Source organism: Agromyces terreus, assembly GCF_009749465.1.
Taxonomy (GTDB): domain Bacteria; phylum Actinomycetota; class Actinomycetes; order Actinomycetales; family Microbacteriaceae; genus Agromyces; species Agromyces terreus.
Genome location: NZ_WBIS01000014.1, coordinates 1 through 48,987, shown reverse-complemented (window position 1 = coordinate 48,987; position 48,987 = coordinate 1). Strand labels below are relative to the sequence as shown.

The window sequence follows — 48,987 nt, the reverse complement described above, 5'->3', positions numbered from 1 at the left end:
GTGCACAAGGGAGCTTGACTGTGAGACTGACAGGTCGAGCAGGGACGAAAGTCGGGACTAGTGATCCGGCAGTGGCTTGTGGAAGCGCTGTCGCTCAACGGATAAAAGGTACCTCGGGGATAACAGGCTGATCTTGCCCAAGAGTCCATATCGACGGCATGGTTTGGCACCTCGATGTCGGCTCGTCGCATCCTGGGGCTGGAGTAGGTCCCAAGGGTTGGGCTGTTCGCCCATTAAAGCGGTACGCGAGCTGGGTTTAGAACGTCGTGAGACAGTTCGGTCCCTATCCTCTGCGCGCGCAGGAAATTTGAGAGGATCTGACCCTAGTACGAGAGGACCGGGTTGGACGAACCTCTGGTGTGCCAGTTGTTCCGCCAGGAGCACCGCTGGTTAGCTACGTTCGGGATGGATAACCGCTGAAAGCATCTAAGCGGGAAGCCGGCCTCGAGATGAGATTTCCATCCCCATTGGGGGAGAGGCTCCCAGCCAGACGACTGGGTTGATAGGCCGGATGTGGAAGACAGGACTAACGACTGTCGGAGCTGACCGGTACTAATAAGCCGATAACTTGAAAACTCACTACACACACACGAAAGTGCATTCACGTAAAAGGCGTGTGTGTGGCCTGATGACTCGCGTCCACTCTGTGGTTCCCAACAGACGGAAACACAACAGACAACTCAACAACGAACACAACACCCAACCCCGGGCATGCGACACGCATCCCTGGGACGGGAGTTCACGAAACTACACACCCACCACCCCCGGGCAAACGACCGGCAGGGACCGGTGCAGGATGTGGCAAGAGTTTCGGCGGCCATAGCGTCAGGGAAACGCCCGGACACATTCCGAACCCGGAAGCTAAGACTGACAGCGCCGATGGTACTGCAGGGGGGACCCTGTGGGAGAGTAGGACACCGCCGGACAACCATTACCAGGAAGGCCACCCCAACGGGTGGCCTTCCTGCATTTAACACCCCAACCACCACAACCACCGATACGGTTCGAGCGCGCCGAAGCGCTCCGACCGATACCGGACATGAAGAGGCCGCCCCCGGGTGGCCTCTTCGCGTTTCACCCCGGTCGACCTCGGCTCACGCGCGCGGTACGAGGTGAACGATCACCGCCTTCGAGACCGGCGTGTTCGACTCCTCGGCGGCGCTCTCGAGGGGCACGAGGACGTTCGCCTCGGGATAGTAGGCCGCAGCACAGCCTCGGGCGGTGGGGTACGCGACCACCCGCTGCGCGGCGAGTACACGATCAGCCTGGCCGGGCCACCGACTCACGACATCGACGCGATCGCCGTCGGCGAGCCCGAGCTCCTCGAGATCCGCCGGATTGACGAACACCACGTCGCGCCCCTTGCGGATGCCCCGGTAGCGGTCGTTCAGACTGTAGATCGTCGTGTTGAACTGGTCGTGCGAACGCAACGTCTGCAGGATCAGGGTGCCGGCCGGGCGTTCGAGATGCTCCAACTCGTTCACCGTGAACTCGGCGCGGCCGCTCGGCGTGTCGAAGCGCCGCTCGTCGCGCGGGCCGTTCGGCAGGATGAATCCGCCCTTGCGCCGCACATCGGCGTTGAAGGACTCGAAACCCGGCACGACGCGCGAGATGCGATCGCGGATCAGGTCGTAGTCGCCCTCGAACGCCGCCCACGGGACATCCGCCCCGTCCTCGAGCGTCGCCGCTGCCAGCCGGCAGACGATCGCGACCTCGGAGAGGAGCCCGGGCGCGACGGGCGGGATCGCGCCGTGGCTCGCGTGGACCGCGCACACGCTGTCCTCGACGGAGACGAACTGCGGGACGCCGCCTTGGAGGTCGATCTCGGTGCGGCCGAGGGTCGGCAGGATGATCGCCTCCTCCCCCGTCACGACGTGCGAGCGGTTCAGCTTCGTCGACACCTGGACGGTGAGCCGCGCGCCGCGCATCGCGGCCTCGGCGGCCGCGGAGTCGGAGATCGCGCCGACGAAGTTGCCGCCGAGGGCGAAGAACACGTCGAGGTCGCCGTCGCGCAGACCGTGCACGGTGCGAAGGGCATCGGCCCCGTGCCGACGCGGCACCGGGAAGCCGAACTCCCGCTCGAGGGCGGCGAGGAACCGTTCGGGCATCCGCTCCCAGATGCCCATCGTGCGATCGCCCTGGACGTTCGAATGCCCGCGGATGGGCGAGGCCCCGGCGCCGGGCTTGCCGATGTTGCCCCGCAGGAGCAGGAGGTTGACGATCTCCTTGATCGTGGAGACGGCCTTCTTCTGCTGCGTGAGGCCCATGGCCCAGGTGATGATCACGCGGTCGGCGCCGAGGTACTCCTGCGCGAGCGCGTCGATCTCCTCGGCCGCGAGACCCGTCGCCGCGAGGACCGCCTGCTCGTCGAGGCCGGCGAGATGTGTGCGAACCTCCTCGAGGCCGATGGTGTGCTCGGCGAGGAAGGCATGATCGAGCACGGTGCCGGGCGCGGCATCCTCCGCCTCGAGGACGCGCTTGGAGACCGCCTGGAGCAGCGCCATGTCGCCACCCGATCGGATCTGCAGGAATCGGTCGGCGATGACCGTGCCCTTGCCGAGGATGCCGCGCACCCGCTGCGGGTTCTTGTATCGCGCGAGCCCCGCCTCGGGCAGCACGTTGACCGAGACGACCCGCCCGCCGCTGCGCTTGGTCTCCTCGAGGGCCGAGAGCATCCGCGGATGGTTCGTGCCCGGGTTCTGGCCCATGACGATCACGAGGTCGGCCTTCGCGAAGTCGTCGTAGGCGATCGTCGACTTGCCGATGCCGATCGTCGCCGTGAGCGCGGTGCCCGTCGACTCGTGGCACATGTTCGAGCAGTCGGGCAGGTTGTTCGTGCCGAAGGCCCGCACGAAGAGCTGGTAGAGGAACGCCGCCTCGTTCGACGTGCGTCCGCTCGTGTAGAACGCCGCCCGGTCAGGCGAGTCGAGCGCGTTCAGGCGGGCCGAGATCAGTTCGAACGCGGCATCCCAGCCGATCGGCTCGTAATGATCGGAACCGGCCGGCTTGTAGACGGGCTCGGTCAGACGGCCCTGCTTGCCGAGCCAGTACTCGCTGCGATCGAGCAGCGAGGTGAGCGAGTTCTCGGCCCAGAACGACCGCGGGACGACGACCGGGGTCGCCTCCCACGTGGTCGCCTTCATGCCGTTCTCGCAGAACTCCAACACGTTCCGATGGCCGGGATCGGGCCAGGCGCAGCTCATGCAGTCGAAGCCGTCGCGCTGATTGATGGCCAACGCCAGCCTCGTCGCTCGCGCGACGCCCATGCCGGCGAGCGCCGGCTCCATGGAGTGCAGGATGCCCGGTACGCCGACGGCCCAGTCCTTGGGCCGACCGACCTGGAGGTCGGGGTACGGTTCGGGCTGCGGCGGAGGCGGCGTCGCTTCGGAGCGGGGTTCGGTCACGAGCGGACCGCCGTCGATGATTCGAGGATGCGCTCGGCGCCCGAGTAGACGACCATCGACGGCCCGCGGAGGAACCCGACGAGCGTGATGCCCGCCTCGCGCGCGTGCTCGACGGCGAGCGACGAGGGCGCCGACACCGCAGCGAGCACGGGGATGCCGGCCATGGACGCCTTCTGCGTGAGCTCGAAGCTCACGCGCCCCGACACCTGGAGGACCATGCCGCGCAACGGGAGCATGCCCTCGCGCGCCGCCCACCCGACGACCTTGTCGACGGCGTTGTGGCGGCCGACGTCTTCGCGCAGCACGATCATCTCGCCCGTGCGCCCGTCGAAGAGCGCGGCGGCGTGCAGGCCGCCGGTGCGCTCGAAGATCGCCTGTCCGGCTCGGAGGCGGTCGGGGAACGCGGCCAAGCGCTCGGCCTCGAGCGCGAGCGGGTCGTCGATCGGATACGCGGTGCGGGTGTGCACGGCCTCGATGCTCGCCTTGCCGCAGACACCGCATGAGCTGGTCACGGGGTGGTTGCGGCGAAGCGAGGCATCCGGCGCCGAAACCCCTTCGGCCAGTTTCACGTCGAGGACGTTGTATCCGGTCTCGCCGTCGGGCCCGGCGCAGTGCATGGCCGAGGCGACCTGATCGCCGCGGACGATGACGCCCTCGGAGACGAGGAAGCCGATGGCGAGGTCGACGTCGTCGCCGGGAGTGCGCATCGTGACGGCGTACGGCGTGCGGCCGACGCGGATCTCGAGCGGTTCCTCGACGGCGACCGTGTCTTCGCGATGCGCCGTGCGAGCGCCGACCGTGATTCGTGTGACCCGCGTCCGTGCGGTGATCCTGCCCATGCGTCCTGCCTATCACGCCAGGCCGCGCGCGGGGCGGATGCCGACGGAAGCGACCGGTTCGCGGTGCGTGAACACGGGTGGTCGCGGCATCCGCCCTGTGGTCTGATGGCCCCATGGACCTCCTGGTGCTCGGTGGAACGCAATGGCTCGGACGCGCCCTCGCGGCGGAGGCGCTGGCGCGAGGGCATCGGGTGACCTGCCTCGCGCGCGGCGAGGCCGGCGACGCTCCGGAAGGAGCGGAGTTCGTGCGCGCCGATCGCTCCCGCGTCGACGCGTACGACGCCGTGTCGGGGCGGGCTTGGGACGGCGTCATCGACGTCACCCGCCAGCCCGGTTACGCACGGGCGGCGGCCGCGGCGCTCGGCGGCGCGACCCGCCGGCTCGCGTTCATCTCCTCGGGCAACGTCTACGCCGCGCACGACGTGCCCGGCGCCGACGAGACCGCCGAGCTGCTGCCGCCGCTCGCGGCCGATGTGTCGACGCCCGAGACCTACGGGGAGGCGAAGTCCGCGATCGAGCAGGCGTACCGCGAGGCCCTGGGGGATCGGTTCCTCGCGATCAGGCCGGGGCTGATCGCCGGCCCTGGCGACGAGTCGGGTCGCAGCGGGTACTGGGCCGCGAGGATGGCGCGCGCGGCCAGGGACGGCGGACCCGTGCTCGTGCCCGACATCCTCGACGCGGCGGCGCAGGCGATCCACATCGACGATCTGGTGCGGTTCATCCTCGATGCGCTCGAACGGGGGATCGCCGGCGCCTTCGACGCGGTCGGCGACCGCAGCACGTTCGGCGCCTGGCTCGAGGCGTCGAGGGCCGCCGCCGGATTCGACGGGGAGCTCGTGGCCGTCGACCCTGACTGGCTCGCGGCGCAGGGCGTCGCCGAGTGGTCGGGCGCGGACTCGCTCCCGCTGTGGATCGCGGACCCGACGTGGAACGCCTTCCTCGACCGGTCGAACGCCGCCGCGAAGCGCGGGGGGCTCCGACTTCGGCCGCTCGCTCGGCTGCAGTCGGAGACGCTCGCCTGGGAGCGCGGCCGGGGGATCGACCGCGAACGCGGCGCGGGGCTCTCCCCGGAGCGGGAACGGGAACTGCTCGCGCTGCTGCGCGACTGAGCGGGCCGGGTCGGGCGGATCGCGCCAGGCAGGCTGCGCGAGGGGCGCGCCGCGTCGCCCGATGTCCGGGATCGCAGACGCGCGGTGGGGCGGATGCCTCGTGCGCGGGCCCGCACGATCGGTAGCGTTCAGGCATGTCGACGCTCTCGCACGACCCCGAATGGCCCCGCGCCGGAGCCTGGCCCGCGATCGAGGAGCTGCCGCCAGGGGCATCCGCCGATCTCGTGGTGCTCGGCGTGCCCGCGTGGCGCACCTCGCTGTCTCCGACGAACGCGCATGCGACGCCCGCCGCGGTGCGCGACGTCCTGCGCCGGTACAGCCCCGCGCTCATGCCGGATCGGCGGGGCGGCGGCACGGGCGGGGAGGGGCGCGGCGTCCGCGACCTCGGCGATCTCGTCATCGCCGATGCCGGCGACGTCGTGGAACCCGACGGACCCGAGGGCGAGGCGAGGGCGCGGGCCGCGGTCGCGGGCGCGCTCGCACGCTCGAGCACGCTCATGGCGCTCGGCGGCGACAACTCAGCGACGGTGGCGACCGCCCTCGGAGCTTGGGGCGACGACCTCGCGCACGCCGGGCTCGTCACGATCGACGCCCACTACGACCTGCGCGACGGCGTCTCGAACGGCTCGCCCGTGCGGCGCCTCGTCGAGGCCGGGCTCGATCCGGCGCGGATCGTGCAGATCGGCATCGCCGACTTCGCCAACTCGGCGGCCTATGCCCGGCGCGCCGCTGACCTCGGCATCACCGTGGTGCACCGCGACGAGCTGCACCGACGCCGACCGGCCGAGATCATGGCCGAGGCGATCGAGGTCGCCGGGGCCGCCGGCGGGCCGGTGCACCTGGACATCGACGTCGACGTGTGCGATCGCGCGGTCGCACCGGCCTGCCCGGCCTCGGTTCCGGGCGGGATCGCCGCGTGGGAGCTGCGGTCGCTCGTGCGCTCGGCGGCCTCCGACGGCCGCGTGCGCAGCGCCGACCTCGTCGAGATCGACGCGACGACGGATGCCGACGATGGGCGCACCGTGCGCCTCGCCGCTCTGTGCGTGCTCGAGTTCGCCGCGGGCGTCGGCGCCCGATCGGCATCGGGGAGTGGCAGACTCGGCGCATGAAGACGCTCATGCTCGTGCGGCACGCGAAGTCGGACTGGGGCGAGCCGGGACTCGCCGATCACGATCGGCCGCTCAACGCGCGCGGGCTCCGCGATGCTCCCGAGATGGGGCGGCGGCTGCGCGAGCGCGGCGTGATCCCCGACATGATCGTCTCGAGCACCGCGCTGCGGGCGCGCACCACGGCGCGGCTCATCGCCGGCGGGCTCGGGCTCGACGAGGCATCCGTCATGCTCGACGACCGTCTCTACGGCTCGTCGCCCGCGACGATCCTCCGGGTGATCGGCGAACTCGGCGGCGAGAACGACCGGGTCATGCTCGTGGCCCACAACCCGGGCGTCTCCGAGTTCGCGGGCGACCTCACCGGCTCGCACCGCGACCTGCCGACCTGCGCGGTGGTCGGCATGGACTTCGACATCGACGAATGGGCCGAGATCGAGTTCGAGCCGCCCGTGGACTCCCGGTTCGACGCGCCCCGCTCGTGAGCGCGGCGGTCTCGTGCAGGGGCCGCGGTGTCAGGCATCGGATGCCGCGAGCATGCGCCGCACGTACGGCGTCGCCGGTGCCGCCCTGAGCTCGGCGAGCGTGCCGCGCTGCGTGACCGCGCCGCCCTCGAGCACGAGCACCGAGTCGGCGAGCGTCGCGGCGTCGGCGGGCGAGTGCGTGACGAGCACCGTCGCGCCGCCGAACTCGCGCACGTGGGTCGCGAGTTCCGCCCGCATCTCGTCGCGCACCTCGACGTCGAGCGCCGACATCGGCTCGTCGAGCAGGAGCACGTCGGGGTCCGCCGCGAGCGCCCGAGCGAGCGCGGCGCGCTGACGTTGCCCGCCCGAGAGCTCGCTCGGCAGGCGGTCGGCCAGCCCGACGAGGTCGTAGCGTTCGAGCCATGGCTCCGCGGCCGCGCGCGCTGCGGCGCGGGAGCCCCGCATCCGCGCCGCGAACGCGACGTTGTCGCGCACGCTGAGATGCGGGAACAGCACGTAGTCCTGGAAGACGACGCCGACCCGTCGTCGCTCGGGCGGCAGCGCGTCGACGCGGCGCGACCCGATCGAGACCTCGCCGGCGTCGAGGGGCACGAGGCCGGCGACGGCCGCGATGATGCTCGACTTGCCGGCGCCGTTGGGCCCGATGATCGCGAGCGGATGCCCCGGCCGCACGTCGAAGGCCGCGGCGATGCGCGTGGCGCCGTAGCTGAGCGAGACGTCGACGACGAGGCCCGGGCGGCCCGCGGCATCCGCCGCCTGATCGCGGCCCGTCATGCGGTCGCTCCGGGGAGCCAGCGGTCGCGCAGGGTGAGGAGCACCGCGATCGAGACCGCGAGCAGGAGGAGCGCGAGCGCGACGGCCTCGTCGGGGTCCGTCTGCATCGCGAGGTAGCTCGCGATCGGGAGGGTGCGCGTGGTGCCGGGCAGGGATCCGGCGAACGTGATGGTCGCGCCGAACTCACCGAGGGCGCGCGTGAAGCACAGCACCCCGCCCGCGGCGACGCCGGGCGCCACGATCGGCAGCGTCACGTGGCGGAACACCTGCCAACGGGAGGCGCCGAGGGTCGCGGCGGCCGCCTCGGTGCGGCGGTCGGAGGAGCGCAGGGCGCCCTCGACCGCGAACACCAGGAACGGCAGTGCCACGAAGACCTGGGCGAGGACGACCGCGCCCGTCGTGAACGGGACGGTGATGCCGAACGCGCGATCGAGCCATTCGCCGATGAGCCCGCGACGGCCGAGGAGCATGAGCAGGGCGATGCCGCCGACGACGGGCGGCAGCACGAGGGGCACGGTGACCGCCGCTCGGAGCAGGCGGCGGGGAAGGGTCGGCCACGCCTCGGCATGCGCGACGAGGGCCGCGAGCGGGATGCCGAGCACGAGGCAGAGCAGCGTCGCGAGGATCGCGGTGCCGAACGAGAGCACCAGCGCCTCGAGCACCGCGCTGCTCGCGAGCAGTTCGGGCAGCTCGGCCCAGGGCGCGCGCGCCACGAGCGCGACGAGCGGCAGCACGAGCACCGCGATCGCGACGACGGCGATCGCGACCACGGGCCAGGCGAGACGCCCGGCGCTTCGCACGGCCGCACGGGTCATCAGGGCGCGCCGAATCCGAACGCATCGAGCGTCTCGCGGCCCTCGTCGCCGGTGACGAACGCGACGAACGCGGCGGCGGCCCGTGCCTCGGCCGCACCGTCGTTCGTGCCGGGCGTCGTGATCGCGGCGATCGGGTACCGGTTGACCACCTTCGCGGCCGCGGCGATCTCGATGCCCTCGACGTCGCCTTCAGCGGCCTCGACGTCGGTGCGGTAGACGAGCGCCGTGTCGACCTCGCCGAGCGAGACCTTCGTGAGCACCGCCTTCACGTCGGACTCGAGCGTGTCGGGCGCCGCGACGACGCCCTCGTTCGCGAGGAGCTTCGCCGACGCCGCGCCGCAGGGCACGGACTCGTCGCAGAGCGCGATGCGCAGGTCGGGGTTCGCGAGGTCGTCGAGGCCGGAGACCCCGGCCGCGTTGCCCGCGGGGACCACGAGTTCGAGGGTGTTCGTGGCGAAGACCACGGGGTCGAGGGCGTCGCCCGCATCGACCACCTGCTGCATGGGCGGCTCGGCGGCCGAGGCGAAGACGTCGGCGGGGGCGCCCTCGACGACCTGGGTCGCGAGCGCGCCGCTGCCGCCGTAGCCGAGGGTGACCTCGACAGCGGGGTTCGCGGCCTCGAACCGGGTCACGAGCTCGTCGAACGCCTCGGTGAGCGAGGCGGCGGCGAGCACCGTGATCTCGGCAGACGCGAGGTTCGCCGAGGTGTCGCCGGATGCCGCGGGGCCCCCGGCATCGCCGTCGGCCGCGGTGGGGGCCGCGCAGCCGGTGAGGGCGACGGCCAGGCAGGCCGCCGCGCCGAGCAGGGCCGAGTCGCGGGAGGCCCGGGATGCGCGGGCGGATCTGGCCGCGCGGGCGGACCTGGCCGCACGGATGTCGCGAGGGCGGAGGGACGCGCCGAAGCCGCGGATCATTCGTGGGACCCGATCGGCCGCTCGATGGACACGACCGTCGCCTTCGCGGTGGCGGCGGCGAGCATGCCCGGTTCGAGCCCGAGCTCGTCGGCCGCCTCTCGGCTCATGAGCGAGACGACGCGGAACGGGCCGGCCTGCAGTTCGACCTGCGCCATCACGCCGTCGCGCTGCACGGCGGTGACGAGCCCGATGAAGCGGTTGCGGGCGGAGGTGCGGGCCAGCGGGAACGCCTCGGCGAGTGCGCCGCCGCCGTGCTCGGCCATGACGGCGACGAGGTCGACGCCGTCGACGACCTGCATGCCGTTCGCGCCGTGGCCGGTGGTGATGCGGCCCTGGTCGGCCCACCGCCGCACGGTGTCGTCGCTGACTCCGAGTAGCGCTGCGGCTTCGCTGATGCGGAACTGTGTCACGTTTCCTCCCGTATTCGCGGAACTCCAAGGCTACCCTACCCATGCAGCGAGATTCAGTTTCCGTATCGTGACACGAGTGCGATGCCGATGCCGAGGGTTCGGGTCGCCGTGCATGGCCCCGATGCGGGCTCGCCCTGCGACAATCGGAGCATGATCAGCACGGCTGCCGCACCGTACGCACACCGCATCACGGGGGTGCGCCGATGAGCGCGCGCGTGAGCGTCGAGGAGCACGCCGCCTTCGTGCGCTCCCTGCTCTCGGGCCTCGGGGCGAGACCCACCGAGCGGGTCGCCCTCGCCGACGCGCTCGGCCGCATCACGGCGTCGCCCGTCGAGTCCCCCATCGCGCTGCCGCCGTTCCGCAATTCGCAGATGGACGGCTTCGCCGTCAGGGCGGCGGATGTCGCGACGGCGCCGGTCTCCTTGCGGATCACCGGCGAGGTGGCGGCCGCACCCGGCCTGCCGGCGCCGCTCGAGCCGGGCACCGCGGTGCGCATCATGACGGGCGCCCAGGTGCCCGAGGGCGCCGATGCGGTCGTGCCCGTCGAGGACACGGAGGACGGTGGCGAGACCGAGAGGGCGGCGACCGTCCGCATCCTCCGGGGCCGGGCTGCGGGCGAGTACGTGCGCGACGCGGGCTCCGACCTCGCGGCCGGCGACGACGTGCTGCCGCCGGGCATCGTGCTCGGCTCGCGGCATCTCGCGGCGGCGGCGGCATCCGGCCTCACCGGGTTGCTCGTGCGCGAACGCGTGCGCGTCGCGGTCATCAGCACCGGCAGCGAGCTCGTCTCCCCCGGCGACGCGCTCGGGCCGGGCGAGATCCCCGACGCCAACGGCACCGCGCTCGCCGCGGCGGTGCGTGCGACGGGCGCGCTCGTCGTGCACGAGGCGAGGGTGCGCGACGACGTCGACGGGCTGCGTGCCGAACTCGACGCCGCTCGCGACGCCGGGGTCGAGCTCGTCGTGACGAGCGGCGGCGTCTCGCAGGGCGCCTACGAGGTCGTGCGCGAACTCCTCGAACCCCTCGGGGCCTGGGTCGGCAGCGTCGCGATGCAGCCGGGCGGCCCGCAGGCGGCGGCCGCGTACCGGGGCATGCCCGTGATCGGGTTCCCGGGCAACCCCGTGAGCGCGCAGCTCTCGTTCGAGCTCTTCGTCGCCCCCGCGCTCCGGGCGATCGCGCGTCGCCCCGCGGCATCCGTCGAGCGCCTCGTCCTCGCGGAGCCGCTCGTCTCGATCGCGGGCCGACGCCAGTACCTGCGCGGACGACGCGACGACGAGGGCCGTGCCGTCGTCGTGGGCGGACCCGGATCGCACCTCGTCGCGGCGCTCGCAGCATCCGACCGGCTCATCGTCGTGCCCGAGGACGTGACCGAGCTCGCCGCCGGCGACGCCGTGGAGACGATCGCGCTCTGAGCGCGGCCGCTACGGCCGCTGGGGGTCGTGGATCGTGAGCTGGGCGACCAGCGCGAGCTCGGTGCTCGTGCGGCGTCGCAGCTCGTCGGCTTCGACCCCCGACATCGCGGCGCGCACGGCCGCGCCCTCCCAGACGAGGAGCATGATGCGCGCCGCCTCGTCGGAGCTCACGCGGAACTCGATGCCCTTCGCGCGCCCGATGTCGGTCACGATCTGCGCGACGCCGCGCTGCATCTCGGCCTCCTGCTGGAGGTAGGCGGCCGCGAGATCGGGGTTGCGCAGGGCGCGGATGCGGATCTCGCTCATGAGCAGCACGGAGAGGCGGTCGTCGGCCGAGACGTCGAGTACCTGCTCGATGATCGCGAAGGCGTTGGCCGGTTGCGTGTCGAAGCCGCCCACCGACTCGAGCTCGCCGACGCGCGAGCGCACCGCCTCGACCCGCTCGTTCGCCACGATGCCCGAGAGCTCGAGGAAGAGCTCGTCCTTCGATTCGAAGTTGGAGTAGAAGGCGCCCCGCGTGAATCCGGCGCGGTCGCAGACCGCCTCGACGGATGCCGCGTCGAGCCCGACCTCGGCGAAGACCTGGGCCGCGGCGTCGAGGAGCTTGCGTCGTGTGCGCTCCCGACTGCGCGTCGTCGACGGCGCCTCGGAATCGACCATGGCTCTCATTCAACCCCCGGTTTCACACGAAGGCCACAGGTTCGCGCCTTCCGCACGTTTTACGATACAACTATGTATCGGATACAGCGCTGTATCGAATCGTTCTGAACCTCGGCTCGGAGGCGCTGTGTCCACTCTGCTCTATTCGCTCGGCCGCTGGTCGTTCCGGCACCCGTGGCGCGTGCTCGTCTCGTGGCTGCTGCTGCTCGTGATCGCCGGCGGCGCCTTCGCGATGTTCGGCAAGGGCACGAGCAACTCGTTCTCGATCCCCGGCACCGAGGCGCAGGCCGGCCTCGAGCAGCTGAACCGCTCGTTCCCGCAGGCGAGCGGCACGAGCGCGCAGTTCATCGTCGTCGCGCCCGACGGGCAGCGCATCGACGAGGAGCCGTTCACCACCGAGATCGAACAGGCCATCACCGAGATCGAGGGCCTCGACGGCGTGCTCGCGGTCACCGACCCCTACGACGAGATGGTCACCGGGCTCATCGCCGACGACGAGAGCGCCGCCCTCGTGCGGCTCCAGTTCGACGGCGAGGCCACCGACGTGCCCGCGTCGACGAAGGACGACCTCGGCGAGATCACCGCAGACCTCGAGTCCGCACTGCCCTCGGGCTCCGAGGTCGCGCTCGGCGGCGACCTGTTCGCCGTCTCGGTGCCGGGCGTCACCCTCACCGAGGCCGTGGGCCTGCTCATCGCGCTGTTCGTGCTCATCGTCACGTTCCGCTCGATCGCCGTCGCGTTCCTCCCGCTCGCCTCCGCCGTCATCGGCGTCGGCCTCGCGCTCTCGCTCATCATGCTCTCGACGGCGTTCGCGACGATCTCGTCGACCACGCCGCTCCTCGCGCTCATGCTCGGCCTCGCCGTCGGCATCGACTACGCGCTGTTCATCATGGCCCGACACCAAGACCAGGTCAGAGCTGGCGAGGACCCCGAGGAGTCGGCCGCCAGGGCGACCGGCACCGCCGGGTCCGCCGTCGTGTTCGCGGGCATCACGGTGCTCATCGCGCTCATCGGGCTCGGCTTCGCGAACATCCCGTTCCTCACCGTCATGGGCATCGCGGCCGCGGTCGCCGTCGCCATCGCCGTGCTCGTCGCGATCACCCTCACGCCCGCCTTCCTCGGCTTCGCCAAGGGCCGCGTCGTCGGGTGGAAGCGCCGCGCGCCCCGCCGCCGACGAGCCGTGCGCACCGCGGATGCCTCTCGCCGGGCGGATGCCGCCGACGCGACGGATGCCCCGACCGGCCGTGCTGCGGCATCCGCCGACGCCGACGCATCCGACGCCCCCGCCTCGACCGAGCCGGCCCGCCGCGGCTTCGCCGCCCGCTGGGTCGGCCTCGTCACGAAGCACCCCGTCGTGACCACGATCGCGGTCGTCCTCACCCTCGGCATCATGGCCGTGCCCGCCGCGAGCCTCGCGCTCGCGCTGCCGAACGCCGGAATGCTGCCGAAGGACACCGAGGCGCGCCAGTCGTACGACCTCGTCGCCGAGCACTTCGGCCCCGGATTCAACGGCCCGCTCGTGATGACCGGCACGATCGTCACCTCCACCGATCCGCTCGGCCTCATGGAGGACCTCGGCGACGAGATCGCCACCGTGCCCGGCGTCGAGACCGTGGCCCTCGCGGTGCCGAACGAGACGGCCGACACGGGCATCGTGCAGATCATCCCGACGACCGCGCCCGACGACCCGGCCACGGCCGACCTCGTGCGGGAGCTCCGCGGCATGCACGACCACTTCCTCGACGAGTACGGGGTCGACCTGAAGGTCACGGGCTTCACGGCCGTCGCGATCGACATCTCCGACCGGCTCGGAGCCGCGCTGCTCCCGTTCGGCCTCTTCGTCGTGGGGCTCTCGCTCATCCTGCTCGCGATCGTCTTCCGCTCGATCTGGGTCCCGATCACGGCCGCCGTCGGATACCTGCTCTCGGTGCTCGCCGCGTTCGGCGTCGTCGCGGCCGTCTTCGAGTGGGGCTGGTTCGCCGACGTGCTCCACGTCACGAAGGTCGGGCCGATCATCAGCTTCATGCCGATCGTCGCGATGGGCGTGCTGTTCGGCCTCGCCATGGACTACCAGGTGTTCCTCGTCAGCCGCATGCGCGAGGACTACGTGCACGCCCGCAAGGCGCTCGACGGCCACGCGAGCCGCACGCCTCGCGAGATCGCCGTGGGCGCCGTGCGCTCGGGCTTCACCGCCTCGGCCCGCGTCGTGACCGCCGCCGCCGTCATCATGTTCGCCGTCTTCGCCGCGTTCGTGCCCGAGGGCGACTCCTCGCTCAAGCCCATCGCGCTCGGGCTCGCCGTCGGCATCGCGATCGACGCGTTCGTCGTGCGCATGACGCTCGTGCCCGCCGTCATGGCGCTGCTCGGCGACAAGGCCTGGTGGCTTCCCGCGTGGCTCGAACGCGTGCTCCCGCACTTCGACATCGAGGGCGAGGCGGTCGAACGCGAGCTCGCGCTCGCCGACTGGCCCGAACCCGACACCACGGCCGCGGTCGTCGGCGCCGGCGTCTCGCTCGTCGAACGCGACGTCACCGTGTTCGAGGGCGTGAGCCTGCGCGTCGAACCCGGGCAGTCCCTCATCGTGACCGGCTCCGACCAGATCGCGAGCCGGGCCCTGCTGCTCGCGCTCGCCGGCCGCATCGACCCGACCGGGGGCCGGCTGCGCGTCGGCGGACACCTCCTGCCCGGGCGTTCGGCCTGGGTGCGCTCGCGGGTCGGCGTCGCCCTCCTCGGCGACGCCGCCGACCCGGTCGCCGAGGTGCGTCGGGCCGCCCGCGGCCGAGGCGGCATCGTCGTCATCGACGGCGCCGACCAACTCGTCGACGAGACCGCCCGCGACCGGGTCGCCGCCGCGCTCTGGGACGCCTCGATCGAGGCATCCGTCACCGTCGTGATCTCGGCGACCGATGCCGAGACGGCCCGCGCGCTGCTCGCCGCGGCCGGCCGCACCGACGTGCCCGTGCTCGAACTCACCCCGCCCGCCGAACCCGCGCGAGCGCTCTCCACCACCGAGGTGAACGCATGACCCTCCCCATCGAACGCGCGCGCTCCAAGCGCCCCGTCACCTGGCTCACCATCATCGGCGTGCTGATGCTGCCCGTCGTCATCGGCGGCATCCTCGTCGCCGCGCTCTACAACCCCACCGATCGGCTCGACGCGCTGAACGCCGCGATCGTGAACGACGACGAGCCGGTCACGATCGACGACCAGCTCGTGCCCCTCGGCCGGCAGCTCACCGCCGGACTCGTCGAGGGCGCCGGCGACGACACGTCGAACCTCACGTGGACGATCTCGAACGCCGACGACGCGGCATCCGGACTCGCCGACGGCACGTACGCCGCCGTCGTCACGATCCCCGAGAACTTCTCGGCCGCCGCGACCTCGACCGCGCCCGGCGGCACCCCGGAACGCGCGACCATCGAGGTGACGACCCCGCCCGACAGCCTCGTCGTCGACGACGCCATCACCGCGCAGGTCACCCAGACCGCGACGAGCGTGCTCGGCGAGCAGCTCTCGTCGACCTATCTCGAGAACGTGTTCCTCGGCTTCACCGACCTCGGCACGCAGCTCGGCACGGCGGCCGACGGGGCCGCGCAGCTCGCCGACGGCGCCCAACAGGCCGCCGACGGCGCGGCCGAACTGCCGGGCGGCGCCTCGCAGCTCGCCTCGGGCGCGACCGAGCTCGCCACCGGAGCAGACTCCCTCGGCAGCGGGCTCGACACCATCGCAGACGGCACCTCGGCCTCGGCCTCGGGAGCGGGGCAGCTCGCCGACGGGCTGCGCGACGCCGCGGCCGGCGTCGACAACCAGGACCTCGTCGCCGCGGCGCAGGCGACCTCGACGTACGCGGACTCGGCCGCGACCGAGACCGCCGACCTCGCGGCATCCGTCGGCGGCCTCGCCCAGACCCTCGGCGGACTGCAGGCGCAGTGCGCGACCTCTGGCGCCTCGGCCGAGTTCTGCGCGAGCCTCGGCGGCGCGACCGCCGCCGCGGGCACCGCCGCCGGCGACGCCGTGACCGCCGCCACGAGCGCCGGCACCGCGAGCGGGTACGCGACCCCCACCGCCGACGGCATCGCGCAGCTCACGTCGCAGTCGAGCGCCGGACTGCTGACCGCGGCCGGCAAGACCGACGAACTCGCCGCCGGGCTCTCGCAGCTCGCCGACGGCACCGCCCAGTCGGCCGACGGCGCACGCGCGCTCGGCAGCGGCGCATCGCAGCTGAGCGACGGCGCCGACCAGCTCTCGTCGGGCTCGGCCACGCTCGCCACGGGCGTGCAGTCGCTCGCCGACGGCACCGACGACCTCGCGACCGGGCTGCGCACCGCATCGCAGTCGGTGCCCTCGTACACCGACGCCGAGGCGCAGAGCCTCGCCTCGGTCGTCGCCGACCCGGTCGCAGCGGAAGGGTCGGGGGACTCGCTGTTCGGGGCATCCGCCGTTCCGCTGCTCGCGACCCTCGCGCTCTGGTTCGGCGGCCTCGGGACCTTCGTCGCGCTGCAGGCGGTGTCGCGGCGGGCGCTCACCTCGCGTGCCCCGTCGGCGCTGCTCGCATTGCGCGGCTTCGCCCCCGCCGCCGCGCTCGGCGCGCTGCAGGGCGTGCTCGTCGCCGTGGTCGTGCAGCTGGCCGCCTCGTACGACGTCGGCCAGTGGTTCACGTTCGCGGGGCTCTGCGTCGGAGCGGGCATCGCGTTCGCCGCCGTCAACCAGGCCCTCGTCGCCGTGCTCGGCGGGGCCGGCCGCTGGATCTCCGCGCTCATCGGGGTGCTCGCGGTCGCGACCGGCGTCGTCTCGACCGTGCCCGGCGTGCTCAGCGAGGTCGCCGGGCTCATGCCCACCTCGCCCGCCTACAACGGCATGGTGGCCGCGCTCACCGCGGCCGACGGCGTCGGCGCCGCGGTCGTCGGGCTCGCCGTGTGGGCGGTGCTCGCGTTCGCCGCGACGACGATCGCGGTCGCGAGGCGCCGCACCACCTCGGTGCGGGCGCTGCTGCGGAGCGCTCCCGCGGGCGCCTGAGGGCGCTCCCGCGGGAGGTGAGTGTGCTCCCGCGGGGCAGCCGAGGGCGCTCCCGCGGGGCGGCCGAGGGCGCTCCCGCGGGGCGGCCGCGGTACCGTGAGGGTATGAACCCGCTCACGCATCTCGACGACGACGGTCGTGCGCGCATGGTCGACGTCGGCGCTAAGCCGGTCACCCGTCGGGTCGCGATCGCCGAAGGCCGGCTCGACACGACCGCCGAGGTGCTCGAGCTCGTCCGCAGCGACGGGCTGAAGAAGGCCGACGTGCTGCCGACGGCGCGCATCGCCGGCATCCAGGCGGCGAAGCGCACGAGCGACCTCATCCCCCTCGCCCACATCGTGCCGCTCGACGCCGTGTCGATCGACTTCGGCTTCGAGCCGGCATCCGTCACCATTCGGGCGACCGTGTCGACCACCGCCCGCACCGGCATCGAGATGGAGGCGCTCACCGCCGTCGCCGTCGCCGCCCTCACCCTGCACGACATGGTCAAGGCCGTCGACCCGGCCGCGCAGACGGGCGGCATCCGGCTCGTCGAGAAGCGCGGCGGCAAGCGCGGCATCTGGCGAGCGGATGCCGCGGAGCAGGCGACCGACCTCGAGGGCCGCGTGCCCGACGCTGCGGCATCCGCCCCCTCGGAAGCGCCGGATGCCGCGAGCGGCCGACCGGCGATCGTGCTCGTCTCCTCGACCCGCGCCGCAGCGGGCGAGGCCGAGGACACCACCGGGCCCGTCATCGTCGACTGGCTGCGCGAACGCGGCTACGACGCATCCGCCCCGATCGTCGTCGCCGACGCCGACATCGCCGACGCCGTGCGCGGCGCCGTCGCCGGATCGCCCGCCGTGCTCATCACCACCGGCGGCACCGGCGTCAACCCGGGCGACCGCACACCCGAGGCCACGCTCTCCGTGCTCGACCGCGAACTGCCCGGCGTGGCCGAGGCGATGCGCGCCGCCGGACGCGCCGCGACCCCCGCCGCCGCGCTCAGCCGGGCCCTCGCAGGCGTCGCCGGACGCACCGTCGTCGTGAACCTCCCGGGGTCGCGCGGCGGCGTCGCCGACGGCCTCGCCGTGCTCGACGGCGTGCTGGCGCACCTCGTCGACCAGCTCGCGGGCGGCGACCACGCGCCGCGCAGCGCCGCGGCGGCAGGCCACGGGGCATCCGCCCGACCCGAAGGAGACGACGTTGTCTGAGCACCAGTCCGAGCCGGAGGTCTTCGCGAGCGTCACGACCGAGGTGCTCGACCGCGTCGCGATCGAGGCGTTCGTGCGCTCGCCCGAGAACGGCGCGCTCGTCACGTTCGAGGGCGTGATCCGCGACCACGACCACGGCGAGTCGGTGACGGCCCTCGACTACGAAGCCCACCCCGAGGCCGAGCAGTTCCTGCGCGAGACGCTCGTCGCGGTCGCCCGCGAGACCGGCCTGCGCATCGCGGCCGCACACCGCATCGGCGCGCTCGGCATCGGAGACATCGCGCTGGTCGCCTCGGTCGCGGCGCCGCACCGGGCCCAGGCGTTCGCGGCCTGCGGCCTCGTCGTCGACCGCATCAAGGAGCACACGCCGATCTGGAAGCGCCAGCACCTCGACGGCGGCACGACGGAGTGGGTGAACCTCTAGGACTCGACGGGGTCGTCGGTCGAGGAGGCGCGCCAGGGCCGTCTCGAGACCAGGTGGCGGGGGTCTCGAGACGCTTCGCTCCTCGACCGGCGGGCGGGCGGGGTCTCGAGACGCTTCGCTCCTCGACCGGCGGGCGGGCGCGGTCTCGAGACGCTTCGCTCCTCGACCGGCGCTTCGCTCCTCGACCGGCGCTTCGCTCCTCGACCAGCGGCGGGCGGCGGGGATCAGCGTTTCGCGGCCTTCTTCGCGTCCTGCGGGGTCGCGACCGGCTCCCACCCGCGCCGCGTCGGGCGGTTCGTGCGGCCCGCATCACGCGAGCGGTAGACGATGTATGGGCGGAAGAAGTAGCCGACCGGAGCCGAGAACACGTGCACGAGGCGCGTGAACGGCCACAGGGCGAACAGCGCGGTCGCGCAGAGCACGTGCAGCTGGAACGCGAGCGGCACGTTCATCATGAGCTCGGGCTGCGGGTTCAGCAGGATGAGGCTGCGGATCCACGGCGACACCGTGCCGCGGTACTCGTACCCCGGGCCGAGCACCTGGTACATCACGGTCGCGAGCGTGCCGAACAGGATCGTGGCCCCGAGGAACACGTACATCGTCTTGTCCATGCGCGTCGTCGCCAGGAAGACCGGCCCGATGCTGCGACGACGATAGATCAGGATGACGAGCCCGGCGATGGTCAGCAGCGCCGCCGCCGTGCCGAGCACCGTCGCCCCGATGTGGTACGCGTGCTCGTCGATGCCGATGGCCTCGAGCCACTCGGCGGGGATGAGCAGCCCCACCACGTGGCCGGCGATCACGAACAGGATGCCCAGGTGGAACATGGGCGACCCCCACCGCAGCAGACGGTTCTCGTAGGTCTGGCTCGACCTCGTCGTCCATCCGAACTTGTCGTAGCGGTAGCGCCAGATGTGCCCGACCACGAACACGGCGAACGCCGCGTAGGGGAACGCGACCCACAGCAGCACGTCGAGCGGCGTCATCCGCGGACCTCCTCGCTCGGTCGGCCGACCGGGATGAACGGCGGCAGGTCCACGGGCCCGCCGAGGCCGACCGTCTCGGCCGGCGGACCCTCGTTGATGAGCCGGAGCACGCGTTCGCGCGTCGCGTCGTCGATCGGCGCGAGCGACATGCCCACGACCTCGATGAGCGCGCCGTATGGGCTGCCCACCGCGACGAGCGCGGCCCGCAGCACCTCGATGCCTTCGCGGTGCGCCGACAGCAGCCGGTCGGCGACCGGGGACCCGCTGCGCGCGGCGAACTCGAGCACCGCCGGGAGGAAGTCGGGCAGCTCCTCGGCGTCGAACTCCCACCCGGCCTCGCGGTACGCCTCGATGAACGCCACGAGCGCGCCGCCGCGCTTGCGGGTGTCGCCGGCCGCGTAGTACGTCAGGTACATGCAGCACTTGCGCTTGAGGTCGAAGGTCGCGACGTAGCGCCGCTCGCGTTCGGCCGGCTCGGTCGCCGCGGCCTCGTCGATGAACGCCGTCAGCGCGTCGCGCACCGGGCCCGCCAGCGTCGCCGCCTCCGCGCGCAGCACCGGCAGCTTCGCGTCGAGGGTCGCGTCGGGGTAGTCGAGCAGGAGCGACACGATCATCTGCGTGCGCGCGCGGTCGGCACGCGACATCCGCACCGCCCTCGCCGGTTCGGGCGCGTTGCGCACCCGGATCTGCGGAGCCAGCACGCTGCTCATTCGGAGCCGCCTGAGCTCTTCGGCGGGAACAGGCCGTCGGGCGGCGTGCCGTTGCCGTCCCAGTTCAACAGGTTCACGCGGCCGGGCGTCGACGGCCGGTCGGCGGTCTGGCGGTTCTTCAGCACGTGGAAGTTCTCGACCGCCACCGGCACCGGCTGGCCGCTCGACGAGCCGAACGGGCCGGCGCCGCCCATGCCGGGGCCGCCGTCGTAGTCGAGCGAGCAGGCGATCTCCTCGAGCTCGGCCGCCTGCTCGACATGGGCCGTCGGGATCACGTAGCGATCTTCGTACTTCGCGATCGCGAGCAGCCGGTACATCTCCTCGATCTCGGCGCCCGTCATCTCGACCGCCGTCGCGATGTGCTCGTTGCGCTCGTCGGACAGGTTGACGTCGCGCATGTACGAGCGCATGGCCGCGAGCCGCTTGAGCGCCCGCGCAACCGGGTCGACGTCGCCCGCCGTGAACAGTCCCGCCAGGTAGTCCATCGGGATGCGCAGCTTGTCGATCGCCGCGAACAGGTTGCGCACGTCCTCACCGTCGGCGCCCGAGTCGGCGACCACGTCGACGACCGGCGAGAGCGGCGGGATGTACCAGACCATCGGCATCGTGCGGTATTCGGGATGCAGCGGCAGCGCCACCCGGTACTGCTGGATCAGCTTCCAGATCGGGCTTCGCTGCGCGGCGTCGATCCAGTCCTCGGGGATGCCCTCGGCCCGCGCCGCGGCGAGCACCTCGGGGTCGTGCGGGTCGAGGAACACGTCGCGCTGCGCCTCGAGCAGGTCGTGCTCGTTCTCGACGGATGCCGCAGCGGCGACGCGGTCGGCGTCGTACAGCACGAGCCCGAGGTAGCGCAGCCGCCCCACGCACGTCTCGGAGCACACCGTCGGCAGCCCGACCTCGAGGCGCGGGTAGCAGAGCGTGCACTTCTCGGCCTTGCCGGTCTTGTGGTTGAAGTAGACCTTCTTGTACGGGCACCCCGACACGCACATGCGCCAGCCTCGGCAGGAGTCCTGGTCGACGAGCACGATGCCGTCCTCGACGCGCTTGTACATCGCGCCCGACGGGCACGAGGCCACGCACGACGGGTTCAGGCAGTGCTCGCAGATGCGCGGTAGGTAGAACATGAACGTCTGCTCGAACTCCATGGCCACGTGCTCGCTCATGTGCTGCAGGATCGGGTCGTCGGCCGCGGTCTCCTGCGACCCGCCGAGGTTGTCGTCCCAGTTCGCCGACCACGAGATCGACATGTCCTCACCCGTGAGCAGGCTCTTCGGCTTCGCGACGGGCGTGTCCGCGCTCGCCGGGGCGTTCAGGAGCATGTCGTACTCGTAGGTCCACGGCTCGTAGTAGTCCTGGATCTCGGGCAGCTTCGGGTTCGAGAAGATGTGCGCGATCTTCGAGAACCGGCCCCCGCCCTTGAGCTTCAGCCGTCCGCGCTTCGTGCGCTCCCAGCCGCCCTTCCACTTCTCCTGGTCCTCGTAGCCGCGCGGGTACCCGATGCCGGGCCGCGTCTCGACGTTGTTGAACCAGACGTACTCGACACCGGTGCGGTTGGTCCACGCCTGCTTGCAGGTGACGCTGCAGGTGTGGCATCCGATGCACTTGTCGAGGTTCATGACCATCGACATCTGCGCCATGACCTTCATGAGCCGGCGCCTCCCCCCAGATCGTGCTCGCGCATCAGTACTCGACCTCCTGGCTCCGTCGGCGGATGACCGTGACCTCGTCGCGCTGGTTGCCCGTCGGCCCGAGGTAGTTGAAGGCGAACGCCAACTGCGCGTAGCCGCCGATCAGATGGCTCGGTTTCAGCAGGATGCGGGTGAGGGAGTTGTGGATGCCGCCGCGCTGGCCGCTCGTCTCGGTGCGGGGCACGTCGACCGTGCGATCCTTCGCGTGGTACATGTACACCGTGCCCTCCGGCATGCGGTGCGAGACGATCGCGCGGGCCACGACGACGCCGTTGCGGTTGTACGACTCGATCCACTCGTTGTCACGCACCCCGACCTTCGCCGCGTCCTGCGGGCTCATCCAGATGGTGGGACCGCCGCGCGAGAGCGAGAGCATGAAGAGGTTGTCCTGGTACTCGGAGTGGATCGACCACTTCGAGTGCGGGGTCAGGTACCGCACGGCGACCTCTGCATGACCGGATGCCGCGGGGTCGCCGCTCGCCGCCGTCGAGCCGGGCACGGGGTCGGCGAAGAGCCGGTGCAGGTCGAGCGGCGGCCGGTAGACGGGAAGCTGCTCGCCGAGCTCCGTCATCCAGTCGTGGTCGAGGAAGAAGTGCATGCGCCCGGTGAGGGTGTGCCACGGCTTCAGGTGCTCGACGTTGATCGAGAACGCGGTGTAGCGGCGCCCGCCGTGCTCGGAGCCCGACCACTCGGGGCTCGTGATGACCGAGACGGGCCTCGCCTGCACGTCGGCGAACGTGATGCGCGACCCCTCGTGGTCTTCGGCGAGCTGCGCGATGCGCTGCCCCGTCTTCTGCTCGAGCTTGCGGAAGCCCTGCACCGCGAGGCGCCCGTTCGTGGTGCCCGACAGCGCGAGGATCATCTCGCAGACCTTGACGTCGGTGTCGAGCTTCGTCATGCCGGCCGCCGGGCCCTCGGACCAGGTGCCGTTGCGCCGCGCGAGGTCGGCCAGTTCGGGCGCGGGGTCGTACGAGATGCCCTTCGTGACCATGCCCGCCTTCGCGGTGAGCGGCCCGAGCGCGGCGAGTCTCGCCGCGGTCGCCGGGTAGTCGCGCTCGACGACGATGAGCTTCGGCATGGTGACGCCGGGCACCAGCGGCGCGCCGTCGACGACGGTGCCGTGCGGGGTGGCCAGCGCATCGGGGGTGTCGTGCTGGAGCGGGGCGGCGACGAGGTCGCGCCGCACGCCGAGGTGCGTCTCGGCCAGTTCGCTGAACTTCTTCGCGACGGTGTGGAACAGGTCGAAGTCGGTCTTCGTCTGCCACGGCGGATCGATCGCCGGGCTGAACGAGTGCACGAACGGGTGCATGTCGGTCGACGAGAGGTCGTGCTTCTCGTACCAGGTGGCGGCCGGCAGCACGATGTCGGAGAACAGCGTCGTGCTCGTCATCCGGAAGTCCGCCGTGACGAGCAGGTCGAGCTTGCCCCTCGGCGCCTCGTCGCGCCACGTCATCGACTCCGGTCGGCGCGCGGGTTCGGACTCGTCGGCCCGCACCGCGGAATCCGTGCCGAGCAGGTGCTTCAGGAAGTACTCGTTGCCCTTGCCCGAGGAGCCGAGGATGTTCGCGCGCCACACGGTGACGATGCGCGGGAAGTTCTCGGGGGCGTCGGGGTCCTCGCAGGCGAACTTCAGCGACCCGTCGGTCAGGCCGTCGATGACGTGCTGGGCGGGCTCCTTGCCCGCGGCATCCGCCTCGTCGACGAGGTCGAGCGGGTTGCGGTCGAAGGTGGGGTAGCTCGGCATCCACCCGCGCTTGGCGGACTCGACGAGGCAGTCGGCGGTCGTGCGGCCCGTGAACAGCCCGGTGCCGAGCGGCGAGGCGAGCGCGTCGGCGGGCATGCCGTCGTAGCGCCACTGGTCGGTGGCCAGGTACCAGAACGCCGTGCCGATCATCGCGCGCGGCGGCCGCACCCAGTCGGCCGCGCCCCCGTACTGGTTGTAGCCCGTGACCGGGCGCACCTTCTCCTGGCCGACGTAGTGCGCCCAGCCGCCGCCGTTGATGCCCTGGCACCCCGTCATCGTGGTGAGGGCGAGGAACGTGCGATAGATCGTGTCGGAGTGGAACCAGTGGTTGGTGCCCGCCCCCATGAGGATCATCGAGCGTCCGCCGCTGCGCTCGGCGTTGTCGGCGAACTCGCGGCCGATGCGCGCGGCCTGCACGGCGGGCACCGAGGTGATCTCCTCCTGCCAGGCGGGCGTGCCGGGCGAGGACGCGTCGTCGTAGCCGGTCGGCCAGACCCCAGGCAGGCCGTCGCGGCCCACCCCGTACTGCGCGAGCAGCAGGTCGAACACGGTCGTCACCGTGCGGCCTGCGACGGTGGTCACCGGAACGCCGCGACGGATGCCGCCCGCGCCACCCTGGTGCTCGTCGCCGGGTTCGGGAGCGAGGTCGAAGCGGGGCAGCGAGATCTCGGCCGCGGCCCCGCCCCACGTGGGCAGGTCGGCGATCGAGAGCGCCGGGTCCACCGCTCCGAGGTCGAGGTTCCACGAGCCCTCGTCGGATGCCGCGTACCGATGCCCGATCGACCCGTTGGGCACGACCGGGGTGCCGTCGGCGTCGAGGAGCACGGTCTTGAACGCCGCGTGCTCGGCCGAGGCATCCGCCCCTCCGAGTTCGGCGGCCGTCAGGAACTTGCCCGGCACGAGCCCGCCGTCGTGCGGCTCGAGCGTGACGAGGTACGGTGCGTCGGCGAAGCGCTTGAGGTAGTCGGCGAAGCGCTCGGTGCGCCGGTCGACGAGGAACTCCTTCAGGATCACGTGGCCCATGGCCATCGCGAGCGCGGCGTCGGTGCCGGGGTGCGGCGCGACCCACTCGTCGGCGAACTTCGTGTTGTCGGCGTAGTCGGGCGAGACGGTCACGACCTTCTGTCCGCGGTAGCGCGCCTCGGTCATGAAGTGCGCGTCGGGCGTGCGCGTGACCGGCACGTTCGAGCCCCACATCATCAGGTAGGTCGAGTTCCACCAGTCGGCCGACTCGGGCACGTCGGTCTGGTCGCCGAACACCTGCGGGCTCGCGACCGGGAGGTCGGCGTACCAGTCGTAGAACGAGAGCATCGTGCCGCCGATGAGGTTCATGAACCGTGCCCCCGCGCCGTGCGAGACCATCGACATCGCCGGGATCGGCGAGAACCCGGCGATGCGGTCGGGGCCGTACGTCTTGATCGTGTGCACGTGCGCGGCTGCGACGATCTCGGCCGCCTCGTCCCACGTGGTGCGCACGAGCCCGCCCTTGCCGCGCGAGCGTTTGTAGGCGGCGGATGTCTCGGGGTCGCCCGTGATCTCGGCCCAGGCGAGCACGGGGTCGCCCGTGCGGGCCTTCGCCTCGCGGTACGCCGCGGCCAGCACGTCGCGGATGTACGGGTAGCGGACCCGGGTCGGCGAGTAGGTGTACCAACTGAAGGCGGCGCCCCTGGGGCATCCGCGGGGCTCGTACTCGGGGGAGTCGGGGCCGACGCTCGGATAGTCGGTCTGCTGCGTCTCCCACGTGATGATGCCGTCCTTGACGTAGACCTTCCACGAGCAGGAGCCCGTGCAGTTCACGCCGTGCGTGGAGCGAACCACCTTGTCGTGCGACCACCGATCGCGGTAGAACACGTCGCCCTTGCGGCCGCCCTCGATCGTGACGGTGCGCTGGTCGGCCGAGAAGGTGCCGGGCCGGAGGAACCGGCCCATCGAGAGCAGCGTCGAGGCGAGAGGGCCGTCGGTCGCGAGCTCCGGGCGATGCACGGTGTCGGTCATCTCAGCCTTCCCTCGAGAGGTTCGGGTGAAGTGGTGACGAGTCCGTTCGCGCCCCCACGCCTACGGCCATTGTGCTGGTTGAGCGTCTCGATGGGAAGGATCCGTCGGCGGTTCGTGCGACGGTGAGCACGGGAATCGGCGACCGGATGCGTGCGCCGACGGCCGCCGACCGGTACTGTCGGCGGCGAGGACGTCTCGAATGTTCCGCATGGCTGGAGGGGCAGCATGAGCGAATCGTCGACGAAGACGAACGGCACGGACGGCGCGCAGTTGAAGGGGCAGCTCGGGCAGGTGCTGCTCGCGACCGTCGCCTCGACCTTCGGGTTCTGGGCGTGGATGCTGATCGCCCCGATGCAGAAGACCTACGCCGACGAGCTCGGCCTCGATGAGGGCCAGATCTCCCTGATGCTGGCGACGCCCGTGCTCGTCGGCGCGCTCGGCCGAATCGTCGTCGGAGCCCTCACCGACCGGTTCGGCGGCCGCAAGATGTTCGCCGCCGTGCTGCTGATCTCCGCACCCGCCGTGCTGCTCGTCGCGCTCGCCGGAGAGATCAAGAGCTTCCCCCTGCTGGTCGTCTCCGGCTTCTACCTCGGCGTCGCCGGCACGATCTTCGCGGTCGGCATCCCGTTCTCGAGCGCCTGGTACGAGCCGAAGCGACGCGGATTCGCGAACGGCGTGTTCGGCATGGGCATGATCGGCACGGCGGTCTCGGCCTTCTTCACCCCGCGCCTCGCGGAATCGATCGGCTACCTGCCCACCCACTTCGTGGTCGCCGGGTCGCTCGTGCTCATGGCGGTGATCGTCTGGTTCTTCCTCCGCGACTCGCCCGCATGGGAGCCGAGCCGGCAACCCCTCATCCCCAAGGTCACGGGGGCGCTGAAGCTGCGCATCACGTGGGAGATGGCGTTCCTCTACGGCATCGTCTTCGGCGGATTCGTCGCGTTCTCGACGTTCCTGCCGAAGTACCTCACGACGATCTACCCCGACGACGTCGACGCCGTGGGCGCCGGCACCCGCACCGCGATGTTCGCCGTCGCGGCCGTGGTCGCCCGGCCGATCGGCGGCGCCCTCTCGGACCGCGTCGGTCCGAAGGTCATCTCGCTCATCTCGCTCGCGGGCATCGTTTCGCTCGCGTACATCGTCGGGCAGCAACCGCCCGAGGGCATCCTCACCGGCGCCACCTTCATCGCCATGGCGGCCGCCATGGGACTCGGCATGGGCGCCGTGTTCGCCTGGATCGGGCCGTCGACGCCGAAGGACAAGGTCGGCGCGGTGACCGGCGTCGTGGCCGCCGCCGGCGGGCTCGGCGGATACTTCCCGCCCCTCGTGATGGGCGCGACCTACAACGCCGAGACGAACTCGTACGCGCTCGGGCTCTGGCTGCTGGTCATCGTCGGGGCGGTCGCCCTCGTCGTCGCCGGCATGCTGCGCGACGCCCGGCCCGGCTCGGATTCCTGACGGCTCGGCCTCCCCGTCGGTCGAGGAGGCGCGTCAGCGGGCCGCCGGTCGAGGAGGCGCGCCAGCGCCGTCTCGAGACCTGGGGGCGGGGTCTCGAGACGCTTCGCTCCTCGACCGGCGCTTCGTTACCCGACCGGCGGGTCGCCCTCGGCGCGGGCGCCGATGCGCTCGGCGAGTTCGCTCGGGCTGCCCGCGGTCGTGCCGCGTCCGACGGCGAGGCCGATCATGAACGCCGTCACCGGGCCGGCGGGCCGGGCGACGCCGTGCGCGACCCGGCGGGTCAGGTCGAGGATGTCGCCGATCGGCACCTCGGCGGGGTCGAGTCCGAGCCCGGCGGCGATCTCGGCGACCCACGCGTCGAGCTCGGCGGGTGTGGTCTGGTTCGCGTGATCGGTGCTCATGACTGGCTCCTCGGCGGGTGCGGTCGGTCGGTGGATGAAGGCGTGAGGTCGGTGCGTCCGGCGGGGTCGGCGCGCCCGCGCGCCCGTTCGAGATCGGGCCAGGTGTCGATGTCTGCGGCGGTGCCGTCGTCGGCGACCTCGACGAGGTCGAGCGCGGCCGCGAGATGCCGCATCGCCGCCCCGTCGGCCGGACCGGGCAGCTCCGCGAACGCCCGATCGAGGGCCGCGCGCGCGTAGACCGCGGCGAGCCACTGCACCCGCTGGTCGGCGTCGACGAGGCAGAGGCCGTCCGCGTCGCGCGCCCCGCCGCGGCGCTCGAGGAGGCGTGCGGTCGCGGCCCGCGCGGACGGCAGGTCGCACGCGAGCACGAGCACGTCGGATGCCGCGGGGCCGGCGTCGAGCGCGGCGAGTCCCGCGGCGATCGCGGCCACGGGCCCCCCGAACGGCGGATCCTCGCGCACCACGAGGCATCCGGGAGCCCTGAGCCCGGCCGGGCCGACCACGACGATGCGGCGCGCGCCCGCCGATCGCGCCGCATCGATCGCGTGCTGGAGGAGCGAACGGTCGCCGACCACGAGCTCGGGCTTGCTCGCGCCGTCGAGCCGGGTCGCGCGCCCGCCGGCGAGGAGCACGGCATCGAGCGGGCGCGGCGCGGCGCGATCCGGGCGCGGCGCGGCATCCGTCTCCGGCGCGGCATCCGGTGGGAGCACGGCGTCGCTCACGGCAGCACCAGCACGTCGACGAGGCCGCCCGGCTCGACCCGCTCGACCGCCTCGGGCACGATCGCGAAGCCGTCGGCGCCGGCGAGCCCGCCCGACAGATGCGATGCGGCGCCGCCCCTCGTCGCCGGTCTGACGAGCGGCTCGGGGCCCGCGCCGTCGGCGTCTTGGGCCGCGACGAACGACACGGGCATCAGCTGCAGGCGTCCGCGCGGGGAATCCCACCCGGTCACGAGCCCGGCCCGCACCCGCCGACGCTGCACCTCGCGGCGGCCCTGCATGGCGAGCAGGGCCGGACGCACGAACACCTCGAAGGCCGCCGCCGCGGCGACGGGGTTGCCGGGCAGACCGAACACCGCCGACCCGTCGGCGAGGAACCCGAACGCCTGGGGCGAACCCGGCTGCATCGCCACCCGCACGAAGTCGACGGTGCCGAGCTCGCCGAGCACACGCCGCACGACGTCGTAGGCGCCGATGCTGACGCCGCCCGTGAACACGATCGCGTCGCAGGGCTCGCGCTCGGAGATCCAGGCGCGCAGCACGTCGGCGTCGTCGGGCATGCGCACGATCTCGACGACCGCGCACCCGGCCTCGCGCACGAGTCCGGCGAGGAGCAGTGAGTTCGAGTCGGGGATGCCTCCCGGTGCGAGCGTCTCGCCGGGCTCGGTGAGCTCGCTGCCCGTCGCGACGACGCTCACCCGCGGCATCCGCACGACCGGGAGCGACGCGTGGCCGGCGGTCGCGGCCCCCGCGACCTGACGCGGGCCGAGCAGGGTGCCGGCCTCGAGGAGCGGGTCGCCGACCCGCAGGTCCTCGCCCGCGCGCCGGATGTGGCGCCCACGGTCGGGCGCGCTGAAGACCCGCACGCGATGCACACCGCCCGGACCGTCGGCGTCCTCGCCGCGGTCGGTGCGCTCGACCGGGACGACGGTGTCGGCCCCGGCCGGCACCTGCGCGCCCGTCATGATGCGCGCGGCCTCGCCCGCCCCGAGCGGCCGCGCAGACGCGGGGTCGGCCGAGCCCGCCGCGTGGTCGCCGACCACGGTCAACGTCGCCGGTTCCGCGGGCGATGCGCTCGCGACATCCGCCCACCGCACGGCGAAGCCGTCCATCGCCGCGTTGTCGAACGGGGGCGAGGCGAGCACGGCGTCGACGTCGGTCGCGAGCGTGCGCCCCGCGGCATCCGCGAGCCGGACCTGCTCGACGACGCCCGCCGGCCGCGCCGAACCGCGGACCGCCGCGAGCACCGCCTCGAGGTGCTGCGCCACCGGGATCAGGGTGGCGGACTCGTGGAACCTGGCCCGGGTCGTCGGCATGGCTCTACGGTAGTCCGATCCGATTCGGCCGGACCCGATGACAGCGCGCCGAGCGGTGGGTATCGTCGGGCGTGGAGAGGGGTGCGCATGTCTTTCGTCACACGCGGATTCGGCGGAGGGTCTCGGGACCGCGACGACCGGCTGCCGCCCGGCCAGACGCTCGTGCAGGACTTCCCGGTGCTCTCGGCGGGGCCGACGCCCGAGGTCGACACGGGGGAGTGGGAGTTCCGCATCATCACCGAGGCGGGCACGCACCGCTGGTCGTGGGACGAGTTCAACGCCCTGCCTTCCGAGGACATCGCCACCGACATCCACTGCGTCACGCACTGGTCGAAGCTCGGCACGAGCTGGCGGGGCGTCTCGCTCGACACGCTCTTCGAGAACGTCGAGTCCCAGTTCGACTACGTCATGGCGCGCAGCTACGGCGGCTACACGACGAACGTGCCGCTCGACGAACTGCTCGACGGCCAGGCATGGGTCGCGACCGAGTTCGACGGCGAGCCCCTCGACCCCGAGCACGGCGGCCCCGCGCGGCTGCTCGTGCCGCACCTCTACTTCTGGAAGAGCGCGAAGTGGGTGCGCTCGCTCGTCATGATGCCGCGCGACGATCCCGGCTTCTGGGAGCAGAACGGGTACCACCTGCACGGCGACCCCTGGCAGGAGGAGCGGTACTGGTGATCGGTCGCCCCTCCGTGCCGCGCTCGGGGTGGCACGCGGCCGTCGTCGTCTCGAGCACCGCCGAGACGCGCACCGCCGCCCGCCTCGAACTCGAGATCGAGGGCTGGCCGGGCAACGCCGCGGGGCAGCACCTCGACGTGCGGCTCACCGCCCCCGACGGCTACACCGCGACCAGGTCGTACTCGATCGCGTCCTCGGGGCCGGCGACGGGCGACGCCACCCGCGTCGTGCTCGCGGTCGACCGTGTGCCCGGCGGCGAGGTCTCGCCGTACCTCGTCGACGTGGCGCGGGCAGGCGACCGACTCGAGGTGCACGGCCCGCTCGGCGCGTTCTTCGTGTGGCAGCCGGCAGCGGATGCCGCGGAGGCGGCTGGGGTGGCGGATGCTGCAGGTTCGGCGGATGCCGCGGCTGATCCGGATGCCGCGGAGGCCGCTACGGCGGCGGATGCTGCGGGGGCGCCGGCCGCGCGCCCGGTGCAGCTCATCGCCGGAGGCTCGGGGGTGGTGCCGCTCGCGGCGATGGCGCAGGCGCACGGCGATGCGGGCGACGCGACGCCGTTCCGGATGCTCTACTCGGTGCGCTCCCCCGCCGACCTGTTCTTCGCCGCCGAGCTGCAACGACTGGTGGCCGCGCCCGCCCCGTTCCGGCTCGACCTCGTCTACACGCGTGCCACGCCCGAAGGGTGGCCGGTCGGGCCGGGTCGCCTGACGCGCGACGCCCTCGAGGCCGCCGTGTTCGCGGCATCCGAAACCCCACGCGTGTTCGTGTGCGGTTCGACGGGGTTCGTCGAACGCGTCGCCTCCTGGCTCATCGAGCTCGGCCACGACGCCCGAGACATCCGCACCGAACGATTCGGAGGAACTTGATGGACCACCTCGACGGCAACGCGCTCGCCGGCCCCCTCGCCGACTACTTCGCCTTCGACGTCACCGAGGCCCGCGCGAGGTGCAACGGGTGCGGCGAGGTCGCTGAATTCGCCCGTGCGCTCGTGTTCGCGAGCCCTGCGGGCACGGTGGTGCGATGCAGTTCGTGCGACCACGTGCTCGCCACACTCGTCGAGGCGGGTGAGCGCGCCTGGCTCGGCCTGAGCGGCGTGAGCGCGCTCGAGGTGCGGCGCGCCTGAGGCCTGCGGCGCGGTGGCCGGCCGGCATGCCGACGGCGGGCGCGCGAGGCTCGACCGATTCTGCGGTCGGGGTGGGATGTCCCCCGTGGAATCGTGTAGCGATGTAGCGATGTAGCGATGTAGCGATGTAGCGCGGGTTCGGGGAGGGACCCACCCTCCGGGGTGGTTCGGCGGCGGTTCAGGCCGCCGAGGTTCAGCAGGGTGTGGTCAGTCGGCGACCGGCTCGCCGGCGGCCCAGACGCGGCGCACGAGCGGCACGCCCGGGCGGTAGGCCAGGTGCACGTGGCTCGGGGCGTCGAGTTCGACGAGGTCGGCGCGCGTGCCGGGGCGGATCGCGCCGACATCCGCTCGCCGAAGCGCCGCGGCGCCGCCCGCGGTCGCGGCCCAGAGCGCCTCGGCCGGCGTCATGCCCATGTCGCGCACGGCGACGGCGACGCAGAACGCCATCGAACTCGTGAAGCTCGATCCCGGATTGCAGTCGCTCGCGAGTGCCACCGTGACCCCCGCGTCGAGGAGGCGTCGCGCGTCCGGATAGGGCTGCCTCGTCGAGAACTCGACCCCCGGCAGTAGCGTCGCGACGGTCGACGAGGCGGCGAGGGCCGCGACATCCGCGTCGCTGAGATACGTGCAGTGATCGACGGATGCCGCGCCGAGCTCGACCGCGAGGCGCACCCCCTCGCCCGCACCGAGCTGGTTGCCGTGCACGCGGACCCCGAGGCCGGCCGCGGCGCCCGCCTCGAGCACGCGCCGCGACTGCTCGGGCGTGAACGCACCGCGCTCGCAGAAGGCGTCCACCCAGTGGGCATGCGGGGCGCAGGCCGCGAGCATCTCGCCGACCACGAGGTCGACGTAGGCGTCGGCGGCGCGATCGGCGGCGTCGGGCGTGCCGGCATCGCGGAACCGCGGATCGTCGCGGAACTCGGCGGGCACGACATGTGCCCCCAGGAAGGTCACCTCGTCGGTGACCTCGCGGGCCAGGCGCACGAGCCGCTCCTCGTCGGCGACGCTCAGTCCGTAGCCCGACTTGATCTCGAACGTCGTCGTACCCTGTGTTCGCAGCTCCACGACGAACGCGGCGAGGCGTGCGCGCAGCTCGTCCTCGGAGGCCGCACGGGTCGCCGCCACGGTCGAGCGGATGCCGCCGGCCTCGTATGCCCGACCGGACATACGTGCCGCGAACTCCTCGGCCCGGTCGCCGCCGAACACGAGGTGCGTGTGGCTGTCGACGAAGCCCGGGATGACCGCGCGCCCGCCCGCGTCGACGACCTCGGGCTCGGGCGGCGTCGCGCCCGAGGCATCCGCTCGCCCTGATCGTGCCGGCTCGCGCGCCGCGCTCTCGTGCCTCGCGCTCTCGTGCGCCGCGCTCTCGTGCGCCGGTGATCCGTCGATGTTCGCCCCATATGGGTGCGATGAAGGGCGAACATCGACGGATCGATGGGGTTCAGGCGTGTCGGAGGCCGCGCCCACCCAGACGATGCGGTCGCCGTCGAACAGCACGGCGGCGTCGCGCAGGATGCCGAGCGGCCCGCCCTCTCGGCCCGGCTGCGGGTCGTTCGTCACGAGCTCGCCGATGTTCGTGACGAGGGTGCGCCGCGGCATCCGCTCAGCCCTCCTGCATGGGGACGCGCAGGCCGCGCTCGGCGGCGACCTCACGGGCGCGTTCGTACCCGGCGTCGACGTGGCGCATCACGCCGGTGCCCGGGTCGTTCACGAGCACGCGGGCGATCTTCTCGGCGGCGAGCGGGGTGCCGTCGGCGACGATGACCTGCCCGGCGTGGATCGAGCGCCCGATGCCGACGCCGCCGCCGTGGTGCAGCGACACCCAGGTCGCGCCCGACGCGGTGTTCAGGAGCGCGTTCAGCAGCGGCCAGTCGGCGATGGCGTCGGATCCGTCGGCCATGGCCTCGGTCTCGCGGTACGGGCTCGCGACGCTGCCCGAGTCGAGGTGGTCGCGCCCGATCACGACGGGCGCCGACAGCTCTCCCGACGCGACCATCTCGTTGAATCTGAGGCCCGCGAGGTGGCGCTCCTGATAGCCGAGCCAGCAGATGCGCGCGGGCAGCCCCTCGAAATGCACCTTCTCGCCGGCTTGGGTGATCCAGCGGCGCAGGTGCTCGTCGTCGGGGAACAGTTCGAGGATCGCCCGGTCGGTCGCCGCGATGTCGGCAGGGTCGCCCGAGAGGGCCGCCCAGCGGAAGGGGCCCTTGCCCTCGGCGAAGAGCGGGCGGATGTAGGCGGGCACGAAGCCGGGGAACGCGAACGCCCGGTCGTGGCCGAGCCCGCCGAGCTCGGCCTCGCGGCGGATCGAGTTGCCGTAGTCGAACACCTCGGCCCCGGCATCCTGGAACGCCGCCATCGCCTCGACCTGCTTCGCCATCGACTCGCGGGCGCGCTCGGTGAAGCCCTCGGGGTCGGATGCCGCGAGCGCATGCCACTCGGACACGCTCACGCCCTCGGGCAGGTAGCTCAGCGGGTCGTGCGCGCTGGTCTGGTCGGTGACGATGTCGATCGGCACGCCGCGGCGCAGCAGTTCGGGGAACACGGATGCCGCGTTGCCGACGACGCCGACCGAAAGCGGCGTGCGCGACGCCTTCGCGGCCAGGACGCGGGCGATCGCGTCGTCGAGGTCGGTCGTGAACTCGTCGAGGTAGCCGTGCTCGACGCGGCGCGCGAGACGGGTCTCGTCGACGTCGACGATGAGCGCGACGCCCTCGTTCATGGTGACCGCGAGGGGCTGGGCGCCGCCCATGCCGCCGCATCCGCCGGTCAGGGTCAGGGTGCCCGCGAGCGTTCCGCCACTGTGTTCGTACGGCCCGCCCTCACGGGCGGCGAGGGCGCGCGCGATCGCGCCGAACGTCTCGTACGTGCCCTGCAGGATGCCCTGCGTGCCGATGTAGATCCACGAGCCGGCCGTCATCTGGCCGTACATCGTGAGGCCCTGCTGCTCGAGACGGCGGAACTCGGGCCACGTCGCCCAGTCGCCCACGAGGTTCGAGTTGGCGATGAGCACGCGCGGCGCCCACTCGTGCGTGCGGAAGACGCCGACCGGCTTGCCCGACTGCACGAGCAGCGTCTCGTCGGCCTCGAGTCCCTCGAGCGTGCGCACGATCGCGTCGAAGGCCTCCCAGTTGCGGGCCGCCTTGCCCGTTCCGCCGTAGACGACGAGATCGTCGGGCCGCTCGGCGACCTCGGGGTCGAGGTTGTTCTTGAGCATGCGCAGGGGCGCCTCGGTCTGCCAGCTCTTCGCGGTGAGGGTCGTGCCGCGGGCGGCGCGCACCGGGCGCGGGCCGTGCGGCGCCCGGGCGGGCGACGGGGAGGTTGCCGAGTCGGCGGGGCCGTCTGAGGTCGCGAGGGTCGATGCGTCGGTCATGATCCGATCCCACACCACGGGTGGAGCGTCGACAACGGATGCCTCGGCGCAGCCGTCCGGTATCCCAGACGACCAGCGGACGGCCGCTCGTTCGAGATGCAGGTGGGCTGAGCGGCGCGGGAGGTTCGAGATGCAGGTCGGCTGAGCGGCGCGGGAGGGTTCGAGATGCAGGAAACGAGGAGGCATCCCCGCTGTGAGGAGGGGATGGCGCCCCGTTTCCTGCATCTCAGATGGGTGCGGAGGCGGGGAGGCAGGGAGGCGCTGAACCGCTGGGTAGCGCGGAGGCGGGGAGGCACGGAGAGGCGGAGAGGCGGGGAGGCGCGGAGAGGCGCGGAGGCGGGGAGGCGCGCGGGTCAGCCGAGGGCGATGCCGCGGGCCGCCATGAACGGGCGGGCGTCGACGGCGACCCCGCCGAGGCGCACCTCGAAGTGGAGATGGCAGCCGGTGGAGGCGCCCGTGCTGCCGACCATGCCGACGAGCTGGCCGGCGGCGACCGACTCGCCGGGGCTCACGAGGATGCCGCCGTCGATGAGGTGGGCGTATCCGGTCGAGACGCCCGAGCCGTGGTCGAGGAGGATCCAGTTGCCGTAGCTGCCGTCGGCGCGCGCCTCGACGACGACGCCGCCGGTCGCGGCGAAGACGGGGGACTTGCAGGAGGCGGCGACGTCGGTTCCGCGGTGGAACTCGTTGACGCCGGCGATGGGCTTGTTCGGGCGGGGGCCGAAGCCGTCGGTGAGGTGCCCGGCGACCGGCTGCGACCAGCCCTGATCGCTCAGCTGGCCCGAATCGGCGGGCAGCGTGTCGATCACGGCGATGCTGCTGGCCGCGGCCTTCGCCTGCAGGCCCTTCATATTGGAGCGAGCGGCCGCGAGGGCGCGCTCGGCGTCTCCGAGGTCGTCTTCGCGGGCGTCGACGGGGACGTCTTCGGCGGCGGCCCAGGCCGCGTCGGCGGCCTCTTCGGCCGCGTCGGCCTCGTCGTCGCGGGCGGCGGCGATCTTCTCGAGCGCGGCGGCGTCGCCCGCGATCTGGGAGACCCTCGCCATGCCGCTGAGCCCGGCAAGCAGGTCTTTGCCCGCGCCGAAGGCGGCGTCGAGCGAGGTGGACGTGTCGCCGCTGCCGTTCGCCGCGGCGAAGTAGGTGCGTGCTGCGGCATCCGCTTCGGCGCGTGCGCTCTCGGCGACGGCGTCGGCCTCACGGGCGAGCGAGCGGGCGACCTCGCGGGTCGACTTGGCGTCGGCGACCGCCGTCTCGGCGGTGCGCACCTCGCGGGTCGCGCGGTCGATCGCGGTGCGGGCTCCGAGCAGCGACGTGATGTCGCGGTTCACACCCGAGACGACCCGGACGAAGGGTCCGTCGCCCTGGAAGACGACCGGGGCCTGCGGGGCCGCGGGCGTGGCAGAAGGCGTCGGGGTGGCGGAAGGCGTCGGCGCGGGCGTCTCGGTCGGCGGTGCCGGCGCGGGCGTCTCGGTCGGCGCCGGCGTGCTGGTCGGAGGCGGCGTCGTCGGTGGCGGCGTCGGCTTCGGCGTGGGAGTGGGCGTGGGCGTCGGTGTCGGTGTGGGCGTGGGCGTCGGCGTGGTGGTCGGAGGCGGCGTCGTGGCCGGCGGCGTGCTCGGCGCGGGCGACTCGGTCGGGGGCTCTTCGGTCGGCGGCGCCTCGGTGGCGGGCGTCGGCGTCGCCGTCGCGGAGCTGTCGGCAGCGGGATCGCCCTCTTCGGCGTACGACGGGTTCGCGCCCACGAGTCCGACGAGCAGGACCACCGCGAGGCCGGATGCTGCGAGGCTGGCGCGGCGACCCCTGCGCGCAGCGTGTGCGCGAGGTGACAAGAAGCGAGAACCTGGCGTCGTCATCTGTTCCGTTCGTGCTGCCGGAGTGGCACCGACCGGTCTCAGTCTGGCACCGGGCGGGGTGGGGCACAACCACCCGTTCGGGCGTGTGCACCCCGTTCGGGGCGGCTCGTCGCGGGGACTGCGCGAACGGGCAGCCGACGGCGCGCGGGAGGTCAGCCGATCGGTGCAGCGAGCGCGGCCGCGGCGCGCTCGCGCACCTCGCCGGACTCCACGAGCGCGGTGATCGCCTCGATCTCGGGGGAGAGGAACCGGTCGGGCCCCGGAACCGCGCCGACCCCCGCGACGAGCGACACGACCGCACCGGTGGCGGGGCCGGGTTCGAGGGGCGCGCGCATCGCGAGTCCGCGGGCCGCGGTCATGACCTCGATCGCGAGCACGCGCGTGAGGCCGTCGATCGCGCGACGCAGTTTGCGGGCCGCGGCCCAGCCCATCGACACGTGGTCCTCCTGCATGGCCGACGAGGGGATCGAGTCGACGGATGCCGGGACCGCGAGCCGCTTCAACTCCGAGACGATGCCCGCGGCGGTGTACTGGGCGATCATGAGCCCCGAGTCCACGCCGACCTCGTGCGCGAGGAACGGCGGCAGGCCCTGGTTGCGCGCCCGGTCGAGGAACCGGTCGGTTCGCCGTTCGCTCATCGACGCGACATCCGCCACCGCGATCGCGAGGAAGTCGAGCACGTACGCGACCGGGGCGCCGTGGAAGTTGCCGTTCGACTCGACGCGGCCGTCGAGCGTGAGCACCGGGTTGTCGACGGCGCTCGCGAGTTCGGCGTCGGCGACGGATGCCGCGTGCTCGAGCGTGTCGCGTGCGGCGCCGTGCACCTGGGGGGCGCAGCGCAGCGAGTAGGCGTCCTGCACGCGGGTGCATTCCGGCCCCTTGTGGCTCGCGACGATGGGGGAGCCGGCGAGCAGGTTGCGAAGGTTCGCCGCCGAGACGGCCTGGCCCTGCTGAGGGCGCAGCCGGTGCAGGTCTTCGGCGAACACGGCGTCGGTGCCCATGAGGCCCTCGACGCTCATGGCGGCGGCGACATCCGCGGTGCTCAGCAGCATCCGCAGGTCGTCGATCGCGAGGGCCAGCATGCCGAGCATGCCGTCGGTGCCGTTGATGAGGGCGAGGCCCTCCTTCTCGCCGAGGCGGAGCGGGGCGATGCCGGCGGCGGCGAGGGCTTCGGCGGCGGGGATCATCTCGCCCGTGGAGGGTTGCCCGTTTCGGAGATTTGGGCGGCGCGCCGTGCTTTCAGGGTCGAGGGTCGGCGTGTCGCCCGAATCTCCGAATCCGGCAACTCGAGCGGAGGTGCCGGCGAGGGCGAGCACCCGGGCCTCGCCTTCGCCCATCGCCACGAGGGCGCAGTGCGCGAGCGGGGCGAGGTCGCCCGAGCAGCCGAGCGACCCGTACTCGCGCACGACGGGGGTGATGCCCGCGTTCAGGATCGCCGCGTACGTCTCGGCGGTCACGCGACGCACGCCCGTGCGGCCGGTCATGAGCGTCGACAGGCGCAGCAGCATGAGGGCGCGCACGACCTCGGCCTCGACCTCGGCGCCCGATCCGGCGGCGTGCGAGCGCACGAGGCTCGCCTGCAGTTGCGCGCGGCGGTCCTCCGCGATGAACGTCGTCGCGAGCGCGCCGAACCCCGTCGAGATGCCGTAGTGCGGCTCGGGGTCGGCGGCGAGGCCCTCGATGATCGCGCGGCTGCGGTCCACCTCGTCGAGTGCGGTCGGGTCGAGCACGACGGATGCCCCGTGCCGGGCGACCGCGACGACGTCGGCGATGCTCAGCGGCCCGAGGCCCACGGTGACCGCGGCGGGGCGGTCGGCTGCGGCGTTCGGGACGGCGGCGTTCAGGACGGTCGCGTCGGTCGCGTGCGAGGGCGTGGGGGTGCTCATGCTCCCATTCCAGTGGGTGGACCGGATTCCGAGAACGGCTGGGAGTACGCTGGCGTCCGGGATCCCAGACGAGGATCCGGGCAGGAGCAACGTGGACACGACCTCGAAGGTGCCCGCCGCCGACCAGACCCTCGCGATCCTCAGCCATCTCGCGGCGCAGCGCGGGCCGGTCCCGGCCGCGACGATCTCGCAGTCGCTCGGCATCCCGCGATCGACGGTCTACCACCTGCTCGCCGTCATGGCCGAACGCGGCTTCGTCGTGCACCTCCCCGAGGAACGGCGCTACGGGCTCGGCGTCGCCGCGTTCGAGCTCTCGAGCGGGTTCAGCCGCCAGCAGCCGCTCGCCAGGCTGGGACGGCCGCTCGTCGCGTCCCTCGTCGACCGGCTCGGCGAGAGCGGGCACCTCGCCGTGCTGCACGGCCGAGACGTGCTCTACCTCGTCGAGGAGCGCGCGCCGCGGCGGCCGTCGCTCGTGACCGACGTCGGCGTGCGGCTGCCCGCCCACCTCACCGCGACGGGTCGCGCGATGCTCGCCGAGCTGCCCCCGGCGCAGTTGCGGGCGCTGTATCCCGATCGCGCGGCGTTCGCGTCGAGGCATCCGTCGGCTGAAGCGGATGCCGCGGAGTGGACGTACGGACGCCTGAAGCGGGTGCTCGCCGAGGTGCGCGCCCACAGGTGGGCTGCCGAGGACGGCGAGGTGACGCCCGGGCTCGCCTCGGCCGGCGCCGCCGTCGTGGACCACCTCGGATGGCCGGCCGCGGCGATCGCGGTCACGTTCCCCGACGATGCCGCGCCCGAGTTGCGCGAGCGCGTCGCGGCGACGGTGCTCGACGCAGCGTCGACCCTCGCGCGGCGCATCGGCGGGCGCTGATCAGCGGCATCCGCTCGGGGCATCCGCCGCTCAGGCCGGCGACGAGCGCGGAACCTCGCGCGCGACGAAGTCGATCAGCGCGTCGGCGACCAGCTCGGGGGCGTTCTCCATCGGGATGTGGCCCGCGGCGGGGATGCGGACCAGCTCGGTGCGCGGCATCTCCGCCGCGAACCGCTCGGCGTGGTGCACCTCCTGGAAGCCGTCGTCCTCTCCCCAGATCAGGAGCTTCGGAAGCGCGGACCGCCGCAGGCCGGGAACGAGGTCGAGCGTGAAGCGGCTGTCGGCCGCGCCGGCCATGGCCATCCACGAGCGACGGACGTGGGCCTGCGTCCACGGGTCGACGTACTCGGCGACGAGGTCGTCGGTCGCCGCCCCGGCGAGCGCCGTCGTCACCGACTGCCGGCGGGCGGCGAGCACCTCCTCGGCGGTCGTGGCCGCGACCACGTCGGGGTCGCGGAACCGCGCGACGCCGGGCACGGGCCACGAATCGTAGGTGACCGAGTTGGCCAGCACGAGAGCGGATGCCTCGACGCCGCCGTGCACGACGAGGTGCTGCGCGATCGCGCCGCCGATGTCGTGGCCCACGACGACGATCGGGCCGGTGAGGCCGAGCGCCGAGACGAACCTCGTCACCCAGTCCGCGAGCGCGGGCACCGTGGCGGTCTCGAGCGCGAGTTCGCCCTCGGAGCGTCCGAGCCCCGGCAGGTCGACCGCGATCGGCCGGAGCCCGGCATCGGCCAGTGCCGGGATCACCGGCTGCCAGACCCGGCTCCAGTAGGTGCCGTGGAGGAGTAAAAGGGCCGGTCCGCCCGACCCGGCGGTCAGGTAGCTGGCGCTGCGGCCGTGGACGTCGATCTCGGTGCGCGACACGTTCGTCTCGGTGGTTTCGGGCATGGCACCATCCTCGACGCGGGCGCCGGCCGGGCACAGGCCCTCGACGGACACGGCGGGCGCAATTCCTGCCAAGGCGCCCGGGCGGATGCCGGATGGGCGGATGCCGGACGGGCGGATGCCGGCAGTGTCGGCAACACCGTCTGGGGCCGACCGGCGAACCCTACGGGCAGACGCGGAAGCGGCGCCCCTCGAAACCGACGACGTCGCCCTGCTGCAGTTGCCGACCGCGGCGCCGGTCGACCTCGCCGTTCACGTCGACCAGCCCATCGGCGATGACCGTCTTGACGTCGCCGCCCGTGTCGAGGATGCCGGCGAACTTCAGGAACTGCCCGAGGCGGATCGCCTCGCCGCCGACGGAGACGTCGTCGATCGGGGTCTGATCGGTCATGCCGGAATGCTAGCCGACCCGGGCAGGTGCGGCCGAGGCATCCGCTCTCCGGGCGACGATCCAGCATCCGTTCACCCTCGCGCGATATCGTGGCCGAGCCGACGATTCCAGCACCGCCGACCATCGGAGCCGCATGACTCCCCTGACGACCGTTCCCCTCGAAGCCGCCGACCACGGCTTCACGGGGCTCACCGGCTTCGCCGCCGACATCCTGAACGCGCTCGGCGACGTCGGGGTCGGGCTGCTGGTGTTCCTCGAGGTGCTCATCCCGCCGATCCCGAGCGAGGTGATCCTGCCGTTCGCCGGGTACCTCAGCCAGTCGGGCGACCTGCATCTCGGATGGCTCATCGTCTGGTCGACCGTGGCCTCGGTGCTGGGCGCGCTGCTGCTCTACGGGCTCGGCGCGGCCATCGGCATCCGGCGGGCCGTCGACTGGATCGCGTGGACCCGCCTCGTCAGCCGCACCGACCTCGAGCGCGGCGCCGAGTGGTTCCACCGGTACGGGCGATGGTCGGTGCTGTTCGGTCGCATGATCCCGGGCGTGCGCAGCCTCATCTCACTCCCCGCCGGAGCCGACCGGATGCCGCTGCTCACGTTCGTGCTCTTCACGGCGCTCGGCTCGACCGCGTGGAATTCGCTCCTCATCGGCGTCGGCGCGGCGCTCGGCACCCAGCACGAGGCGCTCGACCACTGGCTCCAGTACCTCGACTACCTCGTCTACGGGGCGATCGCCGTCGGCCTCGCCGTGCTCGTCGTGCGACGCATCCGCGAGCAGCGCGCCGAGCGCCGCGAGCCCGGCGGCGTCCCCGAGGCCTGAGCCCCGCGGCATCAGCCCAGGGCTGCTCAGGCCGTGCGCGGGGCGAGCCAGGCCCGCAGCGAACGGGTGACGAACGGCAGCACCCAGTAGGTCATGATCGGGGTGAGCACGAGCGTGGTCGCCAGCACGCGCAGCCAGACCGGCAGGTCGCCCCAGCCGGGCACCGGTGCGATCAGGTACGTGAAGAGCAGGTTGACCGGGAAGAACCCGAGCCAGATCGTCACGGCCTGCTTCCATCGCGGCGGCGCGGGCGGCAGATCGCCGGATGCCTCGGCCGCGTCGATCACCGGAACGGAACCGGTGGGCGGCTCGTCGAACCAGCCCTCGATGCCCGTGCGGCGACGCGAACGCTCGGACCGGATGAGGCCCTCGCCGGTCGCGAGCCAGGCCATGCGCTCGCCGGAGTGCTCCCACGCATCGAGGGTCTGCTCGTCGGAGAACCGGTAGAGCACGTGCCAGACGTCGGAGTCGGCGGCCTCGCGCACCCACCCCGAACCGAGGAACCCCGGGAACCGGTTGGCGCGGTTGATGCCCGCCTGCACCCAGACGGTCACCTCGGGGATGCGTTCGGGGTCGACCTCTCGTCGGATCGACACGGTCACGGGTTGGTTCGCGGTCATCGCCGGCAGCCTCTCGTTGCCCGCAGGGGTGGCGCGGGGATCGGAGCGAATGCCGCGGGAGCCCTCGGTGTTCCGCGGGCCCCCTCGGCACCTCCAGTGTAGGCAGCACCGGTTACGCGCTCGTTTCGCGCTCAGGTCTGGATGACGGCGACCGGGTCGGTCGTCGGCTGGTCGGACCCGCCCGCGGGCTCGACCGTGATGCCCACGGCGGTGCCCGGCGCGAACTCGCCCTCGAGGATGCGCCAGGTCTCGCCGTCGTTCGCGACGTCGAACGTGCCCGCCGAGACCGCGCCGGCCTCGTCGATGTACCAGAGCTCGTAGGTGTGCTCGTCGCCCAGTTCGTCGAGGCCGTCGGCGAGGATCGCGCTGCGCCCCTGCTCGACCGAGGTGACGAGGGTCACCTCGCCGCCGCCGGTGACCGGCGCCGTGATCTGCTGAGCATCGGATGCCGCGGCCAGGGCCGTCATCTCGCGCTGCGCGCCCCAGCCGTTGGGGCCGAACCAGTTCGCGCCCACGACCACGACGGCGAGCAGCACGACGGCGGCCGCCGCCGACGACAGCACGACGGCGAGGCGACGGCGGCTGCGCCGTTCGCCGAGGTCGGCGACCGGTGCGGGCGACGCCGGCTTCGAGGCATCCGCTCGCTCTGATTCGGCCGGGCGCTCCTGGGGGGCGGCGTCGAGCCGGTCGAACAGGCCCGCCTTGAGCGAGGCCGGGGGAGCGACCGGCTCGACCGCCTCGCCGAAGCCCGAGGCGATGGCGCGGAACGAGTCGACCTCGGCCTGCAGTTCCGGCGACGCCGCGAGTGCGCGCTCGAACCGGGCGCGTTCGAACTCGTCGAGCGCGTCGAGCGCGTAGGCCGGCGCGAGATCGAACAGCTCGCGCAGCTCGTCGCCCGTGGGACCCTGCGGTCGATTCATGTCGTCACCCCCAATACGTCTCGCAATCGGATCATGCCATCTCGCAGCCGTGTCTTCACCGTGCCCAGCGGCACCTCGAGTCTCGTCGCGATCTCGGACTGCGTGCAGCCCCCGTAGTAGGCGAGCGAGATGCACTCCCGCTGCGCCGGGCTCAGGGAGGTCAGCGCCTCGGCGACCTTCTCGTGCTCGATCGCGATCTCGGCGGCCTCGGCAACCTCGTCGACCGGCACGGCGAGATCGCGGATGCCCGTCTTGAGGTCGCGATCGCGCGACGCCTGCGAGGCCCGTACGCGGTCGACCGCACGCCGGTGCGCGAGCGTCAGCAGCCACGGGATCGCCGCACCGCGCTCGGGATCGAACCGGGCCGCCGTCTGCCATGCCTCGAGGAACACGTCTTGCGTCACCTCCTCGGCCTGCGCCGAATCGACGAGCAGCCGGCGCACGAGCCCGAAGACCCGCGCCGACGTCGCGTCGTAGAGTGCGCTGAAGGCGTCGCGGTCGCCCGCCGCCGTGGCCACGAGGAGATCCTCGAGCGCACGCGGGCGCTCACCGGACAGCTCAGCGACGTCGACCACGGAACCAAGCATGTCAGAGCCGCGTCGAGCGGGCCGCCGGTTGCGCGGCGGGGCGTTCCGTGAGAGGAGGGCATGGGTCATCCGTTTGGCTCGGGAGTCTCGTCGTGCCGGTCGGTACCCGTGCCGGCACGTCTGCGGGGAGCGGTGGTCACCGGGGTACCTCGATTCGCGTGTCATCGGGTATTCGGAGCCGTCGCCCGATCCGATTGGTGCGGGATGCCGCGCCGATTCGGGTCTGGGAGCCGAGCGGATGCCGCGGCGGCCGTCCTGGCTCTGGCCGGCGGCGCCGTTCAGGACGAAGCTTCGCGCATGAACGCACTCCTGATCGGATACGCACGCGTGTCCACATACGAACAAGACCTCACCGCACAACGGATCGCCCTCGAGCGACTCGGCGTCGACCCCGAGTACATCTTCACCGACCATGGGCTGACGGGGACCAACCGCGCCCGGCCGGGGCTCCGCGAAGCCCTCGCCGCATGCCGGAATGGCGACACCCTCGTGGTTGCGAAGCTCGACCGGCTGGCGCGCTCGCTTCGCGATGCGAAGGACATCGTCGACGAACTCACCGCGAAGCACGTCAAGCTCAGCATCGGAGGCTCCGTCCATGATCCGCTCGACCCGGTGGGGCGGCTGCTGTTCAACGTGCTCGCAATGGTCGCCGAGTTCGAATCCGACCTGATCCGAGCTCGCACGCGTGAAGGCATGCAGGTCGCGAAGGCGAAGGGCCGTCTTCGCGGCAAGCAACCGAAGCTGTCGATTCCGCAGCAGCGCCACCTGATGGAGCTCCACCACGCCGGCAGGCACACCACGGCGGAGCTCGCGGAACTGTTCAACGTCGCGCGGTCGACGGTCTACCGGACCATCCAGCGTCAGACGCGGGTCGAGAAGACGAATTGAGGGGAACGGATCCGCTCACGCAACGACGGTTCGGCGCTCGCGCCCGCTGCGGATGAGCCGCAGGGGGCGCGGGGCCGCGTCGGGGCCGAGCGGCGCGGATCCGACGGGCATGCCTCGACGCCGTCGCATAGGTAGCGTTGTGGTTCTGAGCGAGATCGCTCTGGGTAGGGCTCGAGGAGGAGCGTCGATGGGTTCTCAGGTCTGGAAGTTCTCAGCTTTCGGGCTTCTCATCGTGGCGATGAGCGGATGCTCCGCAGGCGACAACCCAGGAGAGGGCACGCCGGCAGACGGGGGTGGGATCGAGATGTCCGTCTCTCAGACCTGTACTTCGGGGTCCGCGCCAGAATGCGTTTCGGTGAATGGCGAGTACGTGATGGTCCTCGAAGCGGACTTTGTCCATGCTGGCGTCGAAACGGCCGAAGCAGTTTCGGTCGGCGACACCAACGCGGTCGACGTGAAGTTCGACGAGGACGGAGCGAGCGTCTTCCAAGAGTTGACTGCTGAGGCCGCTGAATCTGCGGGCACCGCACGCTTGGTGATCAAAGCAGGCGATGAGGTGCTGTCGGCCGTGACGGTGGTCGAACCGATGCAGGGCGATACTGCCGTGATCGCCCTCCCGCCGGGCGCCGACCCCGATGAATTGGTCGAGATGATCCGCGGCTCCTAGGCGGCAGCGCAGCCGCCCCTCAGCGCTCCTTCGGGAACGCAGCGGTTCGTGCAATGGTACACTATTACGTACCACTATTGGGAGGAGCGGGTATGTCGGCAATCACTGCGACCGAAGCGCGCAAGAGCCTGTTCGGCCTGATCCAGCAGGTTAATGACGATCACACCGCAGTTGAGGTCGTCTCTCGACATGGCAACGCCGTGATCATGTCGAAGGACGACTACGACGCGATCACCGAGACCGCGTACCTGCTGCGCAATCCTGCCAACGCGGAGCGACTCCTCGACGCCATCGAGCGGGCACGCCGTGGCGAGTTCGAGCAGCACGACCTCCTCGACGCGTGACCCGCGGGCTCGAGTTCGATCAGAACGGCTGGGACGACTACGTCTACTGGCAGACGCAAGACCGCAAGACGCTCAAGCGGATCAACGCCCTGATCGCCGACGTGCTCCGGGACCCGTTCGCGGGTATCGGTACGCCCGAGCCGCTCAAGCACGTTCTCTCTGGTGCCTGGTCCCGCCGCATCGACGAGACGAACCGGCTCGTCTACTACGTCACGGACGACCACATCGTCATCCTGCAAGCACGCGACCACTACTGAGGCGGACGGACCGCGGCCGCGCGGATCCGGACCACTCAGTTGCGACACGCTCCCGCGTCCCCTGCGGCTTCGGCGGGCGGGAGTGCCTAACCGTCGTTCCGTTAGCGGATCGGTGACGAAGCGCAATGACGCGAGCCGGCAGTTGTGGAGAAGACGCGCAACTGTGCGGCAAGCTGGGACGGTGGACGATCTCGCGGATGCCCTGCTGCGCGGTCCGCGCGGTCGACGGATGTGCTTGGAATACGCCGCCCGCACCGAAGAGACGGTGCGCACTGCGTTGTTCTGGCTCGGACACGAGCTCGATCCGAACCCGGGCACGCTCCTCCGTCTCATCGGGGATACTTCCGACCCGGAACCTGATCCGACATTCAGTGCTGACGACCTCGCATCGCTCATCGTTGATGTCGACCTGACCGATGTCCGCAGAGACATCCTGAGGCAGGCGCTGCAGGCATCGGTTGATCTCGCGCGCTACTGGCAGGAGCCCGACGGTGCGGATACCGTTGCCGCACTTCCGCCGGTACTGCACGTGCTCGGCCCTGTCGCGCAGCGCCTGGTTACTGCGATGCCCGACCTCGCCGCCCCGGGCGAAGCAACACAGTGGGCAGTGCAGTGGCGTCCGCTTGCGGACAGCGAACCACTGGTGCGAGATCCCTCGCCAGTGCTGGCCGAGTGGACCCGCGCCCAGCGCGCGGACGAGGAACGCGCGGTGCGCGAGCGGCCCCGCGACCCTCACGCCAACTTTTCGGGCACCTGGTGGTCGGTACCGCAGACGCTTCTCGCGACGCGGAGCCGCCCGGCGGATGCGCTCGAGCTGGTGGAAGACTCCCTCGGCTGGGAGCTCGCGACGATCATCCCCGTGGTGGGGGCAGGGCGGACGCTCGAAATCCAGACGCCGGAGGACTGGGCAGAACTCTGTCGCGAGTACCCGATGGAGGTCACCGCGTCCCGACGACACGACTGGTTCCGAGTTACCGGGCGCGACGGTCGGTGGCTGATCCCGGACTGGGAGCGCGTCGCCGCCCGGTGGGACGCTGCACACCTCACGACGCTCGGGTATCTGTCCACGGCCACCGCGTTGATCGAGATCGACGAGGAATACGGTTCGCTGATCGCCGGCTGGGGCCCCGATTCCACTCTCTGGCTCTCCGACGTCGCCCGCGAGCGGACTCCGCAGCGACAAGAGTGGACCCGCCGGCAAAACGACTGGCGCTGGAGACCGCCAGAATTCCGAGCAGCCCGCTGAGAGATCCTTCTCCGCATCGCGTACCTGGAGATGCCGCGAGGATATTCAGTGCGACTCGTGCGGTGGCGTGGCTTCCGCCCAGACCCTCTCGAAATCCTCAGCGCCGATCATTGCCCCATCGAACTCGACGCTTGCGTTGATCTCATCAAGCGGAGGAATGGGCTCGAGTCCAAGAAGGCTGCGGCCAGTCGCCACGTCCCGCGATGCGCGATCGCGGATGCCAGACCTGTATTCCTCGACCTTGCGGACCTCCCAGCCAGCGTCATCGATCTCGCTGTACAACAAGACCGGGTCGTCCGATGCCTCGTGGTTCCATCGAACGCGTATGTATCGCACCACAACCCTCCAACAGATCGCGGACTTATTCTCTCGGTCAAGGATCCCTGCGGGCACCCGTGCGCGGAACCTCTAGTTTGGGGAAATGGCTTCAATGGGTGCTTCCCGAGGAACTTTCTGGCTCGCCTTGGGTCAAGTCCCTGGTAGTGGTGTAGCGCCGTGTCCTTCGATGTGATGGTTGGGCGCTGAGTTCGAGGATGCTATCGGTCACCTCCTCGCTTCCGACGCCGGGGACGAGGGTGAGCCTGGACTTGGCGAGGATGTCCAAGCCGAGGTAGCGGCGACCTTCGGCCCATTCGTCGGTCTGCTCGGCGAGGACGGCGCCGACGAGTCGGGTGATCGCGTCGCGGTTCGGGAAGATGCCGACGCTGTCGGTGCGGCGACGGATCTCACGGTTCAGACGCTCGTTCGGGTTGTTGGACCAGATCTGCTGCCAGAGCGCTTCGGGGAACCCGGTGAACGCGAGGATGTCCGCCCGTGCCGTGTCGAGGTGGTCGTGCGCGTCGGGCAGACGGCCGTCGACGTAGTCCAGCAGTCGGTCGAACTGGGCGTTGACGGCGTCGGCGTCGGGTTGGTCGTAGACCGAGTGCAGCATCGCTTTCACGGCCGGCCACATCGCTTTCGGGGTGCGGACATCAGGTTCGCGGCGTAGTGGGTGCGGCAGCGTTGCCAGGAAGCGCCGGGCAGGTTCGCGCCGATCGCGTCGACCAGTCCGGCGTGCGCGTCACTGGTGACGAGGCGGACACCTGCCAGGCCGCGGGCGACGAGATCGGCGAAGAAGCTGTTCCACGCCGGACCGGTTTCTGACGTGGCGACGCGTAGTCCGAGGACTTCGCGGCGTCCGTCGGCGTTGACGCCGGTCGCGATCATGACGACGGCGTTGATCACGCGGCCGCCTTCGCGGACTTTCATCGTGAGCGCGTCAGCGGCGACGAACGTGAACGGGCCTGCATCATCGAGCGGGCGGTGCCGGAACTGCTCGACGTGCTCGTCGAGTTCGGCCGCCATCCTGGACACCTGCGACCTGGACAGGCTGTGGATCCCGAGGGTCTTGACGAGCTTGTCCATCCGGCGCGTGGACACGCCGGCGAGGTAGCAGTCCGCGACGACCGTGATCAGGGCGGACTCCGCACGCTTGCGTCGCTCGAGCAACCAGTCCGGGAAGTACGTCCCCGAACGGAGCTTCGGGACGGCAACGTCGATCGTGCCGACCCGGGTGTCGAGGTCACGGTGCCGGTACCCGTTGCGCTGCGCCTGGCGGCCGGGGCTGCGTTGGCCCCATTCGGCGCCGACGACGGCATCCGCGTCGGCCGAGAGGAGCGCGTTGATCATGGTCTGCAGCAGGCTGCGCATCAGATCCGGCGATGCGTCCGTCAGGGCTTCAGCGAGCACGCTCGCAGGGTCGACAATATGAGGTGCGGTCATCGTGATGACTCCGTTCGAGTGGGTTGTAGGAGATTCCTCGAAGGATCACACGGTGACCGCGTCTACGTCTGTAGCGACGAGCCCGGCCACCGCGCGCTACACCACTATGCGGGACTCAACTTCGCCTTGGGTGCCGTGGGCCTTCTCGCAGCGGTCTGGGTGGTCACTCTGCTCGTTCCGGATGGTCGCCCGGAGAGCCTCGACACCGCCGAGAAACAGGTACTTGAGGTCTTCGATCGGATCGAAGG

At 71.9% G+C, this 48,987-nt stretch carries 43 protein-coding genes, 2 rRNA genes and 1 pseudogene; 21 read left to right on the top strand and 25 right to left on the bottom strand.

Annotated features, from left to right (window positions below):
• Both GQQ92_RS15720 and rrf read left to right on the top strand, forming a co-directional pair.
• A 23S ribosomal RNA gene (locus tag GQQ92_RS15720) occupies window positions 1-576 on the top strand; the annotation flags it as partial.
• A 233-nt stretch (window positions 577-809) separates the two neighbouring features.
• Window positions 810-926 (top strand): 5S ribosomal RNA (gene rrf, locus GQQ92_RS15715).
• A gap of 168 nt (window positions 927-1,094) precedes the next feature.
• Here rrf and GQQ92_RS15710 read toward each other — a convergent pair.
• Both GQQ92_RS15710 and fdhD read right to left on the bottom strand, forming a co-directional pair.
• Window positions 1,095-3,404 carry an FdhF/YdeP family oxidoreductase gene (locus tag GQQ92_RS15710; protein WP_232057748.1) on the bottom strand — a complete coding sequence of 770 codons (2,310 nt, stop codon included), beginning with the start codon at window positions 3,402-3,404 and terminating at the stop codon, window positions 1,095-1,097.
• Window positions 3,401-4,243, bottom strand: coding sequence for a formate dehydrogenase accessory sulfurtransferase FdhD (fdhD, locus tag GQQ92_RS15705; RefSeq protein WP_157000243.1), 843 nt, complete (start codon window positions 4,241-4,243; stop codon window positions 3,401-3,403). The genes GQQ92_RS15710 and fdhD overlap by 4 nt, the downstream gene beginning before the upstream one ends.
• 113 nt (window positions 4,244-4,356) lie before the next feature.
• Between fdhD and GQQ92_RS15700 the strand changes: the two genes are divergently transcribed.
• From GQQ92_RS15700 to GQQ92_RS15690, 3 genes are all read left to right on the top strand, one after another.
• Complete coding sequence (locus GQQ92_RS15700; protein ID WP_157000242.1) at window positions 4,357-5,352, top strand: NAD-dependent epimerase/dehydratase family protein; 996 nt, start codon at window positions 4,357-4,359, stop codon at window positions 5,350-5,352.
• Window positions 5,353-5,486: 134 nt separating this feature from the next.
• Window positions 5,487-6,461, top strand: a complete 975-nt coding sequence (locus GQQ92_RS15695; RefSeq protein ID WP_157000241.1) for an arginase family protein — start codon at window positions 5,487-5,489, stop codon at window positions 6,459-6,461.
• Window positions 6,458-6,943 carry a SixA phosphatase family protein gene (locus GQQ92_RS15690; protein WP_157000240.1) on the top strand — a complete coding sequence of 162 codons (486 nt, stop codon included), beginning with the start codon at window positions 6,458-6,460 and terminating at the stop codon, window positions 6,941-6,943. The genes GQQ92_RS15695 and GQQ92_RS15690 overlap by 4 nt, the downstream gene beginning before the upstream one ends.
• Before the next feature lie 30 nt (window positions 6,944-6,973).
• Here the strand turns inward: GQQ92_RS15690 and GQQ92_RS15685 are convergent, their stop codons facing one another.
• The 4 genes from GQQ92_RS15685 to GQQ92_RS15670 are packed head-to-tail and all read right to left on the bottom strand — an operon-like array spanning window position 6,974 to window position 9,856.
• The gene (locus GQQ92_RS15685; RefSeq protein WP_157000239.1) at window positions 6,974-7,717 is read right to left on the bottom strand and encodes an ABC transporter ATP-binding protein; all 744 of its coding nucleotides are present in this window, start codon (window positions 7,715-7,717) and stop codon (window positions 6,974-6,976) included.
• The gene (locus GQQ92_RS15680) at window positions 7,714-8,532 is read right to left on the bottom strand and encodes an ABC transporter permease (protein ID WP_157000238.1); all 819 of its coding nucleotides are present in this window, start codon (window positions 8,530-8,532) and stop codon (window positions 7,714-7,716) included. The genes GQQ92_RS15685 and GQQ92_RS15680 overlap by 4 nt, the downstream gene beginning before the upstream one ends.
• Window positions 8,532-9,446, bottom strand: a complete 915-nt coding sequence (gene modA, locus GQQ92_RS15675; protein WP_157000237.1) for a molybdate ABC transporter substrate-binding protein — start codon at window positions 9,444-9,446, stop codon at window positions 8,532-8,534. The genes GQQ92_RS15680 and modA overlap by 1 nt, the downstream gene beginning before the upstream one ends.
• Window positions 9,443-9,856, bottom strand: coding sequence for a TOBE domain-containing protein (locus GQQ92_RS15670; RefSeq protein ID WP_157000236.1), 414 nt, complete (start codon window positions 9,854-9,856; stop codon window positions 9,443-9,445). Before GQQ92_RS15670 ends, modA begins: the two co-directional genes overlap by 4 nt.
• Window positions 9,857-10,059: 203 nt before the next feature.
• On the opposite strand from GQQ92_RS15670, the gene GQQ92_RS15665 reads away from it, so the two are divergent.
• Complete coding sequence (locus GQQ92_RS15665) at window positions 10,060-11,268, top strand: molybdopterin molybdotransferase MoeA (RefSeq protein WP_157000235.1); 1,209 nt, start codon at window positions 10,060-10,062, stop codon at window positions 11,266-11,268.
• Window positions 11,269-11,277: 9 nt separating this feature from the next.
• On the opposite strand, the gene GQQ92_RS15660 is transcribed toward GQQ92_RS15665, so the two are convergent.
• Window positions 11,278-11,928: a TetR/AcrR family transcriptional regulator gene (locus tag GQQ92_RS15660; protein ID WP_157000234.1), complete on the bottom strand. Its 651-nt coding sequence runs from the start codon at window positions 11,926-11,928 to the stop codon at window positions 11,278-11,280.
• A gap of 127 nt (window positions 11,929-12,055) precedes the next feature.
• On the opposite strand from GQQ92_RS15660, the gene GQQ92_RS15655 reads away from it, so the two are divergent.
• From GQQ92_RS15655 to GQQ92_RS15640, 4 genes are all read left to right on the top strand, one after another.
• Complete coding sequence (locus GQQ92_RS15655; RefSeq protein WP_157000233.1) at window positions 12,056-14,953, top strand: MMPL family transporter; 2,898 nt, start codon at window positions 12,056-12,058, stop codon at window positions 14,951-14,953.
• Complete coding sequence (locus GQQ92_RS15650; RefSeq protein WP_157000232.1) at window positions 14,950-16,944, top strand: YhgE/Pip domain-containing protein; 1,995 nt, start codon at window positions 14,950-14,952, stop codon at window positions 16,942-16,944. The genes GQQ92_RS15655 and GQQ92_RS15650 overlap by 4 nt, the downstream gene beginning before the upstream one ends.
• Before the next feature lie 104 nt (window positions 16,945-17,048).
• Complete coding sequence (moaCB, locus tag GQQ92_RS15645) at window positions 17,049-18,134, top strand: bifunctional molybdenum cofactor biosynthesis protein MoaC/MoaB (RefSeq protein ID WP_157000231.1); 1,086 nt, start codon at window positions 17,049-17,051, stop codon at window positions 18,132-18,134.
• The gene (locus GQQ92_RS15640) at window positions 18,127-18,558 is read left to right on the top strand and encodes a molybdenum cofactor biosynthesis protein MoaE (RefSeq protein ID WP_157000230.1); all 432 of its coding nucleotides are present in this window, start codon (window positions 18,127-18,129) and stop codon (window positions 18,556-18,558) included. The genes moaCB and GQQ92_RS15640 overlap by 8 nt, the downstream gene beginning before the upstream one ends.
• Window positions 18,559-18,782: 224 nt before the next feature.
• Here GQQ92_RS15640 and narI read toward each other — a convergent pair whose 3' ends face one another.
• From narI to GQQ92_RS15620, 4 genes are read right to left on the bottom strand one after another with little or no spacing between them, the layout of a single operon-like run.
• Complete coding sequence (gene narI, locus GQQ92_RS15635) at window positions 18,783-19,544, bottom strand: respiratory nitrate reductase subunit gamma (protein ID WP_157000229.1); 762 nt, start codon at window positions 19,542-19,544, stop codon at window positions 18,783-18,785.
• Window positions 19,541-20,254: a nitrate reductase molybdenum cofactor assembly chaperone gene (gene narJ / locus GQQ92_RS15630; protein WP_197738297.1), complete on the bottom strand. Its 714-nt coding sequence runs from the start codon at window positions 20,252-20,254 to the stop codon at window positions 19,541-19,543. The genes narI and narJ overlap by 4 nt, the downstream gene beginning before the upstream one ends.
• A complete protein-coding gene (gene narH / locus GQQ92_RS15625; RefSeq protein ID WP_157000228.1) occupies window positions 20,251-21,900 on the bottom strand; it encodes a nitrate reductase subunit beta in 1,650 nt (549 codons plus the stop codon). Before narH ends, narJ begins: the two co-directional genes overlap by 4 nt.
• A gap of 34 nt (window positions 21,901-21,934) precedes the next feature.
• Window positions 21,935-25,681, bottom strand: a complete 3,747-nt coding sequence (locus tag GQQ92_RS15620) for a nitrate reductase subunit alpha (protein ID WP_157000227.1) — start codon at window positions 25,679-25,681, stop codon at window positions 21,935-21,937.
• 225 nt (window positions 25,682-25,906) lie between these two features.
• Here GQQ92_RS15620 and GQQ92_RS15615 point away from each other — a divergent pair, with 225 nt between their 5' ends.
• Complete coding sequence (locus GQQ92_RS15615; protein WP_157000226.1) at window positions 25,907-27,139, top strand: nitrate/nitrite transporter; 1,233 nt, start codon at window positions 25,907-25,909, stop codon at window positions 27,137-27,139.
• Between the two features lie 125 nt (window positions 27,140-27,264).
• On the opposite strand, the gene GQQ92_RS15610 is transcribed toward GQQ92_RS15615, so the two are convergent.
• The 3 genes from GQQ92_RS15610 to GQQ92_RS15600 are packed head-to-tail and all read right to left on the bottom strand — an operon-like array spanning window position 27,265 to window position 29,575.
• Entirely contained in the window at window positions 27,265-27,540 is a 276-nt protein-coding gene (locus GQQ92_RS15610) for a DUF6457 domain-containing protein (protein WP_197738296.1), read from the bottom strand.
• A complete protein-coding gene (mobA, locus tag GQQ92_RS15605; protein ID WP_232057747.1) occupies window positions 27,537-28,262 on the bottom strand; it encodes a molybdenum cofactor guanylyltransferase in 726 nt (241 codons plus the stop codon). The genes GQQ92_RS15610 and mobA overlap by 4 nt, the downstream gene beginning before the upstream one ends.
• Complete coding sequence (locus GQQ92_RS15600; RefSeq protein ID WP_157000225.1) at window positions 28,259-29,575, bottom strand: molybdopterin molybdotransferase MoeA; 1,317 nt, start codon at window positions 29,573-29,575, stop codon at window positions 28,259-28,261. Before GQQ92_RS15600 ends, mobA begins: the two co-directional genes overlap by 4 nt.
• 87 nt (window positions 29,576-29,662) lie before the next feature.
• On the opposite strand from GQQ92_RS15600, the gene GQQ92_RS15595 reads away from it, so the two are divergent.
• The 3 genes from GQQ92_RS15595 to GQQ92_RS15585 are packed head-to-tail and all read left to right on the top strand — an operon-like array spanning window position 29,663 to window position 31,376.
• Window positions 29,663-30,253 (top strand): molybdopterin-dependent oxidoreductase, encoded by a 591-nt coding sequence (locus GQQ92_RS15595; RefSeq protein ID WP_157000224.1) that lies wholly within the window; start codon window positions 29,663-29,665, stop codon window positions 30,251-30,253.
• Window positions 30,250-31,119, top strand: coding sequence for an FAD-binding oxidoreductase (locus GQQ92_RS15590; RefSeq protein ID WP_232057746.1), 870 nt, complete (start codon window positions 30,250-30,252; stop codon window positions 31,117-31,119). Before GQQ92_RS15595 ends, GQQ92_RS15590 begins: the two co-directional genes overlap by 4 nt.
• Window positions 31,119-31,376: a DUF6510 family protein gene (locus tag GQQ92_RS15585; protein ID WP_232057745.1), complete on the top strand. Its 258-nt coding sequence runs from the start codon at window positions 31,119-31,121 to the stop codon at window positions 31,374-31,376. The genes GQQ92_RS15590 and GQQ92_RS15585 overlap by 1 nt, the downstream gene beginning before the upstream one ends.
• A gap of 207 nt (window positions 31,377-31,583) precedes the next feature.
• On the opposite strand, the gene hutI is transcribed toward GQQ92_RS15585, so the two are convergent.
• The 4 genes from hutI to hutH form a co-directional block, all read right to left on the bottom strand.
• Window positions 31,584-32,975: an imidazolonepropionase gene (hutI, locus tag GQQ92_RS15580; RefSeq protein WP_232057744.1), complete on the bottom strand. Its 1,392-nt coding sequence runs from the start codon at window positions 32,973-32,975 to the stop codon at window positions 31,584-31,586.
• Between the two features lie 4 nt (window positions 32,976-32,979).
• A complete protein-coding gene (hutU, locus tag GQQ92_RS15575) occupies window positions 32,980-34,746 on the bottom strand; it encodes a urocanate hydratase (RefSeq protein ID WP_157000222.1) in 1,767 nt (588 codons plus the stop codon).
• Between the two features lie 353 nt (window positions 34,747-35,099).
• On the bottom strand, window positions 35,100-36,503 hold the full coding sequence (locus tag GQQ92_RS15570; RefSeq protein ID WP_157000221.1) for a M23 family metallopeptidase: 1,404 nt from the start codon (window positions 36,501-36,503) through the stop codon (window positions 35,100-35,102).
• A 242-nt stretch (window positions 36,504-36,745) separates the two neighbouring features.
• Complete coding sequence (gene hutH / locus GQQ92_RS15565; RefSeq protein WP_157000220.1) at window positions 36,746-38,479, bottom strand: histidine ammonia-lyase; 1,734 nt, start codon at window positions 38,477-38,479, stop codon at window positions 36,746-36,748.
• 91 nt (window positions 38,480-38,570) lie between these two features.
• Here hutH and GQQ92_RS15560 point away from each other — a divergent pair, with 91 nt between their 5' ends.
• The gene (locus GQQ92_RS15560; protein WP_232057743.1) at window positions 38,571-39,350 is read left to right on the top strand and encodes an IclR family transcriptional regulator; all 780 of its coding nucleotides are present in this window, start codon (window positions 38,571-38,573) and stop codon (window positions 39,348-39,350) included.
• A gap of 30 nt (window positions 39,351-39,380) precedes the next feature.
• On the opposite strand, the gene GQQ92_RS15555 is transcribed toward GQQ92_RS15560, so the two are convergent.
• Window positions 39,381-40,244 carry an alpha/beta fold hydrolase gene (locus GQQ92_RS15555; protein WP_157000219.1) on the bottom strand — a complete coding sequence of 288 codons (864 nt, stop codon included), beginning with the start codon at window positions 40,242-40,244 and terminating at the stop codon, window positions 39,381-39,383.
• A 160-nt stretch (window positions 40,245-40,404) separates the two neighbouring features.
• On the bottom strand, window positions 40,405-40,632 hold the full coding sequence (locus GQQ92_RS15550) for an RNA-binding S4 domain-containing protein (RefSeq protein ID WP_157000218.1): 228 nt from the start codon (window positions 40,630-40,632) through the stop codon (window positions 40,405-40,407).
• A gap of 133 nt (window positions 40,633-40,765) precedes the next feature.
• Here GQQ92_RS15550 and GQQ92_RS15545 point away from each other — a divergent pair, with 133 nt between their 5' ends.
• Window positions 40,766-41,449 (top strand): DedA family protein, encoded by a 684-nt coding sequence (locus GQQ92_RS15545; protein ID WP_157000217.1) that lies wholly within the window; start codon window positions 40,766-40,768, stop codon window positions 41,447-41,449.
• 26 nt (window positions 41,450-41,475) lie between these two features.
• Here GQQ92_RS15545 and GQQ92_RS15540 read toward each other — a convergent pair whose 3' ends face one another.
• The 3 genes from GQQ92_RS15540 to sigK form a co-directional block, all read right to left on the bottom strand.
• On the bottom strand, window positions 41,476-42,069 hold the full coding sequence (locus GQQ92_RS15540) for an antibiotic biosynthesis monooxygenase (protein WP_157000216.1): 594 nt from the start codon (window positions 42,067-42,069) through the stop codon (window positions 41,476-41,478).
• A 131-nt stretch (window positions 42,070-42,200) separates the two neighbouring features.
• Window positions 42,201-42,989, bottom strand: a complete 789-nt coding sequence (locus tag GQQ92_RS15535) for an anti-sigma factor (RefSeq protein ID WP_157000215.1) — start codon at window positions 42,987-42,989, stop codon at window positions 42,201-42,203.
• Window positions 42,986-43,576, bottom strand: coding sequence for an ECF RNA polymerase sigma factor SigK (gene sigK / locus GQQ92_RS15530; protein ID WP_157000214.1), 591 nt, complete (start codon window positions 43,574-43,576; stop codon window positions 42,986-42,988). Before sigK ends, GQQ92_RS15535 begins: the two co-directional genes overlap by 4 nt.
• 297 nt (window positions 43,577-43,873) lie before the next feature.
• On the opposite strand from sigK, the gene GQQ92_RS15525 reads away from it, so the two are divergent.
• From GQQ92_RS15525 to GQQ92_RS15505, 5 genes are all read left to right on the top strand, one after another.
• On the top strand, window positions 43,874-44,464 hold the full coding sequence (locus GQQ92_RS15525) for a recombinase family protein (protein ID WP_157000213.1): 591 nt from the start codon (window positions 43,874-43,876) through the stop codon (window positions 44,462-44,464).
• Between the two features lie 187 nt (window positions 44,465-44,651).
• Entirely contained in the window at window positions 44,652-45,131 is a 480-nt protein-coding gene (locus GQQ92_RS15520) for a hypothetical protein (protein ID WP_157000212.1), read from the top strand.
• 92 nt (window positions 45,132-45,223) lie between these two features.
• Window positions 45,224-45,475: a type II toxin-antitoxin system Phd/YefM family antitoxin gene (locus GQQ92_RS15515; protein WP_157000211.1), complete on the top strand. Its 252-nt coding sequence runs from the start codon at window positions 45,224-45,226 to the stop codon at window positions 45,473-45,475.
• Window positions 45,472-45,732: a Txe/YoeB family addiction module toxin gene (locus GQQ92_RS15510; RefSeq protein WP_157000210.1), complete on the top strand. Its 261-nt coding sequence runs from the start codon at window positions 45,472-45,474 to the stop codon at window positions 45,730-45,732. Before GQQ92_RS15515 ends, GQQ92_RS15510 begins: the two co-directional genes overlap by 4 nt.
• A 181-nt stretch (window positions 45,733-45,913) precedes the next feature.
• Complete coding sequence (locus GQQ92_RS15505) at window positions 45,914-46,978, top strand: hypothetical protein (RefSeq protein WP_157000209.1); 1,065 nt, start codon at window positions 45,914-45,916, stop codon at window positions 46,976-46,978.
• A 45-nt stretch (window positions 46,979-47,023) separates the two neighbouring features.
• Here GQQ92_RS15505 and GQQ92_RS15500 read toward each other — a convergent pair whose 3' ends face one another.
• Together GQQ92_RS15500 and GQQ92_RS15495 are read right to left on the bottom strand one after the other, a co-directional pair.
• Window positions 47,024-47,371 (bottom strand): DUF6881 domain-containing protein, encoded by a 348-nt coding sequence (locus GQQ92_RS15500; RefSeq protein ID WP_197738295.1) that lies wholly within the window; start codon window positions 47,369-47,371, stop codon window positions 47,024-47,026.
• Between the two features lie 124 nt (window positions 47,372-47,495).
• Window positions 47,496-48,739 (bottom strand): annotated as a pseudogene (locus GQQ92_RS15495) (IS256 family transposase); the annotation flags it as partial.
• Between the last annotated feature and the right edge of the window lie 248 nt (window positions 48,740-48,987).

What these genes read in the sequence shown, in the direction of transcription:
- fdhD (WP_157000243.1), bottom strand. Translation starts at nt 4,243, where the DNA reads ATGGGCAGGATCACCGCACGGACGCGGGTCACACGAATCACGGTCGGC.
- GQQ92_RS15700 (WP_157000242.1), top strand. Translation starts at nt 4,357, where the DNA reads ATGGACCTCCTGGTGCTCGGTGGAACGCAATGGCTCGGACGCGCCCTC.
- GQQ92_RS15695 (WP_157000241.1), top strand. Translation starts at nt 5,487, where the DNA reads ATGTCGACGCTCTCGCACGACCCCGAATGGCCCCGCGCCGGAGCCTGG.
- GQQ92_RS15690 (WP_157000240.1), top strand. Translation starts at nt 6,458, where the DNA reads ATGAAGACGCTCATGCTCGTGCGGCACGCGAAGTCGGACTGGGGCGAG.
- GQQ92_RS15685 (WP_157000239.1), bottom strand. Translation starts at nt 7,717, where the DNA reads ATGACGGGCCGCGATCAGGCGGCGGATGCCGCGGGCCGCCCGGGCCTC.
- GQQ92_RS15680 (WP_157000238.1), bottom strand. Translation starts at nt 8,532, where the DNA reads ATGACCCGTGCGGCCGTGCGAAGCGCCGGGCGTCTCGCCTGGCCCGTG.
- modA (WP_157000237.1), bottom strand. Translation starts at nt 9,446, where the DNA reads ATGATCCGCGGCTTCGGCGCGTCCCTCCGCCCTCGCGACATCCGTGCG.
- GQQ92_RS15665 (WP_157000235.1), top strand. Translation starts at nt 10,060, where the DNA reads ATGAGCGCGCGCGTGAGCGTCGAGGAGCACGCCGCCTTCGTGCGCTCC.
- GQQ92_RS15660 (WP_157000234.1), bottom strand. Translation starts at nt 11,928, where the DNA reads ATGGTCGATTCCGAGGCGCCGTCGACGACGCGCAGTCGGGAGCGCACA.
- GQQ92_RS15650 (WP_157000232.1), top strand. Translation starts at nt 14,950, where the DNA reads ATGACCCTCCCCATCGAACGCGCGCGCTCCAAGCGCCCCGTCACCTGG.
- moaCB (WP_157000231.1), top strand. Translation starts at nt 17,049, where the DNA reads ATGAACCCGCTCACGCATCTCGACGACGACGGTCGTGCGCGCATGGTC.
- narI (WP_157000229.1), bottom strand. Translation starts at nt 19,544, where the DNA reads ATGACGCCGCTCGACGTGCTGCTGTGGGTCGCGTTCCCCTACGCGGCG.
- narJ (WP_197738297.1), bottom strand. Translation starts at nt 20,254, where the DNA reads ATGAGCAGCGTGCTGGCTCCGCAGATCCGGGTGCGCAACGCGCCCGAA.
- narH (WP_157000228.1), bottom strand. Translation starts at nt 21,900, where the DNA reads ATGAAGGTCATGGCGCAGATGTCGATGGTCATGAACCTCGACAAGTGC.
- GQQ92_RS15620 (WP_157000227.1), bottom strand. Translation starts at nt 25,681, where the DNA reads ATGACCGACACCGTGCATCGCCCGGAGCTCGCGACCGACGGCCCTCTC.
- GQQ92_RS15615 (WP_157000226.1), top strand. Translation starts at nt 25,907, where the DNA reads ATGAGCGAATCGTCGACGAAGACGAACGGCACGGACGGCGCGCAGTTG.
- GQQ92_RS15610 (WP_197738296.1), bottom strand. Translation starts at nt 27,540, where the DNA reads ATGAGCACCGATCACGCGAACCAGACCACACCCGCCGAGCTCGACGCG.
- GQQ92_RS15600 (WP_157000225.1), bottom strand. Translation starts at nt 29,575, where the DNA reads ATGCCGACGACCCGGGCCAGGTTCCACGAGTCCGCCACCCTGATCCCG.
- GQQ92_RS15595 (WP_157000224.1), top strand. Translation starts at nt 29,663, where the DNA reads ATGTCTTTCGTCACACGCGGATTCGGCGGAGGGTCTCGGGACCGCGAC.
- GQQ92_RS15585 (WP_232057745.1), top strand. Translation starts at nt 31,119, where the DNA reads ATGGACCACCTCGACGGCAACGCGCTCGCCGGCCCCCTCGCCGACTAC.
- hutI (WP_232057744.1), bottom strand. Translation starts at nt 32,975, where the DNA reads ATGCCGCGGCGCACCCTCGTCACGAACATCGGCGAGCTCGTGACGAAC.
- hutU (WP_157000222.1), bottom strand. Translation starts at nt 34,746, where the DNA reads ATGACCGACGCATCGACCCTCGCGACCTCAGACGGCCCCGCCGACTCG.
- hutH (WP_157000220.1), bottom strand. Translation starts at nt 38,479, where the DNA reads ATGAGCACCCCCACGCCCTCGCACGCGACCGACGCGACCGTCCTGAAC.
- GQQ92_RS15555 (WP_157000219.1), bottom strand. Translation starts at nt 40,244, where the DNA reads ATGCCCGAAACCACCGAGACGAACGTGTCGCGCACCGAGATCGACGTC.
- GQQ92_RS15550 (WP_157000218.1), bottom strand. Translation starts at nt 40,632, where the DNA reads ATGACCGATCAGACCCCGATCGACGACGTCTCCGTCGGCGGCGAGGCG.
- GQQ92_RS15545 (WP_157000217.1), top strand. Translation starts at nt 40,766, where the DNA reads ATGACTCCCCTGACGACCGTTCCCCTCGAAGCCGCCGACCACGGCTTC.
- GQQ92_RS15540 (WP_157000216.1), bottom strand. Translation starts at nt 42,069, where the DNA reads ATGACCGCGAACCAACCCGTGACCGTGTCGATCCGACGAGAGGTCGAC.
- GQQ92_RS15535 (WP_157000215.1), bottom strand. Translation starts at nt 42,989, where the DNA reads ATGAATCGACCGCAGGGTCCCACGGGCGACGAGCTGCGCGAGCTGTTC.
- sigK (WP_157000214.1), bottom strand. Translation starts at nt 43,576, where the DNA reads ATGCTTGGTTCCGTGGTCGACGTCGCTGAGCTGTCCGGTGAGCGCCCG.
- GQQ92_RS15525 (WP_157000213.1), top strand. Translation starts at nt 43,874, where the DNA reads ATGAACGCACTCCTGATCGGATACGCACGCGTGTCCACATACGAACAA.
- GQQ92_RS15520 (WP_157000212.1), top strand. Translation starts at nt 44,652, where the DNA reads ATGGGTTCTCAGGTCTGGAAGTTCTCAGCTTTCGGGCTTCTCATCGTG.
- GQQ92_RS15515 (WP_157000211.1), top strand. Translation starts at nt 45,224, where the DNA reads ATGTCGGCAATCACTGCGACCGAAGCGCGCAAGAGCCTGTTCGGCCTG.